This window comes from Paractinoplanes aksuensis (assembly GCF_024137025.1).
GTDB lineage: Bacteria > Actinomycetota > Actinomycetes > Mycobacteriales > Micromonosporaceae > Actinoplanes > Actinoplanes aksuensis.
In genome coordinates this window covers 169885-226601 of sequence record NZ_JAMYJR010000021.1, presented here as the reverse complement: position 1 = coordinate 226601, position 56717 = coordinate 169885, and the positions used below count along the sequence as shown (strand labels likewise).

Sequence of the window (56717 nt, the reverse complement as noted above, 5' to 3'; positions counted from 1 at the left end):
ACGTCGAGCGTGCCGCCCTGCGTGATGGAGATGCCGGCGCTGGCCCGTACGGAAAGGATCAGGTCGTCGACGGCGAGCGGCTTCTGCAGGTCGTGCAGGATGCGGTCGGCGACGGTGTCCGCGGTCTGCTCGTCGGCCAGCCGGGGGAGCAGCACGACGAACTCGTCGCCGCCGAGGCGGCTGACCGTGTCGTTGGCTCGTACGTTCGCGTTCAGGCGGTCGGCGGTGGCCTTGAGCAGCTCGTCGCCCGCGGCATGCCCGTACGTGTCGTTGATGCCCTTGAACCCGTCGAGGTCGAACAGGATGACGGCGGTCTTGGTGTCGTCCGCGTCGTCGAGGGCGTCCTTGGCGTGGTCCATGAACATGGCGCGGTTGCCGAGCCCGGTCAGCGGGTCGCGGAAGGCCTGGCGGGCCAGGATCGCGCGCTGGCGGGTGAGGTCGCGCATCAGTCCCTCGTTGGTGTGCGAGCCGAGGAACTGCCGGATCAGGATGACGGCCGTGACGATCAGGATCAGCCAGATCATGGTCGTCGTGGTGTCGCCGAACGCGTTGTACACCGCGGCCGCGATGACGGCCGCGGCCACCGGGGCGTACTGCACCAGGGGCCAGCGCCGGCTGATCCGGGTCAGGACGATGCCGCTGACCACGGCGACCGCGACGGCCAGTACGCCGTCCTCGCGACCGACCAGTGGCGTCCAGGCCAGCGCCAGGAGCGACGCGAAGATCATCGTGATGTCGACGCCGCGCCGTACGCGGTCCAGGACCTTGCCGAAACGCCCCATGAAGCACCTCCGACGCGCCTGATCGGTCGCGCTCGGGGGTACTTGAGCAGATTATGAGGACGGGGTGTGCGCCGGGCCGGACGTCGATCGTGATCTCATAGGACGCCAACAGCACAAAAGTCGGCAACGGAGGACAAAGCTGTGCCGGGTGGAAATCTCGAGGACCGGCTCGCGGCGCTCAGCGCGACCGCGACCGACGAGGACGGCGTGGTCACGGTGACCGTGGGCGGCTCCGGTGTGGTCACCGGGCTGCGGCTCGACGACCGCGTGCAGCAGCTTGCGGGGGCGACGCTGTCGGCCGAGATCCTGCGGACCATGCGCCGGGCCCAGGACGCACTGGCCGAGCAGGTCGCGGTGGCCGTCAGCGAGACGGTGGGCGGTGAAAATGAGTACGGTGATCTGGACGAGCCTCCGGCCCCGGTCATGCCGTCGGCGCCGCCGTTCCCCAGTTTTGAGAACACGCCGACGTTGCCGCAGCAGTCGCCCGGCAACGGCTACGAGAGCGGGCGGGACAGCCGTGCCCGCTGACAAACCTTCGCTGCCTCGTCGTGGTCCGGCGCCGGCCGTCGACCGCATGTCGAACGCCGAGTTGGCCCGCATGGTCGAGTCGGAACACCCGTACCGGGGAAAAGCCCTTTTCGAACTTTCCGACCGGATCCCCCTCGATGACGACGCGGCGACCAAGGTGGCGATGCTGAGCCGGCTGACCTCGTTGCGGCGCGCGCGCCTGTTCGACCGGGTCTCGCTGGCCTGGTCGGGGATCATCGCGCTGCTGGCGGGCGAGACCGAGCACTCGCGCGCGGCCGCCTACGAGGCGTTCGGGGCGCTCGACGCCGAGGAGCAGCGCGACATGCTGGACTATCTCGAGGTCACCACGATCGAGCAGGCCCACCCGCGCATCGCCTGAGTAGTGAGCGTGAGCGGGCCCGCGATCACGGGTCACGCCTCGACGCGGACGTCCTTCCAGAAGGCGACGCGGTCGCGTACGGCCTTGGCGTCCGGCTTCGGTTCGGGATAGAACCAGACGGCGTCGGGCGTCGTGTGCCCGTTCGCGGTCAGCGTGTAGTACGAAGCCCTGCCCTTCCACGGGCAGACGGTGTGGGTGTCGCTGGGGGCCAGCACGTCCTCGCGCAGCGACTCGCGCGGGAAGTACTGAATTCCCTCGACAACCACGGTGTCGTCGCTCTCGGCGATCACTTCGTCGTTCCAGATGGCCTTCGGCATAGTCCGAACGTAGCGCGCAGAAAGCGGGGCGTCTGATATGCGAGGTTTAATCGTCATGGGGAGTGAAAGTTGCGACTCGTCCATACATTGCCGCGCCGGTGTAAGAAGATCTAGAGTCGAATTCCCCCGCCAGACCCCCACGGAGAGCGGCCGGTGAACGGTCTGAGCACGATGCCCACCACGGCCGAGCAGGCACGCCACGCGCTGCTGCTGCTCGGCGCGCCCGCCTCGCCCCGCCTGCTGGTCGACGTGCACAGCGCGCTGTTCGACGGCGACCTTTCGGTGCCCGCCCTGGCCGGCCTGCGCCGAGACCCGGCCTCCGGGCTGTGCGTGGCGCTCAACCCTGATCTCACGCCGGCCCGCGGGCTGGTCGCGCTGGCCGAGTGGCCGCTCGAGCACCGGATCGTGACGCCGGCCCGGTCCCGGTCCGACGGGCTGACCGCGGTGATCCGGGTGGCCGAGTTCGTGGCGATGCGCCCCGGCGCCGGACGGGCCGCGCACCGGCTGCTGCGGGCGCTGGCTGAGGACGTACCCCATGGGCCGGAAGCTCTTGATCTGGTGGCGGCGACGCGGGTGGCGCTGGACGCGCCCGAGCTGACCGCCGCGGTCGAGGCCGAGGAGCCGGTGCGGGCGGCCGTGGTCGAGCGCGCCCGGACCCTGTCGCAGGATCAGCAGCTGTACGGGCTTCCGGCCGTGCCGCATCAGCGGGGCGGCGAGTGAGCCAGGTCGAACGGCTGCGCGGCACGGCCCCCGGCAAAAGGCACAACGCGCGTACGGTGGCCGCGCTCACCGGCAACCCCGGCTGCACCCGGCGGGCCGTTCTGGACGCGGCCGGCGTCGACAAGGTGCGTCTGGCCGAACGGATCGGCTTCCCGGGCGCGTTCGGGCAGTCCCGGTTCGCGCTGGCCCGCGGCAACGCGTTCGAGGCGATGCTCAAGGCCGACGACTGCGCCCTGCTGCGCTCGACGCTCGGGGCCTACGTCGGCGGCTACGAGGACCTGGGCGCCGACGAGGACGACACGCTGTCGGCGCGGCACACGCGCACCCGGGCCCTGCTGCGCAGCGGGGCCGAAGGGCTGCTCGATCACCCGCTGCTGACGCTCGACGTGGCGGGGCAGACGGTCTTCCTCGAGCCCGACCTGATCGCCTATCAGAACGGCTCCCAGCTGCAGGTCGTCGAGATCAAGTCGTTCGCGATCATCGACGGCCAGGCCGACGGCACCGCGGTGTCGTCGGCCGCGGTGCAGGCGGCCGTCTACGTGCTCGCGCTGCGGCGGCTGCTAGGTGACGACCGGGTCAGCCACGAGGTGGTGCTGGTCTGCCCCGAGAACTTCTCGATGCAGCCGGTGGCCGTCGTCCTCGACGTCCGCAAGCAGTTGTCGACCCTGAAGCGGCAGCTCTCCCGGCTGGCCTCGGTGTCGTCGCTGATCGAGTCGCTGCCGCCCACGCTGTCGTTCGATCTGGCCCAGCCGGTCGCCGACCTGGTGTCCTCGCTCGACACGCTGACCGCGCGGTATGCGCCGGAATGCCTGTCGGCCTGCGAGATGTCGGTGTTCTGCCGGGACGAGGCCGACGGGCGCACCGAGCTGCTGGGGCGTCCGGTGCGCGAGGCGCTGGGCGGTATCGAGACGGTCGGCGAGGTGCTCGCGCTGGCCGCCGGCACGCGCGAACCGGAGCCGGATCAGGTCGAGGCCGCGACCCTGCTGCGGGCGGCACAGCGGCTGCGGGACGAGGCTTTGTGAGTACGCTCGTCGCGCTCGCCCGGGCCCACGCGTTCGCGGCCGGCCGGGCCCAGCCCATCACGACCGTACGTCATCTGCACGTTCACGACCGGCCGCTGGTGCTGATCCCGCTGGCCATGGCCGGCGAGGCCAACGCGCCGCTGGCCGCGATGCTCGGCTCGTCGCCGGCCGACGCCCGCCTGCTCGTGGTGAGCCAGCCTCGCAACCGGGACGAGCGGTTCACGTTCTTCGCCGACCTGGCCGAGGCGGTCGTGCCCTACCTGGACTCGTTCGCCGGCGCCACCGAGGCCGTGCCGGTCGACCGGGGTCGCGACGTGCGCCACCGGTTCGTCGACGCGCCGCAGATCTGGGTGCCCAACCCGGGCGGCGCCGACTTCCTGCGGCTGCTCGGCCGGTCGACCCGGTTCCGGCGTACCGACGGCGATTTTCCCGTACCGGCATCGGTGCCCCGCCTGGGGCAGTGGCTCACCTTCCTCGCCTCCTCGGCCGAGGTGCCCGGGTCGTCCCTGCTGGTCAACGCCGTGCAGGCGCTCGGGCAGCACTGGGCCACCGGACAGAGCGCGGCCGAGGATGCCCACTTCGGATCGCTGTTCGCCTGGATCACCGAGGGCGTCGAGGCTGCCCGCGAGGCCGAGAACGGTCCGGTCGCCGGGCCCGCCACCGACCCCGCGTTCGACAACGAGATCCTGGCCCCGCTGATCACCGCGGCCGACCCCGCGCTCACCGGCGTGCTGCGCGAGCTGCTGACGCCGACGTGGGAGCGGATGTGGAAGTCGATCGAGCTGCTACGCGACCTGCCGGCCGGGGCCCGGGTCGGGTCGCGCTGGGACAGTGACCGGGATGCCTACTCGGCCTACGTCGAGCACCTGATCGAGGACGGCTCGCCGCAACCGCGCCGGGACGGGGCGGTGGCCGCGGCGGCCCGGTTGCAGCGACTCGAGAACGCGGCCACGCGCTACGCGGTGCAGCGGGCCTTCGACGACCCGCTGGTCATGGCCGAGCACCGGCTGACCGGGCAGGCCTTCGGCGCCGTGGTGACGCTGGCCAAGGCCGATCGCATCGACGACAGCGGCAAACGGCCCGTGCTGCGGCCCCGCATCATGGTGGCCACGTCCGAAGCCGTACGGGTCGAGCCCGGCGCCGCCCTCACCTCGCCTGCCCGGCCCGCCCAGAAGGCGAAGGTCATCTCGGTCACCCCGGGCGCGACCAGCACGGACGTGGTGCTGGAACTCTCCGGCGGCATGGGCCGCAAACTGGTGGCCGAGCCCGGCAGTGTTCCCGAGGTCGGCGAGCAGCTGCTGCTGACCACGCTCAGCGAGGCGTACCGGCCGGGCGCGGCCTTCCCCGACCCGGACGACACCCCGTGGACGCACGGCGGCCCGCCGGCCCGTCCATCAGTGGACGCCGACGACCAGTAGCGCGATGTCGTCGGCGCGGCGCGGGGCCGCGTTGATCAGGCGGGTGCACAGTTCTTCGGGCGGCAGGCCGGCGTTTCCCCGCAGCACGGCCAGGATGCGGTCGATGCCGTCGTCGAGCAGGCGGGCCGGGTGCTCGACCAGGCCGTCGGTGTAGAGCAGCAGCGTGCTGCCGGTCGGGACGCGGCGGTGGTGGGTGGTGCGCCGGGCCCGGGGGAGCAGGCCGAGCAGCGGCTCCGGGTCCTCCCACCAGATCTCGACCTCGCCGTCGGGGCGCAGCAGCACCGGCGGCGGATGGCCCGCGTTGGCGAACGAGACCAGGTAATCGTCCTGGTCGCGGTGGAGGCGGGCCAGCACGGCGGTGGCCGCGGCGGGCACCCGCAGGCCGTGCAGCGCGCGGTCGAGCTGGGCCAGCAGCGGGCCCGGCGCGTCGTCCCGGCCGTAGGCGTCGCCGCGGACCAGGTTGCGTACCTGGCCCATGGTGGCCGCGGCCTCGATGTCGTGCCCCGAGACATCGCCCACGGCCAGCATCAGACTGCCGTCGGGCTGGGCGAACGCGTCGTACCAGTCGCCGCCGACCGACGCCCCGTCCTGGGCCGGCAGATAGCGGCCGTGCAGGTCGACGCCCTCCACTTCGGGCAGTTCGGGCAGCATGCTGTGTTGCAGCACCTCGGCCACGTGGCGCTGCCGGCCGAAGACCCGGGTGTTGTCGGCGGCCAGCCCGGCCCGGCGGCCCACCTCGGCCGCGGTGCTCTGCTCGGCGTCGGTGAACGGCGCCCGGCCGGGCCCGTTGACCAGCAGCACCGCGCCCTGCACGCGATAGGTGACGGGCGACGAGATCGGCACCACCATGAACGAGCCGAAGCCGAGCCGGTCGGCCAGCTCGGTCAGATGAGCCGCGGCGAAGGCGCCGCCCTCGGTGCGCCGGACCGGGCGGCCCGTGCTCTGCACCGAACGGATCAGCGAGCGGACGTCCAGCCCTTCGGCGCGGGCCAGCTCGGCCAGACGCCGGGCTGTCTCGGCCTGGGCCGGGTCGTGGTGGGCGGCGGACACGTGCCGGATCGCCGCCGACTGGTCGGCCAGCGTGATGAGACACCAGTCGGCCAGACGTCCGGCGACCAGACCGCCCAGCCGGTGCAGCGCCTCGTCGATGTCCATCGTGGCCGCCAGCGCGTCGGTCAGCTCGCCCAGCAGCGAGAGCTGGCCGTGGGCGGACTGGGCGGCGCGGCGTTGCTCGTCGGCGACCTCGCGGGCGATGCGCAGCCGCAGCTCGGAGCTGCACACCTCGCCCAGTTCGGTCAGCAGCCCGATCTCGCTCCGGGTCCAGACCCGGGGTTCGCGGTCCATGACGGCCAGGGTGCCGAGCACGAGCCCGTCGGAGTCGGTCAGCGGCACGCCGGCGAAGGCGATCACCCCGAGGTCGCGGATGGCCAGGTTGTCGCGCATCCGGGGGTCGGCCCGCACGTCGGGCACCACGATCGCCTGGCCCGACTCGACGACGTGCCGGCTGAACGAGTGGCTCAGCGGCATCAGGCGCTCGGCGGCGATCGGTTCGGGCAGGCCGACCTGACCCGGCAGGTGCTGCCGGTCGCGCGAGAGCACGGTCACGGCGGCGACCGGCGCGTCCACGAGGCGTTCGACGATGCCCGCTATGCGGTCGAAGGCCGGGTCACCGCCCGGTCCCAGCCCCAGCCGGGCGACGGAGCGCAGGCGTGCGGCATCGGCGAGAACGCCCTCGGGCGCCTCCGAAGCGGCGCTGTCGGGCGCCTCCGAAGCCAAGTCACCCCGCAGCAAAGTACGCTCCCCGGCCGGTCAGAGGTTGCCAGGCTACCGGGCTTCAGCAGCAGCATCGACCCCCGAGCGCCTCGTCCCGCATCCCCCGCTCGGGTCAACTCGCCGGGGCCGGATCGACGGCCGTCGTCAGCTCGGCCCCCGCGGCCAGGGGCGCCCAGCGCTTGGCCCAGGCCTCGCGGGCCGATTCGAACGTGGCGTCGTCGGCGCCGAACAGCGAGACGGTCACCTCGAAGTGGGTCGCGGCCCGGTGGTCGAGCGGGACCCGGCCCGCCGCCACGACCAGGTGGCCCTCGGCGTCGACGGTCCACGCCACGCGTGGACCGAAACGCTCCCACTCGCCGGGCACCAGGGACAACGCCTGACGGCCGGTGGTCTCGCCGGTGAGGTAGAGGGTGCGCCGCCGGCCCCGCGGACGCTGATCGAGCAGGAAGCGCAGCTGGACCAGGAACGAGCGCCAGCCCTCCTCGATCGCGTCGTAGACCTCGGGGCCGCCGTGGCCCGTGCCCTCGCGGGCCACCCGCACCCGCGCCGTGTCGTCGCCGCCGACGACCTCCAGAAAGGACCCGTCGGCCCAGCCCATCTGCTCGGGCGCCCACAGGGTCGCCTCGTCGACGAAGATCTGCTTGATCTCGGCCGCCAGCCCGTCGTAGTCCCACCCGAACCACTGATGCAGGACGCCCGGCTGGGTCACGGATTCCCACACCTCGTCGCGCCCGGCCGCGACGGAGATCTCGAGGTCGTACGGCTTCAGTTGACGGGCCTGAGTCATGCCGGCCCTCCGGCCACGTGGGTGCGGCTGATGCTGTCGCAGTGGGTCATGACCCCATTTTTGGGGCAAGAGTGGTTTCACGCCACGTCGCGGTTCAGTTCCGGATCGAACGGGGCACGTCGGCCGGCGGTCAGACCCGAGCGCAGGGTGGCCCGGATCTCGGCCCGGCCCAGCCCGGCGAAGCGGGCGGCGTCCTCGAGTTCCCGCATCGTGTCGGCCTGATCGAGCAGCCCGGCGCCGACCAGACGGCCCAGCGAGAACGCGGCCCGGTTCAACGTGTCGTTGCGCGTGCCGGCCGGAGCCCGGGCCACCCGGTCGGCCTCGGCGATCAGGGCTGCCCGCGCATACCGCGACGGGTGCGCGATCGGGCGGTGGCTCGGCGGCGGGGGCGGGCCCGCGATCAGGGCGCGCAGGGCGGTCGGGCCCTCGGGCAGCGACCGCCCGGGGCGCAGCACCCAGCGGTAGTCGGCCCCGGAGGCGTGGCGTGACGGCGGAGCCACCACGTAGCCCCCGACGCCCCGCCAGTCGAGGCCGGGCAGCAGGCGCACGCGGTTGCCGTGGCCCAGGGGGCGGAACCAGAAATGCCACCCGCCGCCGCCCGTGCGGACCCGCGGCCCGGCCGGGAACTCGCCGCCGAGCAGGTGGCAGAGCCCGTGCCAGCCCTCGGCCGAGTCGACGTCGGCCACATCCATCGTCACACCCGTGCGCAGCCCGACGTTGGCCCCGGGCCAGCGGGACCACCACAGCTCGATCAGGCGCGGGTCGGTGCTCGCCTCGGTGAGGCCGTGGCGCAGGTGGGGATGCTTGCCGGGTCTCGGGCACGTGACTCCTCGGTCGCAGGAACAGCCGCCACGCGGGTCAGGCGCGTGCACCGGCAGGACCGGGATCCCGTGCCGGGCATAGGCCAACGCGGCTGTCAGCGACATTAGAACAAGCGTACGACAGTTTCAGTCGATCCCGGGCTCGTCCGGCCCGAGAGCGCGCAGCACGTGCGCGATGTGGTGCGACGTGCTCCACGACATCCAGCCGGTCGGGCTGCCGGCGCCCGGTGCCATCCGGGCCCGGCGGGCGATCTCGGCGTCGCCCCACGAGAAGCGGGCGCCCGCGGCCGGCCAGTGCGGCGAGGTGACCAGCGTGCGGCACAGGTCGTGGCAGCGGTCGTCGCTGCGGCCGCCGCGCCGCGACCAGCGGTAGATCCACCAGTTGTGCTCGGCCGTGTAGCGCAGGGTCGGCAGCTGCCGGTGCCGCTGGACGCCGCGGCGCCGCACCGGCGAGGTCACGCCGTAGTCGGCGTACCCGATGCCGGGCCGGTCGATCCTGGCCCAGACCCGGGCGTCGTGCCGGTCGATCGTGACCGGCCGGTCGGTCGGCAGCTCGTCGAGGTTGGGCGGCATCGCGCCCGAGGCCACGCTGGTCGACCGCCACGGGCGGCGGCCGGCCCAGCGCAGGATCCGGTGCAGCTGCTCCTCGAAGCGGTCGGCGTGGGCCCCGCAGGCCGTCTCGGCCAGGTCGATCAGCAGGTCGATCTCGTCCGCGGCGAGGCCGGTGCCGCGCAGCATCCGCTCGACGAGCAGGTCGGCCTGGGCCGGGTTGGCCGCGTCGACGTGCGGCTGGAGCCGCAGCACGGCGTGGCGGCCGTGCATGCGCGCGGCCAGGCCGTGGGCGGCCAGCCGGCGCCGGCTCTCGGTCGCGCGCAGCACGGGCAGCATGGTCAGACCCAGCCCGGCCAGCTGCTCGGCCAGGTCGAGCGAGGGCGCCGCGAGCAGGTCGGCGGGCTCGTCGATCGCTCCGAAGTCGACCGCCAGGCATCCCGTACGCGGGGGTTGCTCGCGGATCAGCGGCAACAGGTCGGTGCCCGGGTCGAGCTCGAGGATCGGCAGGACCCGGTTCGCTTCGCTCGGCACCAGGTGGGTGAGCGCCGCCAGTTCACCTCGACGAGGACGCAGGATCGGCCGATACATTAACTCAAAGTAGTGGCTTGTGTCGGTTGAGCGACACTCCCTTATGCAAATAGGACAGTATCGCCTGATTTGCCTCCCAGCCGTCGGGGAACTTCACCGGCACGTTCAGGTGCACCGGCTCGGTCGACGGATGCGCGTCGAGCAGTTCGGCGATGCCCTCGCGGGCCACCACCACACACGCGTGCCGGTGGCGGGAGGTCAGCACGCAGAGGCGGCCGGACTCGAGGTGGAAGGCGGTCGCGTCCTGCCGGCCCGACAGCGGGTGCAGGACGATCGTCAGGTCGTACTCGCGGCCCTGAAGACGGTTGGCGGTGTCGACGGTGACGCCTTTCGCCTCGGGCGGCAGGAACGAGCGGATGACGGCGGCCTGGTCGCGGTGGGCGGCGCCGATGGCGATCCGGTCGGCAGTCAGCGCGCCGCCTCCGGACTCCGACGAGCTCACGGCCTCGCGGGCCAGCGCGCGCACGGCGAACTGGGCGCACGCGGAGGCGGCCTCGGCATCGGTGCGGACGGTGAAGCGGCCGGGCAGTTCGTGCAGGCCCCAACCCGAGGCGGCGGCCGCGTCGAGCACCTCGTCCAGCGGGTCGACCGGTGGCCGGCCGAAGCTCAGCTCGCGGTCGCCGGGGCCGGTGCCCGAGCGGAAACCCGTGAACGGATAGAAGGCCTCGGCCACCACCGGCGCCGCCGTGTGCGGCAGCCGCCACGAGACCGGCAGGCGGTGGACGGGCAGGTCGGGGTTGTGCCGCAGCAGGACGGCGACGGCGCTCTGCATCGGGTCCCAGGACAGGCCGGTCCAGCGCTCGACCTCGACCGTCGAGAACGGGTCGAGCTGGCCCGGATCGCCGACGAACAGCGCGCGGAGGAACCGGGGGGCCACGCGCAGCAGCGCGTCGGACCGCATCTGATAGGCCTCGTCGACGATCGCCCACGGCCACGTGCCCTCGGTGACGGTCGCCCACTTCGCGGCGGTGCCGATGGTGACGGCGGGCGAGCCGAGATCGGCCACCTTGGGGCCGACGCGGCAGCGGGGATGGTCGCGCACCCGGTCGCTGGCCTCGTAGTCGACAGCGGACAGCCGGCCCACGGCGACCTCGGGTGACCGCGCCCCGAGCCGGGCGATGAGGTCGTCGACCTGCTCGTTGGTCTGGGCCACGATCATCAGGGCCTCACCGGCCGCCGCCAGTTCGCCGGCCGCGCGCACGACCAGCGTGGACTTGCCGGCGCCGGGCGGCGAGTCGACGACCACGCCGCGGTGGTCGCCGTCGCGCAGGTCACGCAGGACGGCATCGACCACGAGCCCGGCCTCGGCGGCCGGGGTGAGCAAGTGTTCCGGGTTCACCGGGGCACCGTAGCGCGGGGGCCCGGCCGGGCCCGGTTGTTCCGGTGAGTCGTACGCGGGGGAATGGGCCGGGATTATCGGCGGCCGCTTCCTTGATCGCATGGCGGAGGGCGATCCCCTGCTCCGCCGATGGGTGGAATGAATGCTCTCAGGCGGCGGGCGGGCCGGGGACGCCTGCGATTACTTGATTGCAGGCACAAGCGCTTTGCCGTGACATTGCATTCAGTGCCTGAATGATTACGTACTGCACGGTTGATATCGCATCCCTGGGAGCGTTCCCGTTGGCTCCGCTGCGTTATCTGAACTTGTGAAAGTCGAGAGTGGAGGGCCGGCGATGCGCGTCGAAGAAGGGCGAAAGGGGTCTATGGCGCGTATCCGTCGCGACCGGCCTGACACTGACGGAAATCCGACAGGGCTCCGGTCGTGGTCGAACTAGCGCTACCCGTGCTCGGGTGTCCCCGGACGCCTGCGGAAGGGGTCCGGTGACGGCGATCGGGGTCGTCGTGAGGCGGATCACGCGCACCCGGCCCGCCTGTCGTGGTTGCCTTGATGCAGGTGAGGGCACTGTGGATCGTCACTGTGAGTGGATGTTTGCGTCGTGGTCACCACCCCGAAATATCTGAGTGATTTACTGATCGCACGGGGTGAATAGCGAAGCCGGCATGCAACTTGCACGTGCGGTTCGCCGTGCAAGTTGCATGTTTCGCATGGTCCCGAGCGGCTGCTCCATCGTCGTAGCAACGATTTGATCGTCTCGCTGGATTTCATTCACGGGCGTTTTTGGGATCTAGGAAAGTGGACCCTTCCAGTCGATCACTGGAAGTGGAACTCTTCTAGCCAGCAGTAACGCCAGCGACACGGACGGTGGTGGTAAGGAATGCGCCCAGACGTTCTGGTCGGTCCGAGTGAGTGGGTGGTCGAGCAGTTCGGCGACAAGGTTGCCGGCGAGCTGTGGACCCGGGTGCCCGAGGCGCTGAGCACCGCGATCGAGCGCGAGATCCATGCGCACCCCGCGATGACACAGACCACGGAACGCGTGATCGCGAATCCGCGATGGCCGCTTCCCTACGAGGAACTCGTGCTCTTCCTGGGCACGCTCCCCGGTGCCGAGATCATCTCTGTTCCGAAGTCGGTCTACCAGCTGGTCGTGATCAACGGCCACGTCGTGGTGCCCTGGTGCTACGGGCAGTCGGCCCGCGACTCGATGCTCGACGCACCCGTCGGGCGCTCGTTCGGCCGGCTCGCCCGGGAACTGCTGCGCCGCTTCGGCCCGCCCTGGCGCCGGTCGCAGGCCGAGTCCCCGTTGCCGCTCGACTCGGTCGACGAACGCGAGGTCGCCAAGATCTGCGCCGCGATCGCCCAGATCGACCCGAAGCCCGAGGTGGTCATCGCCGGCTTCGCCGGAACCCCCAACCTCGGGCTGCTGCGGGCCTGCCTCGGTGAGATCAAGTCCACCGACAACGGCTCGCTCAACTGGAGCCACCTCGACGACCTGCCGCTGCCCCCACCGGTGATTCCGCGCCCGCGCCGCATGCAGTTCCCCTGACCTCACCGAAAATCAAGACCCGCGCCTCCCCTCGTACGGGGGGAGGCGCGCCACGTTTCATGCCGGTGCACCCGGGAAACTCGCGTCCCATGGACCGAGGAAGCAACAAGCATTCAGCCCGCGTCGACGACGAGATGGCCGAGATCCGGCACGCCCTCGGTCGATGAGCATCGTCGTCACCGGCGGCGGCCGTGGCGTCGGACGGGCGATCGTCGAGCGGCTGCTGTCCGGGGAGACCGACCGGGTCGTCGTGGTCGAGTTCGACGCGGCCACCCTCGAGTGGGCCGCTGATGACGTCCGGATCGTGCCGGTGGTCGGCGACGCCGCGGACGAGCAGGTCGCCGCGCGGGCCGTCGAGGCGGCCGGAGAGCTGCGGGGCTGGGTCAACAACGCCGCGGTGTTCCCGGCGGGTTCACTGCCCGAGCTGCCGGCCCGCGAGGCGAGCGCGCTCATCGCCCGCAACGTCGACCCCGTGATCACCGGATGTCGAGCCGCGATCCGCGCCTTCCTCGCGGCCGGCACCCGCGGTTCGATCGTCAACATCTCTTCCCATCAGGCCCAACGGCCCGTACGGGGTGCTTTCGCCTACGCGACGGCCAAAGCCGCGGTCGAGGGGCTGACCCGGGCGCTCGCGGTCGACCACGGACCCCAGGGCGTACGGGTGAATGCTCTCGCTCTCGGTTCGATCACCACCGACCGCTCGGACACCCACCTGGCCGCCCTCGACCCGGCCGGCCGTGAGGCGTTCGAGCACGAGATCCGTCTGCTGCAGCCGTTGGGCCGGATGGGCCGCCCCGACGAGGTGGCCGAGGCGGCGGCCTTTCTGCTGTCCGACCGCGCTTCCTTCATCAACGGCGCCGTGGTCCCGATCGACGGCGGCCGCTCTGCTGTGGGCCGCGACCCCGAAGAACTCTGATGTCAGTTGGTGCCGGGGTGGGGGATGAGGTAGGCCGTCGAGAAGGGCTCGCGGCGGGCGCGCATGTCGGCGTAGGCGGTCAGTAGCAGAGGGCTCATCACCACGCCGGTGGCGACCGAGAATGCGGTGGAGAGGACGGCCGTCGCCACGGTCACGCCGGGCCCCGCAGCGGTGGTGGGGTTCAGGACGGCGCTGAAGATGCCCTCGGCGATGACGAAGGCGATGTGCATGCCGACGATCACAGCCAGGCGGGCGGCGGCCGGGCCGAAGTCGGCGTGGACCAGCTGGAAGGCGCGGCTGATGCCCTGGCCCCGTTCGACCAGGACGATCACGGGCAGGATCAGGAAGACGATCAGCACGTAGACGCCGGGCAGGATGCACAGCAGCAGGCCGACGATGGTGACCAGGCCGGCCAGGATCTGCCAGCCGAGCATCGGGAAGAAGCGGCGCAGACCGGTGAGCAGGGCGCGGCCGACCGAGACGGGCTGGCCGGTGGCCCGCTGCACCAGCACGTCGAGGGTGGCCAGCTGGGCGACCAGGGTGAGCACCACGGCGATCAGCGCGAACGGGAGCACCACGAGCAGCGGGCCGAAGAGGTCGTCGAACTCGGGCGGGTTGGTCGAGGTGAAGTCGACTGTGCGGTCGGGGCCGTAAATGGCGGTCAGGATGCCCACGGCGACCAGGGGGATCGCCCATACCAGCTGGACCTGGACCATCGGGCGCCAGACGGCGCCCAGCAGGGCGAAGCTGCGCTGCCACCAGCCGCCGAAGTCGGCGCTGACCAGCGGGTCGGCCGGGCCGGCGTAGTAGCCGTAAGGAAGCTGATAGCCCGCCGGGTCATAGCCGGGAGGGCCGTAACCGGGGGCGGCGTAGCCAGGGCCGTAACCAGGGGTGCCGTAACCGGGCGCGCCGTAGGCCGTCGGGTCGTAGCCCGGCGGCGGTGGCTGCTGCTGCGGGTCGGCCGCCGCCTGCCAAGGATCCTGGCCGGGCGGCATCTGAGTGAAGCCGGGCGGCGGCGGGTCGTTCGGGACGGGGTGGGCGGGCGGCGGCGCGGTCGGGTCGGCCGGCGGCTGCGCGGCCGTCGGATCGGCCGGCGTGGGGTCGGAGGGTTCCGGGCGGTTCTCGTCCGGTGCCTTGTCGCTCACGTTGCTCCGCTCCCTGTTGAAGATCAGCCGCGTCACCATAGCTGTCCTGCTGCTTTCCATGTTCGGCGCGCGCGTCAAGACCGGGGCCGGGGACGAGACCGGGCGTTCTAGACTTCGGAGGATGGCCGAGCAGCTGGAGTCGCCCACGACGATCCGGGACAGGTCCGTCGCCGTCGCCGACTATCTGCTCGCCGTGCGGGCCCAGATGGAACGCCCCGCCCGGACCGTCCCGGCCGACGCCATCCCCCTCGACGCGCTGCCCGGCCACCCGGCCTGCAGCCTGGGCCTGACGACGACCGACGACCCGTCCTGGTTGCGCGTCGGCCTGCCCGATCTGCCGGGCCCGGTCGCCGTGCCGTCCGAGCTGCGCCGCCGCCTGCGCGGCGAGGTCTCGGCCGCCGCCGAGCCCGACGGGGACGAGGACGAGCAGTTCGCGGCCTGGCGGGACGAGGTGTGGCGGCCCTGGGCGTACGCCACCGCCGAGGCCGAGAAGACCCGCGCGCTGCACCGCAAGCTGTTCGACCTGATGCACCAGCTCGACATGACCGCCGCCACCACCGAGCTGGTCTGGGGTCACGGCCTGCTGCAGACCACGGTCAACGGCGAGCGTGTCCACTATCCGCTGGTCGCGACCCCGGTGCTGATCGAGTACGAGCCCGACCGCTCGCTGATCACCGTCTCGCCCGCCGGGCCGTCCCGCCTGCAGACCGATGCCCTGTCGGGGCTCGACGACCGTTATCTCACCCAGCTGGTCGCGCTGGCCGGTCCGGCCGGCACGCTCGAGGTCGACCTGTGGAGCGACCTGGAACGCCGTGAGCTGTTCGAGCGCGCGCTGGGCCGCCTCGGCCACGACCGGTTGATCACCGACGAAGAGACGACCCTTCCCCACGTACGCGATGCCGGTGTCCTTTTTGTCAGGCCGAAGCAGCGCCTGCTGCGGGGCTTCCTCGAGAACCTGCGCGACCGCCTGCTCACCGGTGACACCGCGGCCGTCGGCGCCCTGGCCGCGATCGTCGCCCACGAGCCCAGCAAGTTGCGGATGCCCGGCGACGACGAGGACCGCTGGCAGCGGGTCGGCGAGCGCCTGCTCATGCCCCTGCCCACCAACGAGGCGCAGGAGTCGATCGCCCGCCGCCTGGCCCTGCACCGCAACGTGGCCGTCCAGGGGCCGCCGGGCACGGGCAAGACCCACACGATCCGCAACCTGATCTGCCATCTGATGGCGAACGGCAAGCGGGTGCTGGTCGTCGCGCAGAAGGAGGACCCACTGCGGGTGCTCCGCGACGGCCTGCCCGAGGAGATCCGCTCGCTGTGCCTGGCCGTGCTCGGCCGCACCACCGACCAGCTGGTCCAGTTGCAGCTGGCCGCCCGGGAGCTGTCCGACCGGGCCGCCACCCTCGACAAAGCGGCCGAGGCCCGCCGCGTCGAGCGTCTCACCGGGCTGCTCGAGGAGGCCGAGCGTGAGCTGGCCGTGGCCCTGGGCGGCCTGCGGGCGATCGCCGAGAACGAGGCCGTCACCTACCAGCTCGACGGTGCGCCGATGACGCCGGTCGAGGTGGGCGCCTGGCTGCGCGAGCGGGCCGACCACGACTCGGGCATCCCCGACCCGGTCGACGGCCCGCCGCCGCTGGACGGGGCCGAGTTCGCGGCGCTGCTCGACCTGGCCGTCCGGATCTGGCCGCAGGACCGCGCGGCCGCGCTCCGCCCGCTGCCGGCCACCGGCGACCTGCCGGCGGCGGCCGAGGCCGCCCAGCGTCGCGCGGACCGCGACGCTATGGCGGCGCAGGTGGCCGACCTCGCCGCGCGTGGTCTGGCCGTCGAAAGAGTCCGGGACGAGAACGTGGCCGCCGTCCGCGACGACCTGCATGACGCGCTGGCCTGGCTGCGCCGCCGCGAGGGGACCTGGACCGACCGGCTGGGCCGGCTGCTCACCGACCCGCACTGGCGTGCGGTGTGGACTGACCACGTGGCCGCGACCGAGGCGCTGCTGGCCGAGCTGGCCACGTTGACCCGCACGCTCGCCGGGCATCAGGTGAGCGTCCCCGACTCGTACGCCGCCGAACCGAAACGGCTGCTCAGCCAGCTGGCCGAGATCCGGCAGCGGTTCGCGGGCGGCCGGGGTCTGAGCCGGCTGCTCCAGGCCGCCCTGTTCCGGCTGGCCGAGGACGTGCGGGTCGACGGTGAGCCGCTGCGCAGCGCCGAGGACGTCGACGTCGCGGCGGCCTGGGTCCGGCGCGGTCAGGCCCGGCAGCGGCTCGGCGGGCACTGGTCGGAGTGGCGGCAGCGGCTCGACATCGCGGCCCCCGCGAGCGGCTGGGGCGACCCCGAGATCTGGGCCGGGACGCTGCTGGCCGACGCCGGGCAGTCGCTCGACTGGGACGTACGGCACTGGCCGGCCCTGGCCGAGCGGCTCTCCCACCTCGTACCCCAGCACGAACTCGACCTTGAGCCGGCGCGGCTGGCGCAGGTGGCCGAGCTGCTCGACGCCGCATCCGTGGTCTACAAAATGGACAATCTGCGCGAACAAGAGAGGGCCGTCGCCAAAGCCTTGGAGCCCTGGCCGCACCTGGCCAAGGCGTGGGCGACCCTCGACGGCTGGGACGAGGAGATCGCCGAGGTCAATCGTCTGGAAGATCTTCGTCCGGGGGCCGAGCGATTCATCGAGCTGAGAGATCGGCTGACTCGAAAAGCCCCGGAGTGGGCCGCCCAGATCGAGGCGGGCCGCGTGCCCCCGGTCAGCGGTGCGGCCTGCCTGGCCGCGTGGCAGTGGCGGCGCGCGCAGACCTGGTTCGACGACGTGATCGGCCGCGTCGACCCCGCCGTGCTGGCCCACCGCGTCGAGTCGGCCCGCGAGAAGATCCGCCGGCTGACGGCCGAACTGGTGGTGGCCTCGGCCTGGCTCGAGGTGTCGCGCAGCCTGGACGACCGGCGGCGGGCCGCGCTGGCCGACTGGACCACCGCGCTCCGCAAGATCGGCAAAGGCACCGGGCGTACGGCGGCCGCCTGGCAGGCCCACGCGCAGCGCGCGATGGAATCGGCCGTCGAGGCCGTGCCGGTCTGGGTCATGTCGGTCGACCGGGCCATCGAGCAGTTCGCCGGCGGCGCCCGCTTCGACGTGGTGATCGTGGACGAGGCGTCCCAGGCCGACCTGTTCGCGCTGCCCGTGCTGTCGCTGGCCGAGCGGGCCGTGGTGGTCGGCGACGACCAGCAGATCGGTCCCCAGCTCGGCTTCGTCGGCGCGGTCACGGGCCTGATCCACAGTCACCTCGACGACGTGCCGTCGGCCGAGCACTTCGACCCCGAGTCTTCGCTCTACGACCACGCGGTGCGCCGGTCGCCCGAACGGATCCTGCTCACCGAGCACTTCCGCTGCGTGCCGCAGATCATCGAGTTCTCGTCGCGGCACTACTACGACGGCAAGATCATGCCGTTGCGCGCCGACCGCCCGGCCTTCGCCCCGATCCGTACGGTGTTCCTGCCCGACGGCGTGCGGCAGCCGCTCGCCGGCTTCGGGGACGTCAACGTGGCCGAGGCCGACGCGCTCGTCCGGCAGGTCGCCGACATCGTGCGCGACCCGCGCTACGACGGCCGCACGCTCGGCGTGATCTCGATGCTGAGCACCAGCGGTCAGGCCGGCTACCTGTTGCACCAGCTGCGCGAAGAGATCGGCGAGGACGAGATCCAGGCCCGCCGGTTGCGGGTCGGCGACGCGTACACGTTCCAGGGTGACGAACGCGACATCGTGCTGGTGTCCATGGTGGTCTCGGACAACGACCCGCGGGTGGCCGCGTTCACCAAACGCGAGTACCACCGACGGGTCAACGTCGCCGCCTCGCGGGCCCGGGACCAGCTGTGGATCTTCCACTCGGTGCGGCCCGGATCGATGCCGGCCGACGACGCGCGGGGGCTGCTGCTCACGTACGCGCTGAACCTGGCCCCGGCCGAGGAGGCGGCCGACCTGGCCGGCCGCTGCGAGAGCGACTTCGAGCGGGACGTGCTGAAACGCCTGCTGGCCCGCGGTTTCCGGCCGATCCCGCAGTTCCGGATCGGCGCCTACCGGATCGACTTCGTGCTCAACGCCCCGGACGGCCGCCGGCTCGCCATCGAGTGCGACGGCGACAGCTATCACGGCCCGGAGCAGTGGGAGAGCGACATGCGCCGCCAGGCGGTGCTGGAACGGGTCGGCAACTGCGTCTTCGTCCGCATCCGGGGCAGCATCTACGCCCGCGAGCCGGAGGCGGCGATGAGCCCGGTCTGGCAGCGCATCGCCGAGCTCGGCATCACCCCGCCCCCGCGCCGCACGGTGCTCGAGGTGGGTCAGTGGCAGGGCTCGGGCTCGCCCGAGGCGCGTCGCCTGGTCGACGGGGCGGCCGTGCTGGCCTCGCTGATCCCGGCCGACCACCGCGTACGGGTCCCGGTGACCGACTCGCTGGCCGAGAACCTGGCCGCCGTGCGCGCGGCCGTGACCGACCCGCCGATGGTGACCGTCGGCGGCGACTGCGGCGTCGAGCTGGCCCCGATCGAGGCCGCGCTCGAACGGCACGGCGACGGGCTGGTCGTGGTCTGGTTCGACGCCCACGGCGACCTCAACACGCCCGAGTCGTCGCCGTCCGGCGCGTTCCACGGCATGGTGCTGCGCACGCTGCTCGGCGAGGGCCCGCCCGAACTGACGCCCCGGCGCACGCTGCGCCCGGCCCAGGTGGTGCTGGCCGGCGTCCGGGCGCTGGACACGGCCGAGAAAGAGTTCATCTCGGACCACGACATCGAGATCGCCGACCTCGCGTCGCTGCCCTCGGTGGTGGCCGCGGCCGGAGCCCGCGCCGTCTACATCCACATCGACCTGGACGTGCTCGATCCGGCCTGGTTCAGCTCGCTGGGTTTCCCCGAGCCCGACGGCGTACGCCCGGAGCGGCTGGCCGAGGCCGTCCGCGCCCTCACCGACCGTTTCCCGCTGGCCGGCCTCGGCATCACCGAGTACCAGCCGGGCGACCCGGCCGACCGCGACGTGCTGGCCGGGCTGGTCCGCGCGATCTTCTAAGCGCGTTCGATGCGGGCCTTCACCCGGCAGTAGTTCGAGAGCAGGGTTACCAGGGCCGGCCCGTCGATCAGCTCGAGCGGGCGCCCGGCCACCGCGTCGTAGGCCTCGGAGTCGATGCCGCCCAGCGAGACCAGGATGCCCTTGGTCGCCCCGGCCGCCGTGACCGCGCCGGCCAGCGCGTGCACCGCGGCCGAGCCCGAGGCCGGACCGCGCACCGCGAAGATCACCACCTGGCCGCCGAAGACCGGACGCGGGTCGGCGGCCTGCCAGCGGGCGCCGAGGTCGGTGCGGGTGGCGCTGCCCATCTCGAGCCCCATCACCCCGAACAGGTCGGCCAGTTGCTGCTCCCAGGCCGGCTCGGTCAGCGTCACCAGGTTGGGCCGCTCGTCGATCTCGGCCAGCACGTTGAACTCCTCGGTGAAGTCCCGGTCGGCGTCCCGGTCGAAGTCGATCTTCGCCGGGACCGCGGCCAGCTCGTCGGGGGCCGGCGACAGCGCGCCCTCGAGGTGCTTCACGCAGGCCACCGGGTCGACCCGGCGCAGCTTGATGGCGGCGAACGTCTCGCGGTCGGTCTGCACCGAGACCAGCGTGGGTCGCACGAACCGGCCGGTGCGCCGGTCGATCGTGTCGACGATCCCGTTGAACGACACCTGCCGGACCAGGCCGCCCCGGTCGGCCTCGATCACCTCGTGGACGGTGCGCAGGGTCAGCCGGGCGATCACCTCGACGTAGCGCCGCCGCACCTCGGACTCGTCGCGCGGGACGGCGGTCACGTCGTCGCGGAAGCGGTCGTAGCGGTACTCCTTGATCTGGGGCACCACCTCGATCGGGGGCAGGTGGTACTCGATCAGCAGGTGGCGCTGTTTCGGCAGGTAGGCCAGGCGGAAGTGCTGCGGGAAGTCGTCGGGGTAGACCGAGTTGCCGAGCACCATCGCGAAGTACTCGACCACCGACGACGGATCGGCGCCGGCCACGGCGGCGGCGAAGCGGTCGACCTCGGCGTTGTAGGCCGTGATCCTGGCCTCGTACTTGCGCAGGCTTTCGTCGTACGCCCGTTGCCGCACCACCAACTGCCGGCGGCGCCGCTGCTCGGCCTCGGTCCACCGGGCCCGCGCGTCGTCGAAGGCGCGCTGAGCGCTCGCCTCTTGCTGCTGGCGCAGCCGGTCGCCACCCAGGATCTTGCCGACACCACGCGGCTGCGGCGGCACATAGCTGTCCCACCGGGGTTCGGGCAGCGGCCGGCCCAGCGGACCCGGATCGAACGGCGGCACCTCGACCGGCTTCTTGAACAACTGCAGGTCGATGTGGTCGTCGACGTCGAGCGTGGACAGCAGCAGTCCGTCGAGATCGCTGAGCCGGGCCCGGATCTCGGCGTTGGCGGCGGCGGTGTCGGCCGTCTTGGCCTCGACGTAGAGCCGCTGGTGCTCGCGTTCACGGTCGGCGTCGCCCGCGGCCATCTGCGCGGCGGCGATCGCATGATCGGCGTTGCGCCGGATCAGGTCGCGTTGCTGCGCGGCCGCCGTGTTGGCCCGCTGGTCGGCGAACGCCTGAGTGGCGTGCACCCGCTGCATGTCCCGAATGATGCCCATGCCTCGTCCTCGCTCGGCGTATGTCCAATTGCCACCATATCCAGCCCCGATCGGATCAAGTCACGCGACGCATCCTCGCGAGTGCGTTGCGTGCATGACCGGGGGGCTGGGCGGGTAGCAATCGCACAAGGTTCCGCGTCCGGCACTAGCAGTGACTGTCCGTCATGGAAAAGGGGACATTCCGTGGGCGAAACTACGCAGCGCAGTGGTCAACCGATCAGGTGATTCCCTACTCTGATCGGGCGAGAAGGTGCTGCTCCCGGTTTTGTTGAGATGCTTGGCAAAACATTGGAGCGGTCATCCACTGTTATCTCGGCCCCGTGACCGGTCGTAATAGTTCAGGGGCGTGGGGACACTCTGGGGGGAGGTGGCGGCCGCATGGCGGCACCTGAGGAATGGCAACGCGTGCCGTCGCCGCGTCAGCCGGCCGAGGATCGAGCGGCCTGGTTCTCCTGGACGGCCACCGGCGACCGCATGGTCTGGTCGGCCGCGCTGCGCGCCATGCTGGGCGATCCGCCGGCCCGGCACGAGGTCAGCCGCAAGATTCTCGTACGTCATGTGCACCGCGACGACCACGCCGAGGCCCTCTCGGCGATCACCAAGGCGTGGACCACCCGGGCCCAGGTGCGCACGACGATCCGGCTGCTGCGGACCGACGGCGGCTGGTTCGACGTGGACTGCCGGCTCGACCCGATCAAGAGCCCCGACGGCACGGTCCGCGGGATCCGCGGCACAGTGACCGATGTCTCGGTGCGCGAACGGGCCCGCCGCGAGAGCGACCGGCTGGTCCGCCGGGGCGAGACCGTGCGGGCGTCGCTGGTCGAGCCCGACCCGGCGACCGGCCTGCGGACCCGGGCCCGCTTCGCCGACGAGATCGACCGCGCACTGCGCCGGGGTGGCGGCGCCGTGCTGGTCATCCGCGTCCAGCCCACGCCGTCCGGCCCGGACGGTGACCAGGCCCGCCCCGAACGCAACGCCGACCTGTTGCACCGGGCCGCCCGCGTGGTCGAGGGCGTGATGCAGCGGGGCGCGCTGCTGGGCCGGGTCGGGCCCAACGAGATCGGCGTGCTGCTGCCCGGCACCAGCTGGCCGATGGCCCGGCGCGAGGCCGAACTGCTGGTCGAGGCGTTGCGGGCGCAGACCTTCGTGCTGCCCGACACCTGGCTGCGGGCCCAGGCCTGGGGCGGGCTGGTGCGGTTCACCCCCGACGGCGACGCCGGCAGCCACGAGCTGCTGATCGACGCCGAGCACGCCTGGCGCCAGTCGCGTGAGGGCGGGGCGCCGCTGACCCTGGTCCCGCACCCGGTGCCGGCCCGCGACCGCCAGGGCTCGTACCGCAGCCGGGTCGCCGACGCCCTCGACACCGACCGCTTCACCCTCTATGCCCAGCCCATCCTCGAGCTGCAGAGCAACGAGGTGACCCGGCACGAGCTGCTGCTGCGGGTGCTCGACGAGGCCGACGGCCCGCAGTCGCCGATCCAGGTGCTCGACATCGCCGAGCGCCTCGACGCGGTCTTCGACATCGACCTGTGGGTGGTCGAGCGGGCCATGCAGCTCGCCGCCGACCAGCCCGGCACCTGCCTGCAGATCAACCTCTCGGGCCGCTCGGTCGGCGACCCGCGGCTGACCGACGAGGTCACCCGGCTCATCGAGCGCTACGAGGTGAAGCCCGAGCAGCTCACCTTCGAGATCACCGAGACCGCCCTGATCGGCAACCTGAGCGAGGCCCGCCGGTTCGCCGACCGGGTCCGTGAGCTCGGCTGCGAGCTGGCCCTGGACGACTTCGGGTCCGGGTACGCGTCCTTCCGCTACCTGCGGATCTTCCCGATCGACCTGGTCAAGATCGATGGCGAGTACGTGGTCGACCTGGTCGCCAACCCGCAGGACCAGGTGCTGGTGCGGGCGCTGGTGCAGGTGTGCCAGGCGTACGGGATCCACACCGTGGCCGAGTTCGTGCAGGACGAGCCGACCCTGCGGCTGCTGCGTGAGCTGGGCGTCGACTACGTCCAGGGCTATCTGATCGGGCGCCCGGCCCCGGTCGTCGAAGGCCGGTTGCGTACGCCCTGAGCGGGGTATACGACGGGCATGGAGCACTACACGATCGCCACCGTCGCCGAGCAGAGCCCGGATTTCCGCCGCGTGCTCTGGACCGGGAAGCACACCCAGCTCGTGATCATGACGATTCCGCCGGACGGCGAGATCGGTGAGGAGGTCCACGAGGTGGACCAGATCCTCACCTTTGTCAGCGGGACGGCCAAGGCCATCGTGTCGGGACAGGAGCGCAACGTCGCTCAGGGCGATCTGGTCGTCGTCCCGGCCGGCCGCAAGCACAACTTCATCAACACCGGCCCCAACCCGCTGGTCCTCTACACCGTCTACGGCCCGGCCGAGCACGCCGACGGCGCGGTGCACAAGACGAAGGAAGAGGCCGACCGGCTCGAGGAAGAGGGCAAGGACGAGCCGCCCAACTGAGGCTCGCGACGAGTTAGCACGACGCCGGCGCCGGCCGTGGCCCCCCAGCCGAACCGGCGCCGGCGTCGTGCCGTTCTGGTGTGCCCCGGTGGAAGTTCCAGCGCAGCGTACTAGGGACAACGTCGGCCGTCGATCGGTTCGGCACCCGTCCGGGGCAACCTTGACCCGGATCGTGACCTGGGCCGGTCGCGCCACTAACCTTCCTCCATGGAACAGCAGCCCCGCTGGTTGACCGACGAGCAGCAGCAGACCTGGCGACGCTTCGTCGAGGTGCTGATCAGGGTCCCGGCGGCGCTCGAGGCCCAGCTCCAGCGGGACGCCGGTCTGACCCACATGGGCTACGTGGTGCTCGTGCGCCTCAGCGAGCAGCCCGACCGTCGACTGGCCATGAGCAAGCTGGCCAAGATGGTGAGCGCGTCGTTGTCCCGCCTCTCGCATGTCATCGCCCGCCTCGAGGGCCAGGGCTGGGTCCATCGCGAGCGCGACCCGCAGGACGGCCGGGTCCAGATCGCCGTGCTGACCGAGGACGGCTTCACCAAAATCAAGGAATCGGCCCCCGGTCACGTCGAGGCGGTGCAGCAACTGGTCTTCGACCGGCTCTCCCCGGCCCAGGTCGAACAGCTCGACAAGCTCGCCGAAACATTGCTCGATCAGCATCTAGGCTGAGCTGATGAGTCAGCGAGTTCAGGGCGTCATCGCCCGCAGCAAGGGTGCCCCCGTCGAGCTCACGACCATCGTGGTGCCCGACCCGGGGCCCGGTGAGGCCGTGGTCGCGATCCAGGCGTGCGGGGTCTGCCACACCGACCTGCACTACCGCGAGGGCGGCATCAACGACGACTTCCCGTTCCTGCTCGGCCACGAGGCGGCCGGCATCGTCGAGTCGGTCGGGGCCGGGGTCACCGACGTCGCGCCCGGCGACTTCGTGGTGCTGAACTGGCGGGCCGTCTGCGGCGTCTGCCGGGCCTGCAAGAAGGGCAAGCCCTGGTACTGCTTCGCCACCCACAACGCGACCCAGAAGATGACGCTGGAGGACGGCACCGAGCTGTCCCCGGCCCTCGGCATCGGCGCCTTCGTCGAAAAGACGCTGGTCCACGCCGGACAGTGCACAAAGGTCGACCCCCGGGCGCGCGCGGCCGCCGTCGGCCTGCTCGGCTGTGGCGTGATGGCGGGCATCGGCGCGTCGATCAACACCGGCGGCGTGACCCGGGGCGACTCGGTCGCGGTGATCGGCTGCGGCGGTGTCGGCGACGGCGCGGTGGTGGGCGCGGCCCTGGCCGGGGCGACCACGATCATCGCGATCGACACCGACGACCAGAAGCTCGAGTGGGCCCGCAAGTTCGGCGCCACCCACACGGTGAACGCCCGCGGTGTCGACGTGGTCGAGAAGGTCAAGGAGCTCACCGGCGGCTTCGGCGCCGACGTGGTGGTCGAGGCGGTGGGCCGGCCCGAGACGTACGAGCAGGCCTTCTATGCCCGCGACCTGGCCGGCACGGTCGTGCTGGTCGGCGTGCCGACGCCCGACATGAAGATCGAGCTGCCCCTGCTCGAGATCTTCGGCCGCGGCGGCGCGCTCAAGTCGAGCTGGTACGGCGACTGCCTGCCGACCCGTGACTTCCCGATGCTGACCGAGCTCTACCTGCAGGGCCGCCTCGACCTGGACGCGTTCGTGACGGAAGAGATTCCGCTGGGCGGGGTCGAGGAGGCCTTCAAGAAGATGCACACCGGTGGGGTGCTGCGCTCGGTGGTGACGAGCTTTAGCCAGCTCAGTTAGGCCGCTCGGGCGTAGGCCGGCACCGACCGGTCGGCCAGCAGGTCGAGGGCCAGGGCGGCGGTCCAGCTGAAGGTGGGCGCGCCCAGGCCCTCACCCGTACGCGGGTGGAAGTACTCGAAGTGGCCGTGCTGGTGCACGAGTCGCACCATCGCCGCGCGCAACTCCTCGGCCTCGTCGCGCCGGCCGTGCACGAGCAGGCCCCGGCGCAGCAGCCAGTTCACGTTGATCCAGGTCGGGCCCCGCCAGTACCGCAGGGTGTCGAAGTCGCCGGCCGTGCGGTCGTAGCTCGGCGCCGGGAACCCGAAGCGCGGCGACTTCGCCTCGGCCACGACGCCCTCGACCTGCTCGGCCGGTAGGTCGGGCAGCAGCAGCGGCATCAGCCCGCTCACGCAGTGGGCCGGGCTGAGCGTGCCGGTGCGCACGTCGCGGGCGTGGAAGGTACGCGTCCGCGGATTCCACAGACGGGCCACGATCGCGTCGCTGATCCGCCGGCCCCGCTCGCGGTGGACGGCGGCTTCGGCCGTACGCCCGATGACCCCGGCGATCTGGGCCAGGGCCAGCTCGGCCGCGCCCAGGATGGCGTTGAACGAGGGGCACTCGACCGCGAAGTCGTGGCGGGACAGCAGATCGGTGTCCGAGTAGCTCTCGGCGCGATAGCTCAGGACCAGGCCGACGTACCGGGCGTAGTCGCGGTCGGTCGGGCGGTGCGCCGCGTCAGCCACGTCGAGGTCGCGCCGGCGGTACGTGGTGAGCAGCTCGAGGTCGGCCGGCACGTTGGCCAGCGCCGCGTCCCAGGCCGGACTGTTGTCGAGACCGGACTCCCACGGGTGCACGATGGCGGCCAGCCCGGCCCCGCCCAGGTCGCGGCGGGTGGTCAGGTAGTTCTGCTGGGCGACCAGGCGCGGGTACAGCCACTCGAGCTCGGCCCGGGCCTCCTGCACACACGCCGCGCCGTGGGCGGCCGCGCGGCGGTACACCTTCCAGGCGGCGACGGCGTGCAGTGGTGGCTGGACGATGCCGGTGCTGCCGTGGGCGGGCCGGACCCCGTACGCCGGAACGCCCCAGAAAGCCGGCCCCGGGAAGTAGTCGGCCTCGGCCAGGGCCGGGTCGAAGACGATGTGCGGCACCCGCCCGTCGGGCCACTGGGCCTCGAACAGGCTGCGCAGGTCACGCCAGGCCCGGCCCGGGTTGACGTAGGCCAGCCCGACCGCGATGAAGGCGGTGTCCCAGCTCCATTGGTGGGGGTAGAGACGACGGGAAGGGACCATGTGGTCGCCCGACCAGTTGGTCTCGAGGACGCTGGCGGCGGAGTTCCAGAGTTCGGCAGACATCTCGGTCACAGGTGCGAAGGGCTGGGGGTACGCCTTAGTGGGTTCCGTGGGGTGCATCTAATCAGAGAACCTTTCCGCTGCGGGCGCCGGTAAACCCTGGTTTCAGGCACTGGACCTGCATGCTTGCGGTTCCGCCGGATTTCGGACGGACCGCGGGTCCGCCGCTCACCTCATAACGATTGGGTAACCGGCGTACGGGGGTCAAGTCTTCGACCTAGGCTGCGCGGGTCCTCATGTTCGGGTCGTTCGGAGGAGCCCCGGTGCGTCCACCCGTCGTACGCCGTCTGTTCGTCGCTCTGACGGCTCTGTCTCTGCTTTTCGTCGCCGCGCCGGTCCAAGCCGCGCCCGCTCCTCTTGCCAAGGCCAAGGTCGACTTCTACGTCAAGAACTACACGCTCGCCCCGGGCAGTGGAGCGCTGCTGCGTACGCTGCTCTTCGCCGACCGGCGGCTGCCGGTGCGCAGCGGTGACGTCAGCATCGTGTACCGATTCGTCGACCAGGGTCCCGGCTTCCACTTCCAAGAGGCCGGGCACGTGGACAACTGCAGTGTGCGGCAGCCCGACCTGCTCGAGCTGACCTGCGGGCCCTACGTCGACGCGCTCACCCCGTCCGGGGCCGAGGGCAACCTCAACGGCTGGGTCGTCGCCGGGGACGACGCCGTCGTGGGCCGGGTCGGCACGATCACGGCCACGATGACGGTCAAGGGGCATGCGCCGGTCACCCGCACCGCCAAGCTCCGGATCGGCGAGCGGATCGGGCTCACCGCGGTCGACACCGCCCAGGACACGTCGGTGGCGCCGGGCGGTTCGCTGGACGTGCCGCTGACGATCAGCAACACGGGCTCGGTGCCCATCCGAGGGACGGCGATCGGCGCGTACTCGCAGTACTCGTACGAGAGCCGCACCCAGTTCAGCAACTGCTTCTATCTGGACGGCCAGATGCGGGGCTGCAAGTTCGACCAGACGCTCGCGCCGGGCGCCACCTACCGGGTCACTCTGCCGCTGCGAATGCGCAAGGACACGTACGCCCCGAGTTTGCAGTACGGCGACTGGATCTGGATGACCAAGGACGAGTTCGCCGACCAGCAGGACTACGTGCGCAAGGGCGGTTTCGAACCGCTCGGCACGCCCGGCCGCGGCGGTGTGCTGCGCCTCACCCCGGTCGTCACGGCCCAGGCCGACCCGCCGCAGGCGCTCGAGGAATACGTGTCCGACGGTCTGGTCGCGACCGTCACCGGCCGGCAGTCCACCGACCTGGCCGCAGTCGGCACCCGGGCCGCCGGGAGGAAGGGCGCGGTCGTCCCGGTCAAGGTCGGCATCCGTAACGCCGGACCGGCCACCATCGACCGCAGCCGGGTCAACGCGCCGTGGCCGAACGCCCGTGTCTTCATCCCCAAGGGCACGACCGCGGTGACCGTGCCCGACATCTGCTTCCCGATGACCGACCGCGGGGTGGTCGACTACGGACACGGTGGCAAGCCCGGCGAGCTGCGGTACAGCTGCTACCTGGACTACTTCTTCAAGGTCGGGTTCGTCGACCCGCTCACCTTCCGCCTGCGGATCGACCAGGTCATCACCGGCGCCGTCGGCTCGGTCAAGGTGGACGCGCCGGCCGAGGAGCTGAACAAGGCCAACAACTCGGCCTACATCGTGATCAATGGCGCTGTTCCGCCCGCGCCGCCCGCCGCCCCGGGCGACGGCGGCGGTGATGGCGGTCAGGGTGGAGGCGGCGGTCTTCCGATCACCGGGCCGACCGGTGGCCTGCTGGGCCTCGGCCTGGTGCTGGCCGGTGCGGTCGCGGTGCTGATCGGCCGGCGCGTCAGGAGCTGACGGCCAGCCACAGCCGGCTGCGGCGGCCGGGCAGGTAGGGGGAGTCGAGCCGTTTGGCGACGACCCCGCCCAGGCCCTGCGCGGTGGCCGCCTCCAGCGCGAACTGGCTCCCGCCCGGGAAGTAGGGCGGGGTCTGCCAGTGGTCCCCGTTGATCGACAGGCCTTCCAGCAGCTCGCGGCGCTCGGCGTAGCGCAGCGCCTCGACCGTGCTGTGTCCTTCGAGCCAGAGCAGGTCGTAGGCCAGGTAGTACACCGGCGTCCGCTCGGCCGCCCGCTTGGCCGCGGCCGCGTCCTTCGGGGCTTTACGGCGTTCCAGCTGGGCCGGGTCAGGCAGGGTGACGATCTCGCCGTCGAGCACCGCCTCGGTCGGGGCGAGGGCCGGGCCCAACGGTCGTACCTCGGGATACCAGCTGGTCACGTCCTCGCCGTCGGCGTCCAGCAGGCGTACGCGGCCACCCGAGACATAGGCGACGACGCGCCGGCCGCCCCAGGCCAATTCGTAGCCCCACTCGGCGTCCTCGTGCTCGGCGGGCAGGCTCCTGGCCGCGACCGGCAGCATGGGCGCCACCGTCTCGGGCATCGACTCCCAGCCCGGCTCGGGCGGGTCCATCCGGCGGACCATCCAGTCGTTGCCGCCGGTCTGGAAGAACACGTAGCGCCCGTTCGTGCGGTCACCGTGGAACGTCACGCCGATCTCGTCGTCGCGCCACTTGCCGGTCTCGTAGGTGCCGCGGTCGAAGATGGTCATGCGACCGCCGCCGTACTCGCCGGCCGGGATCTCGCCCGAGAAGTCGAGGTATTCCAGCGGGTGGTCCTCGGTGTGTTTGGCCAGGTTGTTGCGGCCCTGGTCGCGGGGCAGTCCACGCGGGACGGCGAACGAGACGAGGACGCCACTGCGCTCGAGGCGGACGTCCCAGTGCAGGCTGCGGGCGTGGTGCTGCTGGATGACGAACCTGTCCTCGGTGGCCGCGGCCGGTTCCGCGCTGTCCGGGATGGGCTCCGGCGTGCGCGCGGCATCCCGCTTGCGCCGGTACTCCGCGAGACGGTCCGTCATGCCCACATTGTCTTCCCGCGCGGAGCGAGAAATACACGGGCGTAATTCGTCATACGTGTGTGCGAGAGTGGGGGCATGGTAGCCAAGGGAACAATTCGGAACTCTCGATGATCGCGGGTTTCCCCCGACCGTGGCTCGGGGTAGTGTCTTGGCTCCGGCGCGTGTCCGACGGGTGGGAGGCAAGGCTGCGATGACGTTGCGCATCCTGGTGGTGGGCGCCGGAATCGCGGGGCTGGCCGCCGCGCGTGCCCTGCGGCTCGCCGGATTCCGGCCCGACGTGGTCGAGGAACTGCCGGCCACCATGCTCCCGGCCGCCGGCATCTACCTGCCCGGCAACGCTCTGCGGGCCCTGCGCCAGCTCGGGCTCGACGCCCCGCTGCGTCCGCTGGGCGACCTCATCTTCCGCCAGGTCTTCCTCGATGACCGCGGCCGCGAGCTGTTCGAGATGGATGTGGCCGGGCTCTGGGCCGGCGTCGGCGAGTCCCGCGCGCTGTCCCGGGCCGACCTGCAGCAGGTGCTGCTCACCGGCGTCGGCGGCGAGGTGCGCTACGACACCGCGGTCCGCGGGCTCGAGATCTTCGACAAGACGGCCAAGGTCGAGTTCGGCGACGGCAGTGTCGCGGAATACGACCTGGTCGTCGGGGCCGACGGGCGCCGCTCCACGGTCCGGGCCCAGGCCGGCCTGGGTGGGGCGGCCGTGCCCACCGGCCAGATCGTCTACCGCTCGGTCATCACCGGCGGGCCGCCGCTCAGCGACTGGACGGCCCTGCTCGGCCGGCGCTCGTCGTTCGTGGCCATGCCGATGGGCGGCCGCAAGCTCTACTTCCACGCCGACGAGACGGCCCCCGACGCGCCCAACCCCGACGACCCGGTGGCCCGCGTGCGCGAGCTGTTCGGCGGGTTCGGCGGCCCGGTGCCGGCGATCCTCAGCGCGCTCGAAAAGGTGCAGGTCGCGCGCACCGACGAGGTCGTGCTCGACCGCTGGTCGAACGGTCCCGTGGTGCTGCTGGGTGATGCCGCCCACGCCACCGCGCCCACGCTGGCCCAGGGCGCCGCCATGTCGTTCGAGGATGCCGTCGTGCTGGGCGACGAGCTGCGGAAACTCCCGGCCGACATCCCGGCCGTGCTCCGGGCGTACGAAGAGAGACGTCGGCCACGCTGCGCCGAGGTCCGCGACCGCACCCGCGAACGCGACCGCACCCGCGACGTCCCGCCCGCGCTGCGCGACCCCATGCTGCGCAGGCGTGGCCTGCGGATCTTCTCCGACCAGTACGGCGCGCTGGTGCATCCCGCCTGAGCGGTGGCACAAACCCCTGCTGACCTCTTTGGTCACCCCGCGCCCGCGGTAGGTCGGTGGGGGACTATTCTGCCTGCGAGGTACGCCTGCGATCTCTGGCGTACTGAGAGGGACGAACGAGACAACGGAGGCTATTCGTGACGACCGTTGCGCCTAAGCCGATCGTGACCCGGCCATACCCGGTCCGGCGGCAGGTCAAGGGTTCGGCACTTGCCCGGATCCTGCGCACGACGGACGCGAAGCAGATCGGGATCATGTACATGATCACGGCCTTCGTGTTCTACATGCTCGGCGGCCTCATGGCGCTGCTGATGCGCACCGAGCTGGCGCGGCCGGGCATGCAGTTGCTCTCGCCCGAGCAGTACAACCAGCTGTTCACCATGCACGGCACGATCATGCTGCTGTTCTTCGCGACGCCGATCGTGTTCGCGTTCGCGAACTTCGTGGTGCCGATCCAGATCGGCGCGCCCGACGTCGCGTTCCCGCGGCTGAACGCGTTCGCCTACTGGCTCTACCTGTTCGGCGGCACGATCACCATCAGCGGGTTCTTCACCCCGGGCGGCGCGGCTGACTTCGGCTGGTTCGCCTACACCCCGCTGAGCGACGGGCTGCACTCGCCCGGCGTCGGCGGCAACATGTGGGTCGTCGGTCTGGCCCTCTCGGGTCTGGGCACGATCCTCGGTGGCGTCAACCTGATCACCACGGTGCTCACCCTGCGCGCGCCCGGCATGACCATGTTCCGCATGCCGATCATGACGTGGAACATCCTCGTCACCAGCCTTCTGGTGATCATGGTCTTCCCGTTCCTGGCCGCCGCGCTGTTCGCCCTGGCCGCCGACCGCGTGCTCGGCGCCCACGTCTTCGACGTGGACACGGGCGGCCCGATGCTGTGGCAGCACCTCTTCTGGTTCTTCGGCCACCCCGAGGTGTACATCGTGGCGCTGCCGTTCTTCGGCATCATCACCGAGGTCATCCCGGTCTTCAGCCGCAAGCCGGTCTTCGGCTACAAGGGCCTGGTCGCCGCGACGCTGCTGATCGCCGCCCTGTCGATGTCGGTGTGGGCCCACCACATGTTCGTCACCGGCCAGGTGCTGCTGCCGTTCTTCAGCTTCCTGTCGTTCCTGATCGCGGTGCCGACGGGCATGAAGTTCTTCGTGTGGATCGGCACGATGTGGCGCGGCCAGATCAGCTTCGAGACACCGATGCTGTTCGCGATTGGCTTCCTCGTGACGTTCCTCTTCGGTGGTCTGTCCGGCGTGCTGCTGGCCTCCCCGCCGATCGACTTCCACGTGTCCGACTCGTACTTCGTGATCGCCCACTTCCACTACGTGCTGTTCGGCACGATCGTGTTCGCGGTGTTCGCCGGCATCTACTTCTGGTTCCCGAAGATGTTCGGCCGCATGCTCGACGAACGCCTGGGCAAGATTCACTTCTGGCTGACGTTCCTCGGCTTCCACGCCACGTTCCTGGTGCAGCACTGGCTGGGCACGAAGGGCATGCCGCGGCGCTACGTCGACTACCTCGAGTCCGACGGCTTCACTTTCCTCAACACGTTCTCGACGATCGGCAGTTTCGTGCTCGGCCTGTCGACGCTGCCGTTCATCTACAACGTGTGGAAGTCGTACAAGGTCGGCCAGCTCGTCACCGTCGACGACCCGTGGGGCCACGGCAACTCGCTCGAGTGGGCCACGTCCTCCCCGCCGCCGCTGCGCAACTTCGACCGGATGCCCCGCATCCGCTCCGAGCGCCCCGCGTTCGACGCGAAGTTCCCCGAACTGGCCGCCGGCGAACAGTCGATCGCCGGCCCACCCGAGGGCGGCGCCCGCCCCCTGACCAAGGAGTCAGACGGCGGCGCCACATATCCCGAGGACACCGCCACCAACCGCGACTGACGACACCAGCAACGGCCCGCTCTCCCAAGAGCGGGCCGTTGCTGTTTCCTCGCTCGCCACCAGCCCAGAACTGACCACGCTGCCGTAATTCGGCGCAGCACGCCTTCGCCCCGTCCCACCTGGCCGGTCGGCGTGGCTGCGTGTCGGTCCGGCCCCTCGTCCTCGGGCCGCGAGCCCATCGCGATGAGCAGGACCTCACCGCGCCCGCCTGGCCGGCGACGTGGCTGCGGGCTGCACGTGGTTCAGAGTCTTTCGCGTCCGACCGGCCCGGGTCGCCGGCCCGGCCCAAGCTGTCCGCTACCTGGATATCGCCGAGTCGCTCGTGACGAGGCTCGTCCTTGTCGGGGTCGCTCGTATCCGAGCCGCGGTTTCATCCTTCTGCGTCGTCGGGTCGCGCGTGCTTGAGCTACGGCGCTGTGAGGCGGCGGATTGTGCTGGTCAGGGTCTGCGGGTCGACCTCTTGGCCGGTGATCAGGGCCCGCAGGGTCACGCCGTCGAAGAAGGTGACCACGTCGTGGGCGGCGGCGGTGCCGACGTGGGGTTCGAGCAGGTCGCGCATGCCGGTCAGCCAGGCCATCGCCAGCGGCCGCAGGGCGGGGTCACGGCCGGCAGTTACGTAGAGCTCACACTCCATCTGAGCGCGCTGACGGTCGGTTAGGTACTCGACGATCAGCTCGGCCACGGCAGCGGGGATGTCAGCGGCCTCGCGGAGGCGTTCGGCCCACACCTCGAAGTCAGACTGAAGATCGGCCGCCGACAGCCGCAGCCCCGCCGCGATCAGGTCGTCGAGCGTGGGGAAGTAGTAGGTCGTCGCACCAAGCGGCAGGCCGGCGCGCGCCGCCACGGCCCGGTGGGTGGTGCGGCTGATCCCTACTTCCGAGATGACCTCGAGGGCCGCCGCAGCCAGGGCCCGACGCCGCGCCTCGGGATCACGGGCTCGCTGAGGTCGGCGCCGCTCCACCGCGGGAGCCCCGGCCGTTTGCCGCTGCCCCGCGGGAGCTGTGGCACGCCGCCGCTCCACCGCGGGAGTCCTGGCCGGCTGCCGCCCCGCGGCGGGAGCCGTAGCGGGTTGCTGTTCAACTGGGGGAACCGTAGCGGGCTGCTGTTCCACCGGGGGAACCGTAGCGGGCTGCTGTCCCACCGGGGGAGCCTCGGCGGACTGACGCAGCACGGCGGGAACCTTGGTCTGCCGCTGTTCCGCCGTGGGGGCCTCGGCGGGCTGGGCCGAAGTCTCAAAGCCTGGTGTGCCAGGGCCACCGGTCGACCCACGGTCACTACGCCTGCGGCCACTCTTGGTGACTGTGGCCGGGTCCGGCGTTGAGGGGTTGCTCAATGGGCACCGCCCAGGTTCACGGTCACTACTCCGGCGATGATGAGGCTGACGCCGACGACCTTAGCGGTGTTGAGCGGCTCGCCGAGAAAGACCGCGCCGATGGCGACGATCGCGGCGGTGCCGAGCGCGGACCAGAGCGCATAGACCACACCCACCGGCAGGTCTTTCACGCAGACAGCGAGCGCCGCGAACGAGATCACGTAGCCGGTCAGGCAGGCGACCGTCGGCCAGAGCCGCGAGAAGCCCTCGGTCGACTTGAGCAGACTGGTCGCCGCAACCTCCGCCGTGATGGCGATCAGCAGAAACACGTAGGGCACGACGACCTTCTCTCGTTCTTGTACGGCTGTACAAGTACGAACGTACAAGTCGCCGCCCCGCCTGCCAACGGTGATCTGGCCCACCCCGTCTCAGAACCACCCCAGGCCTGCCACCCAGCAGAAACGGCTGCTCTCGCCTTCCAGTCGTAGCGGCCGGGCCGCCATGCCGGAGCGGTCGAGTTGCCCCTGCGGCAGCGGGTCGTGGCTCAAACGGCAGCGGCCAGCCCGTTCCTCCGGCAGAGAATGACCTAGCGCTCCCAGCGCTCCCAGCGCTGCCCGCGCTGCCCGCGCTGCCCGCGCTGCCCGCGCTGCCCGCGCTGCCCGCGCTGCCCGGCGCACCCGGCACGACCGGCGCACCCGGCACGACCGGCACGACCGGCGCGGCCGGGGGAGTGGCCCGCAGACTGCAGTGGCGGTCCGGACCAAGCTAGGGGCCCCTGGCCAGAACCGACGGTCCGCCTCTCAGCGTCAGTGACCGGGTAGCTCTGGCGGAACGGCCCGTCTGGCCCCCCAAGCGGTACCGGCTGGCCTACGCGGGAGTGGCTGGTCAAGCGGGAACGGCCGTGCTCCGGCGCATCGATTCGTCCGGCCTGAGCGCGGCGCTCCGGCGCAACGGTTCGTCCGGTCGGCGGCGGTCAGGGGCGGCGGCTGGTGCGTAGGGGGTCGTCGTGCGGGGTCGGATCGGTGGGGGAGGAATGCGCGTCGGCTGCTGAGCGGTCGGCGGCGACGGCCTCGGCGTGGGTCAGGTCGGCGGTGGCGTAGGCCGCAATGGCTGCGCCGGGGAGAGCCGGCTCGCCGACGGTCGGTTCCTCGGCGATGGGTTCGCCGTTGATGACGCTGCTCGGCCGCTCGAGGGCTGGTTCGCCGTTGCGCTGGCGGACGATGCCGCTCGGCCGGTCGAGGGCCGGTTCGCCGTCGCGGGTGGTGCCCCCCGGAGCGTCGAGGAGCGGTTTGTCGCTGTGGGGCGGGGTGGCCGCTGAGCGGCGGCGGCGCAGCTCGGTCGGGAGGACGATCAGCGCGATCAGGACGCCCGCGCCGCCCACGGCGACGAATCCCCAGGGCGGGGAGTAGTGGTCGGCGGCGAAGCCGGCGATCGGGCCGCCCAGGGCGACGCCGACCGTCAGCGACGAGTTGTGCAGGCCCATGGCCTCGCCGCGGGCGCCGGCCGGGATCATGCGGCTGATCGCGTCGGCTGTGGCCGTGATGAGCGGGGCGCACAGGGCGCCGGCCGGGATCAGCAGCAGGGCGATCAGCCACCAGTGGGCGTGGCCCAGGCCGACCAGCATCGTGGCCACAGCCAGCGGGACGAGCAGGACCACCGGCGGCAGCGGGCGGCGGATCGTGCCGTACGCGAAGCCGCCCAGCAGCGAGTAGAACGCCCACATGGTCATCACCGGGCCGGCCCAGCCCAGCTCGTCGTTGCCGCGCAGGACGGCCACCAGGGCGACGTCGGTGCCGGACAGGACCAGGGTGGCGGCCATCGTGACGGCCAGCAGGGCGACGAATCGCGGGGTGAGCCAATCGCGCCGCGGCACCCGCTCGCCGGCCGAGATGGGGGCCTCGTGCGCGGCCCGCACCGGCGGGTTGAGCAGCCACAGACCGAGTCCGGAGAGCAGGATGCCGGCCGCCAGCATCAGCATCGCCCAGCGCCCGCCGGCCGTGGTGGCGACCAGCACGCCCAGGGCGGGGCCGGCCATGAACGACAGCTCGGTCGAGATCGAGTCGAGTGCGAACGCGGGCAGGCGCTGGGCCTCGGGCGTGATCGCACTGATCGACTGACGGGCCACCGAGAACGCGGGCAGGGCCAGGAACCCGCCGAGCAGGGCCATGACCAGCAGCGCCCAGTACGGCACGGCCTGCGCGGCCGACCAGAAGATCACCTCGGCCACGGTGGTGAGGACCAGGACCGGCCGGAGGCCCCGCCGGTCGATCAGGCGGCCCATCACGGGCGCGCCGACCGAGCCGCCGATGGTGAACGCCGCGCCGATCAGACCGGCCGCGCCGTAGCCCCGGCCGAGGTCGGTGACCACGTGCAGGGTGAGCACGACGGCGCCGGCCGCGATCGGAATGCGCGCCAGCGTCGCCACGGCCAGCAGCGATCTGATGCCGGGCAGGGCGAGGGTGTCGCGGTAAGGCTTGAGAAGCATGTGGTTCCTGACCTCCGGGGCTCATCCTGCCCCGGCGGTACGACAAAAAACCAACTACTTGATCACGCAGAAACTAGGGCGTATCTGGCGGATCACGTGGGAGCGAGGCGTCAGGCGCGGGCTGGGCCACGCCGCAGCCCCGCGTGATCCGCCAGATACGCCCTAGGACGAGACGACCGGCTCGCCCGTGGTCTCGACCGACGCGGCCTGCAGCTGCTCCAGCGCGGCGGCCGTCGTGCCGGCCGCGACACCGGCCGTGAGCTCCAGCAACACGGTCGTGGCGAAGCCCTCGGCCTTCGCGTCGAGCGCGGTGGCCCGTACGCAATGGTCGGTGGCGATGCCCACCACTTCGACTTCCGTCACATCGCGCTCGCGCAGCCACGCGGCCAGGCTCTCGCCGGCCTCGGTCTTGCCCTCGAAACCGGAGTAGGCGGCCTGGTACTCACCCTTGCGGAAGATCGCCTCGACGCGGTCGGTGTCGAGTTCGGGGTGGAAGGCGGCACCGTCCGAGCCGACCACGCAGTGCGGGGGCCAGCTGTCGAGGTAGTCCGGGTGGTCGCTGAAGTGGGCGCCCGGGTCGATGTGCCAGTCCTTGGTGGCGACCACGTGGTCCCACCGGTCGCCGGCCTTGCTCAGCACCAGTGAGATGCCCGCGGCGACGGCGGCGCCCCCGGTGACGGCCAGCGAGCCGCCCTCACAGAAGTCGTTCTGGACGTCGACGATGATCAGCGCTCGTGTCACGGGACAACCCCTAGCTGGTCGGGACGATGGTCACGGGGATGGCCGGGTCGCCGGCCGAGAGCTTGAGACCCTCCCACGGTATCGAGATCAGGCCCTGGCGCAGGTGCTCGCGCGACTCTTGCAGGGTGGGCATCGCCACGACCTCGCCGGCGGCCACGAACGAGCGCTGGAGCAGCCGGTCGTTGGCGGCGTGGTCGGGCACGCCCTGGGACACGATGATCTCTTCGGTGGCCGTGCCGGTGGGCTTGTGACGGCGTACGGCCGTCTTGCGCCCGCCGACGGTGGCCTTGTTCTCGGAGCGCTTGACGACGGGGCGTCCCTCGACCTCGACCAGCTTGTAGACGAGACCGGCGGTGGGCGCGCCCGAGCCGGTGACGACCGCGGTGCCGGCGCCGTACATGTCGACCGGCTCGGCCGCGAGCGACGAGATCGCGTACTCGTCCATGTCACCCGAAACGACGATCTTGGTCTCGGTCGCGCCGAGCGAGTCGAGCAGTTCGCGCGAGTGCTGGGCCAGCACCGACAGGTCGCCCGAGTCGATCCGGACGGCCCGCAGGTCGGGGCCGGCGACCGCGATCGCGTTGCGGATGCCCTGGCCGATGTCGTACGTGTCGACCAGCAGGGTGGTGTTCTTGCCGAGCGCGGCCACCTGCGACGCGAACGCGGCCGGCTCGTCGTCGTGCAGCAGCGTGAACGCGTGGGCCGAGGTGCCGGTGGTCGGTATGCCGTAGCGCGCGCCCGCGGCCAGGTTGGAGGTCGAGGCGAACCCGGCCAGATAGGCGGCCCGGGCGGCGGCGATGGCCGAATCCTCGTGCGTACGCCGGGAGCCCATCTCGATGATCGGCCGTCCGCGCGCCGCGGTGACCATGCGGGCCGCGGCCGAGGCGATCGCCGAGTCGTGGTTGAGCACCGAGAGGATCAGCGTCTCGAGCAGCACACACTCGGCGAAGGTGCCGCTCACGGTCAGGATCGGCGAGCCCGGGAAGAAGAGCTCGCCCTCGGCGTACCCGTCGATGTCGCCGGTGAAGCGGTAGCCGGCCAGCCAGCGGGCGGTGGTCTCGTCGACGATGCCGGCCCCGCGCAGGAAGTCGATCTCGGCCGCGCCGAACCGGAACTCGCGGATCAGCTCGACCAGCCGGCCCGGCCCGGCCACCACGCCGTAGCGCCGGCCGCCGGGCAGGCGCCGGGCGAAGACCTCGAACACGCACTGCCGGTCGGCCGTGCCGTCCTGCAGGGCGGCGCTGATCATCGTCAGCTCGTACTGATCGGTCATCAGCGCGGGGGCGTAGGTGTTCACGGAACCCACCCTATTGCGCCCGGCGGCCCCTTACGAACCGCGTCCTGACCTGCGGTTCGGTGTTCCGGTTCACCGGTGCGGCAAAACCGGTGGCAACATGGTGGGCATGGCGCTGCCACAGGTCGCTCCCCTCGAGAGCCCCGAAATCGAAGAGGCACCCGCGGACGATCGGCCGTGGGTGACGATCGTCTGGGACGATCCGGTCAACCTGATGTCGTACGTGACCTGGGTGTTTCAGAAGATCTTCGGCTTCTCCAAGGAGAAGGCGGAGGCGCTGATGCTCGACGTGCACAACAAAGGCAGGGCGGTGGTCAGCTCCGGCGCGCGCGAGCGCATGGAGATGGACGCCAACCAACTGCACGGATACGGTCTCTGGGCGACGGTGGACCGGGACTGAACACCGCGGGAGAGGGCAGATGTTCCGACGCAACGGCAGCACGTGCGTGGCCACGTTCGCGGTCGACGAGGTGCGCGTGCTGCGCAAGGTCGCCGGTGAGGTGGTCGGCCTGCTGACCGACGGCATGGATCACACCGATCCGGTCGTCAGCCGGCTCTTCCCCGACATCTATCCGGACCGTCCGGACGACTCCGAGGAGTTCCGCCTCTACACCGAGGGCGAGCTCAAGACGGGCAAGATCGACCAGGCCGGGGCGATCCTGGCCGCGCTGCCCGACGAGGGCGAGGGTGAGGTGCGCCTCGACGGTGAGGCGGCCGAGGCCTGGCTGCGGGCGATCAACGACGCCCGGCTGGCGATGGGCACCCGGCTCGACATCGGGGCCGACACCGACCTGGGGGCCGAGCTCGACGACGCCGTGCTGCACGACCCCGGTTCCAGCCGGGTCTTCCAGCTCAGCGTGTACGCGTACCTGGGCTATCTGCAGGAGTCGCTGCTCAACGCCCTGCCGGAGATCGAGTGAGCGTCGCCACGCCGGGCTCGCCCAATTCTCACGGTAATGTGAACGACGTGCTGACCATCGACAGCGCGATCGTCGACGCGATCGTCGCCCACGCCCGCCGGGATCACCCCGACGAGGCCTGTGGCGTGGTCGCCGGTCCGATCGGCAGCGACCTGCCGACCCGGCTCATCCCGATGGACAACGCCGCCCGGTCGATGACGTTCTACGAGTTCGACTCCATGGAACAGCTGCGCGTCTGGCGCGAGATGGACGACAACGACGAAGAGCCCGTGGTCATCTACCACTCGCACACGGCCACCGAGGCCTACCCCTCGCGCACCGACATCTCGTTCGCCGGCGAGCCCGGCGCTCACTACGTGCTGGTTTCCACCCGCGAGAGCGACTCGGAAGAGATTCGATCGTTCCGCATAGTGGACGGCGTGGTGACCGAGGAAGAGATCAACATCGTGGATGCGACGGTAGACGCGTGATGGCTAGCGCTGTGCAGTCGTACATGTTCGGGCAGAGCCCGGTGTCGGTCGTTTACGAGTGTCGCTGAAGGCGACTCCGCAGACGTCCCCTGCCCTCAGTTCGACCTTCCTTTTGGAGCATTCACAGCCATGGCTATCGAAGTTCGCGTTCCGACCATCCTGCGCAGCTACACCGGCGGCGCCAAGATCGTCGAGGGCGCCGGCGACACGCTGACCGCGCTGATCGACGATCTGGACGCCAAGCACAACGGCCTCAAGGGCCGGCTGATCACGCCCGAGGGCGGCCTGCACCGCTTCGTCAACATCTACGTCAATGACGAGGACGTCCGCTTCCTGGGCGCGCTCGACGCCAAGCTCAGCGACGGTGACTCGATCACCATCCTGCCGGCCGTGGCCGGTGGCGCCCTGGGCTTCGCGGCGGCCGCCGCGCTCCTCGGCTCCCGCTACCCGTCCAACCACCCCGCCGCCGCCCCTAACTAGACTGAAGGCTGTACTTATGGCTCGCTACGAGAGCCTGCTTGACGCCTTGGGGGGCACGCCGCTCGTCGGTCTGCCCCGCCTCTCGCCGTCGGTGCCCGAAGGGGCGCCGGCGGTGCGGCTCTGGGCCAAGCTGGAGGATCGCAACCCCACCGGCAGCATCAAGGACAGGGCCGCGCTCTACATGGTGCGCGAGGCCGAGGAATCGGGCCACCTGCGCCCGGGCGACACCATCCTCGAGCCGACCAGCGGCAACACCGGTATCGCGCTGGCCATGGTGGCCAAGCTCCGCGGCTACCGCCTCGTCTGCGTGATGCCCGAGAACGTGTCGGCCGAACGGATCCAGCTGCTTCGTATGTACGGGGCCGAGATCCTGTTCTCGCCGGCGGCCGGCGGCTCCAACCAGGCCGTCGCCACCGCCAAGCAGGTCGCCGCCGAGCATCCGGACTGGAAGATGCTGTACCAGTACGGCAACCCGGCCAACGCCCGCGCGCACTTCGAGACCACCGGCCCCGAGCTGCTGCAGGACCTGCCGACGATCACCCACTTCGTGGCCGGGCTGGGCACGACCGGCACGCTGATGGGCACCGGCCGCTTCCTCAAGGACAAGGTCGACGGCATCCAGATCATCGCGGCCGAGCCGCGGTACGGCGAGCTCGTGTACGGCCTGCGCAACATCGACGAGGGCTACGTGCCCGAGCTGTACGACGCCAGCGTGCTCGACCGCCGCTTCTCGGTCGGCACCCGCGACGCCGTGCTCCGCACCCGTCAGCTGGTCGAGGTCGAGGGCATCTTCGCCGGTTTCTCGAGCGGGGCCATCCTGCACGCCGCGCTGGCCGTGGCCCACGAGGCGGTCAAGGCGGGCCGCCGGGCCGACGTCGCCTTCGTGATCGCCGACGGCGGCTGGAAATACCTCTCGACCGGTGCTTACGGCGGCACGCTCAACGACGCCGAAGAGGCGTTGGAAGGTCAGCTCTGGGCATAAGCGGCTCAGTAAAGGACCGCAATCAGAATGTCGACCGTCAGTGGCCCGGCTGCGCAAGCGAGCAGCAGCCATGGCAGGAACGCGCGGTGGATCGACAGGAACGCGCCGACCGTGAGAGCAATGCTCAGCAATCCGAATAGGGCGAGCGTCGGCACGTACCAGAACGGCGCTCCGCCCAGTAGCGTGACAAATGCGAGCGCTCCCACGCCGACCAGGCCGAAGCCCAGAAGCGCGGCCGCCACGGCCAGCGTGAGCAGGCGGGTCGGGCCGGGTGCGGGGTCATCGGGGGCAGGAAAACGGAAAAGCGTCTCTTCGTCGTCCAGGCCCGCGCGCGCCGGTGTACTCTCCCACCCACCGAACGGCATGATCTCCGCCGCTTCGGTATGCGTGGTGCGGTCTTTCTGGACCGTGGTCACGCTGCCTCCGTCTGTTGCGTCCTGTCGAAGTCTCACTTTGTGCAACGCAAACGACTCACCGGACGTAACGGGAATTGCGTTAATGGTCGAGGCCACGGGCGGTGTGATGTACGTTGTCGATTTAGCGACAAATCGATCAGACGTTTACATGGCGCGCAGGTCCCGGCGTACGCTTCGCTCCGTGATTGACTGGTCTGAAGAGTTCAGTACGGACCGGTCGGGCGGGGCCTGTTCGACCCAGCGTGAGCCAGAGGGACCCGCATGCGACTGACCGTTCTCGGCTGTGCCGGCAGTTTTCCCGGCCCCGAGTCGGCTTGTTCCGCCTACCTCGTCGAGGCCGAGGGATTCCGGCTGCTCGTCGACTTCGGCTCGGGTTCGCTGTCCGCGTTGCAGCGCTACTCCGACATGAATGCGATCGACGCGATCATCCTGACCCACCTGCATTGCGATCACATGCTGGACGCCTGCACCTACATCGTGGTCCGGCGCTACGATCCGTCCGGCCCGCTGCCGCCGGTGCCGGTCTACGCCCCGCTCGGCGCGGCCGAGCGCATCTCCTCGGCGTACAGCCAGGAGAACGAGTCGGTCGACGATGTCTACACGTTCTACGGTCTGCAGCCGGGGACGTTCCCGATCGGTCCCTTCACGATCACCGTCGACCGGGTCAACCATCCGATCGAGACGTACGGGGTCCGGATCGAACACGGTGGGCGAGTGCTCGCGTACTCCTCGGACACGGCGCCGTGCGAGCCGTTGCTGCGACTCGCCGCGGGCGCGGATTTGTTTTTGTGTGAGGCGAGTTACCTCGACGGCGCCGACAACCCGCCTGGCCTGCACCTCACCGGCGGTGAGGCGGGGGAGGCGGCCACCAAGGCGGCCGTCGGCAAGCTGCTGCTGACCCATCTCGTGCCCGCGTGGGTCTCGGAGGCATCTATTGTGGATGCCGCCGTGGCCGCATTTGCCGGACCGGTTGAGGTCGTGCGCCCAGGTGCCCGTTACGATCTCTGAGCCCTGGGCCGGGCGGGGGTGCGGTCCGAGCACGGGAGCACCCTGCGAAACATGATCTTGGAGTTGTTGCATGCGCATCGTTCGCCTGGCCAACTTCGTGACAACTCATTCGGGTGGCCTGCGGACGGCGCTTCGTAACCTGGGCGAGGGCTATCAGCGCGCCGGGCACGAAGCGGTGCTGATCGTTCCCGGGCGCGAGCGCTCCGACAAAATGACCTCCCAGGGCCGCGTGATCACGCTGCCCAGCGCCCCGCTGCCGCGCACCGGGGGCTACCGCGTGATGACCGGTCGGCGCGAGCTCGTCCAGCTGCTCGACGAGCTCGAGCCCGACCGCCTCGAGGTCTCCGACCGCACCAGCCTGCGCTGGACGGGCGGCTGGGCCCGGCAGCGCGGCGTCGGCTCGATGATGGTCTCGCACGAGAGCCTGGCCGGGCTGCTGGGCGTCTGGGGCGTGCCCAAGCGCGACGCCCTGGCCGACAAGTTCAACCTGCGTACGGCCGAGTTCTTCGACCAGATCATCTGCACCACCTCGTTCGCGGCGGCCGAGTTCCGCCGCCTGGGCGTGCCCAACCTGACCGAGGTGCCGCTCGGCGTCGACCTCGACGGGTTCCACCCGGCCCGGCGCGACGAGAGCATCCGCGAGCGCTACGCCCGCCCCGGCGAGCTGCTGATCGCCTTCGCCAGCCGGCTCTCCGGCCAGAAACGCCCTGAGCTCGCCGTGGACACGATCGCCGCGCTGCGCAACGACAAGGTGCCCGCCGTGCTCGCCGTGGCCGGAGACGGCGTTCGGCGGGCCGCGCTGGCCTACCGTGCGGCGCGTCTGCCCGTCCGCTTCACCGGCCACATGGCCGACCGCACGGCGGTGGCCGGCCTGCTCGCCAGCGCCGACGTGGTGCTGGCGCCGGGCCCGGTCGAGACGTTCGGCATGACCGCCCTCGAGGCGCTGGCCTGCGGCACCCCGGTCGTGGTCAACGAGACCAGCGCCCTGCCCGAGGTCGTGGGCGACGCCGGCGTCGCGGTGCCCGGCACGGCCGAGGCCTTCGCCGAGGGCGTCCGCGGCCTGATGGAACGGCCCGAGCTCGAGCGCCGGGCCGCGGCCCGGGCCCGGGCCGAGCAGTTCGGCTGGCCGCAGGCGGTCGACGGCTTCCTGCGGGCGCACGGCGCGCTGCCCCAGGTGGCTCTGGCCGGCCGGCCGCGACCCCCGGCGGTGCTGCGCCCGGCCGTCCCGAGACCGTAGTTGTCCACAGGCGGCGGGGCGGGCGCAGCGGCCCGGCCCGCGTCCTAATAAGGTTTGGGCATGGCACGCCCCGACGGCCGCGAGGCCGACCAACTGCGCCCGGTGACCCTCACGCGGAACTGGAGCATCCACCCCGAGGGGTCGGTGCTCGTCGAGTTCGGCCACACGCGGGTGCTGTGCACCGCGAGCGTCACCGAGGGCGTGCCGCGCTGGCGCAAGGGCTCCGGGCTGGGCTGGGTCACGGCTGAGTATTCGATGCTGCCCCGCGCCACCAACACCCGCGGCGACCGCGAGAGCATCAAGGGCAAGGTCGGCGGCCGTACGCATGAGATCTCCCGCCTGATCGGCCGCAGCCTGCGCGCGTGCATCGACCTCAAGGCGCTGGGCGAGAACTCGATCGTTCTCGACTGTGACGTGCTGCAGGCCGACGGCGGCACCCGCACGGCCGCGATCACCGGCGCCTACGTGGCCCTGCACGACGCGGTGGGCTGGCTGGCCGAGCGCAAGTCCCTGGCCGGCAAGGTCGACAAGGTCATGCACCGCTCGATCCAGGCCGTCAGCGTCGGCATCATCGAGGGCGAGCCCCGCCTCGACCTGATGTACCTCGAGGACGTCGCGGCCGAGGTCGACATGAACGTGGTCTGCACCGGCGACGGTGACTTCGTCGAGGTCCAGGGCACGGGGGAGGACGGCGTCTTCCGCCGCGACCAGCTCGACGCCCTGCTCGACCTGGCCGTCGGCGGCTGTGCCGACCTGGCCGCGGCCCAGCAGAAGGCGCTGGCGGCATGAGCGCCCGGCTGCTGCTGGCCACGGCCAACCAGAAGAAGCTGGTCGAGCTCCAGCGCATCCTCGACTCGTCGCTCGGGGCCAACCGCATCACGCTGGTCGGCCTGGGTGACTTCGAGGGCTACCCCGACGTGCCCGAGACGGGCCTCACCTTCGGCGAGAACGCGCTGATCAAGGCACGCGAGGGGGCCAAGCGCACCGGCCTGGCCACGGTGGCCGACGACTCGGGTCTCGCCGTCGACGCGCTCAGCGGCATGCCCGGCGTGTTCAGCGCCCGCTGGTCCGGCCGCCACGGCGACGACCAGGCCAACCTCGACCTGGTGCTGGCCCAGATCTCCGACGTGACCGACGAGCAGCGCGGCGGCGCCTTCGTCTGCGCGGCGGCGCTGGTGCTGCCCAACGGCCGCGAGCACCTGGTCGAGGGCCGCCAGACCGGGCGCATCCTGCGGGCCGGGCGCGGCGAGGGTGGCTTCGGCTACGACCCGATCTTCCTGGGCGACGGCCAGACCCGCACCAACGCCGAGCTGTCACCGGCCGAGAAAGACGTGATCAGCCACCGGGGCAAGGCCTTCCGCGAGCTTTCCAAGGTCATCGCGCGCGAGGTGACGAACTAGGCCGGGCCCGCGTTCTCAGGAAGCTGTCAACAACCTGGGACATGCTGGGGAGCGCCTGCCGAAATCGACTGGGGGAAATGTCCATGCAGCTCCGGTTCGCCGCTCTCGTCGCGGCTTCAGCGCTCGTCGGCCTCTCCGTGCTCTTCGCGAGCGAGCCCGTGAGCTCGACCAGCCAGGTCGCGGCGGCCAAGACCTTCGTCGTGATCGAGCCCGAGGTCGACGACTGCCCGTGGAAGACCACCGACCCCGCCGCCTGATCACGCCCCGTCCCACCCAGGGTGGGCGCCCGGGGTGTGCCCGAAGGTCCGGCGGAAGGCGTCGATGAAGGCGCTCGCCGACGACCAGCCGCACCGGTGGGCCACGGTGGTGACCGGGGTCCGGTCGGCCAGCAGGATCAGCGCGTGGTGCAGCCGCAGCTGGGTCGGCTCGGCGGCGGCGCCGGTGTAGGCGACGATCAGTTCCCGCAGCAGCGGGGCCACCGACAACACGGTCGGGGTGTCCAGCCCGAGCGGGTTGCTGGCGGCGGGCAGGCCGAACAGATGAAGTTCGAGTTCGCCGTACGCGCGGTGGGCGTGCACCGTTCCGGCCGGCACCCAGATGGCCCGGTTGCCCGGCGCGACCCAGGAGCCCGCGCTCGTGGTCACCGACAGCACCCCGCGAGCCGCGTAGACGATCTGGTGGTCGTCGTGGCGGTGCGCGTCGATCTCGCCCCCGGCCGCACCGCGCTGGCCCCGCTGATCCTCATGCCCGCCCTGAGCGCCCTGATGTTCCGTACCTTGCGCGATCCCTAACGGAGCGGGCCGATCGCGTCCTCGATCTCGGCCCGCAGGGCCCGGCCCGCGACGACTGAGCGCGCCTCTTCCAGCGCGGGCGCCAGGAACAGGTCGGGCCCGGGGCGGCCGGCCGACGGCTCCAGAGCGGCGATGGCGGCCCGGCCCGCCGCGGACGGCACCAGGGGCTCGCGCAGTTGCAGACCCCGTACGGCCGAGATCAGCTCGACCGCCAGCAGGCTGGTCAGGTTGTCCAGGACGGTGCGCAGCTTTTTGGTCGCGGCCCAGCCCATCGAGACGTGGTCCTCCTGCATGCCGCTCGTCGGCAGCGAGTCGACCGAGGCCGGCGAGGCCAGGCGGCGGTTCTCGGCGACGATGCCGGCCGCCGTGTACTGGGCGATCATCAGGCCCGAGTTGACGCCCGCGTCCGGCGACAGGAACGGCGGCAGCTGGCGGTTGCGGGTCACGTCGAGCAGGCGGTCGACGCGGCGCTCGGCGATCGCGCCCACCTCGGCGGCGGCGATGGCCAGGAAGTCGGCGGCGAAGCCGAGCGGGGCGCCGTGGAAGTTGCCGGTCGACTCGACCCGGCCGTCGGGCAGCACCACCGGGTTGTCGACGACCGACACCAGCTCGCGGGCGGCCACCGTGCGCACGAAGTCGAGCGTGTCGCGGGCGGCCCCGGCCACCTGCGGGGCGCAGCGCATCGAGTACGCGTCCTGCACCGCGTGGGCCAGGTCGTCGCGGTGCGAGTCCATGATGGTCGAACCCTGCAGCAGCTTGAGGATGTTGGCGGCCGACGCCGACTGACCCGGGTGCGGCCGGATCTCGTGCAGCTCGGGGAGGAACGGCCGCTCCGAGCCGAGCATGGCCTCGATGGCCAGGGCCGCGGTGACGTCGGCCATCGCGAACAGGTGCTCGGCGTCGTCGATGGCCAGCAGCAGCATGCCGAGCATGCCGTCGGTGCCGTTGATCAGGGCCAGACCCTCCTTGGCGGCCAGCTCGAGCGGCTCGAGGCCGGCGCGGTGCAGGGCCTCGGCGGCAGCGATCCGGGCGCCGTCCTTGCCGATCACCCAGCCCTCACCGAGCAGCACGATCGCGCAGTGGGCGAGCGGGGCCAGGTCGCCCGAGGCGCCGAGCGAGCCGTGCTCGGGCACCCACGGCGTGATGTCGTGATTGAGCAGGTCGGCCAGGCCCTGCGCGAGCCGCGGGCGCACGCCGGAGCGGCCCAGCGCGAGCGAGCGCAGGCGCAGCAGCATCATCGCGCGGACGACCTCGCGGGGCATGGGCGCGCCGATGCCCGCGGCGTGCGAGCGGATCAGCGCGTGCTGCAGCTCGGCGCGGCGTTCGGGGGCGATGGACGTGTTGGCCAGGGCGCCGAAGCCGGTCGACACCCCGTAAACGGGACGGCCGGAGGCCTCGATCCGGTCGACGATCTCACGGCTCGTGGCCATGGCCGTGACGGTCTCGGTGGCGATCTCGACGCGGGCGTCACCGCGGGCTACTGCGAGCACATCGGCCGGGGTGACGCCGGTGGGCTGAACGATTATCTGAGTCATGAGAGCACTCCGTTGTGCAGAACTTTGCTGACCAGGGGTACGCCGGGCCGGTAGGCCAGGTGCAGGTAGGACGGCGCGTCGAGCACCGTCAGGTCGGCGCGGGCGCCGACGCGCAGATGTCCGATGTCGTCGCGGCGCAACGCGCGGGCGCCGCCGACCGTCGCCGCGTGCACGGCCTCGGCCGGGGTCATCCGCATGTCACGGACGGCGAGCGCGATACAGAACGGCATCGACGATGTGTACGAGGAGCCGGGGTTGCAGTCGGTAGCCAGCGCGACCGTGACACCGGCCTCGATCAGCCGCCGCGCATCCGGGTAGGGCGACCGGGTCGAGAACTCGGCCCCCGGCAGCAGCGTCGCGACCGTCTCGGAATCGGCCAGCGCGTCGACGTCGGCGCTGCTCAGGTGCGTGCAGTGGTCGGCGCTGGCCGCGCCCAGCTCGACCGCCAGCCGCACGCCGGGCCCCTCGACCAACTGGTTGGCGTGCACCCGCAGACCCAGGCCCAGCTGCTTACCGGCGGTGAGGATCGCGCGCGTCTGCTCCTCGTCGAACGCTCCGCGATCGCAGAAGACATCAACCCATTTCGCGTACGGGGCACAGGCCGCCAGCATCTCGCCGCGCACCAGATCCACGTACTCACCGGGGTCGGTCCCGGCCGGCACCACGTGCGCGCCCAGGAACGTCGTCTCGCCGCTGAGCTCCCGGGCCAGGCGCAACGACCGCGCCTCGTCGGCCACGGTCAGCCCGTACCCGCTCTTGATCTCGATCGTGGTCGTGCCCTGGCGCCGCGCCTCGGCCACCAGCCGACCGGCGTTGCGCAGCAACTCGTCGTCGCCGGCGGCCCGGGTCGCGGCGACCGTGGTGCGGATGCCGCCGCCGGTGTACGGCTTGCCGGCCATCCGCGCCCCGAACTCGGCGGCCCGGTCACCCGCGAACACCAGGTGGGCATGACTGTCCACAAAGCCCGGCAGCACGGCCTGCCCCCGAGCGTCGATCCGCTGGTCAGCCGCCGGGGCCTGCGCCTTCGGCCCGACCCAGGCGATCCGGTCGCCCTCGATGGCCACGGCCATGTCCGTCCGCACACCGAGCAGGCCGTCGCCCTCGTCGTTGGTGACGAGTTCGCCGACGTTGTCGACCAGGATGCTCACGGCCGCCGTCCTTCCGTGGTGAGCGGTCCGATCGCCTCGGCCAGCGCGCGGGGCACGTCGATAGTGGTGTGCCGGCCGTCGGCCACGATCGTGCGGCCGTCGGCGATCACGTGGGTGACGTCGGCCGCGGTGGCGGCCAGGACGATCTGGGCGGGGTCGGAGCCGGCGGTACGAACACTGCCGAGGCTCACGCAGACGAAATCAGCTCGGTGGCCCACGGCGATCTCGCCGGCGTCGGGCCAGCCGATCGCGTCGTGGTTGGCCGCGGCGGCGATCAGCTCGGCGGGGGTGAACCGGCCGCGCTGTTCGGTGGCGAGCCGGTCGTTCATCTCCAGCCCGCGCAACTCCTCGAACTGGTCGATCACGGCGTGGCTGTCACTGCCGAGGCTCAACCGGACTCCCGCGTCAGCGAGCCGGCGGGCTGGGCCGATGCCGTCCGCCAGGTCGCGTTCGGTGGTGGGGCAGAAGCACACGTGGTGACCGCCCAGAATGTCGATGTCGCGGTCGGTGAGATGCGTCGCGTGTACGGCCACGGTGTCGTCGCGCCAGACACCGTGACGCTCGAGTAATTCGGCCGGGGTGCATCCGTACGTGGCCAGGGTTTGCTCGTTCTCCGCGCGTTGCTCGGACAAGTGGACGTGAACCGGCAGTCCCGCCGTCCGGTCCGCGAAAGTCGCCATCGCCGAGGCCGGCACGGCCCGCACCGAATGCAGCGCGGCGCCGATCTTGGCGTGCGGTTCGGAGCGCAGGCCGGAGAACCGGTCGGACCAGCCGTCGATATCGCCGTCGCCGAAGCGGCGCTGAACACCTTCGAGCGGCTTACCGTCCACTGTGGCCGTCAGGTAGAGCGTGTCCAGCAGGGTGATCCGGATGCCGGCGTCGGCCGCTGCTTCCAGCAGTGCGTTGCCCATCGCGTTCGGGTCGTTGTAGGGCACGCCGTCCGGCCCGTGGTGCAGATAGTGGAACTCGCCGACCGCGGTGATCCCCGACAGCGCCATCTCGGCGAAAACGGCTCGGGCCAATGCGCGATAGCTGTCCGGATCGAGCCGCCCGGCCACGTCGTACATGAGGTCGCGCCATGTCCAGAAACTGCCGCCGCCCGCATGGGTACGCCCGCGAAGCGCGCGGTGGAAAGCGTGCGAGTGCGCGTTGGCGAAGCCGGGCAGCACCAGGCCGGGCAGGGTGGTGCCCGACCGCTCGGCGCCCGGCGTCACCGACGTGATCACCCCGTCCGTCACCTCGATGCGGACGTCGGCCTCGACCGCCGCGCCCGTCCAGGCGTACGCGGCGAAATAGGTCGTCATGTGAGGTCGCCCAGCACCCGCGCGAGCGCGCCGATGCCGGCCACGCAGTCCTCCTCCTCGGCATGCTCGGCCGGCGAGTGCGAGACGCCCGTCGGGTTGCGCACGAACAGCATGGCCGTCGGCACGTGGGCCGACAGCACCCCCGCGTCGTGCCCGGCCCCCGTGGGCAGGATCGGGACGTCGCCCAGCAGCGACGAGAGCCGTGCGGCGAGCGACTTCTCGAACGTCACCTCGGCGCTGAACGACTCCGACGTCACCGTGACCTCGGTGCCGTCCCGCCCGGCGCGGTCGTGGGCCCGCTTGACCACGGCGTCGACCACCCCGTCGAGCGTGCCCGTCTCGGCCGCCCGCGCGTCCAGCCAGGCCCGCACCAGCGACGGGATCGCGTTGGTGGCGTTCGGTTCCACCTCGACCCGGGCCATCGTGGCGTGCGCCCCGGCCAGCCGGGCCTCCTTGTTGGCCGCCAGCACCGTGTACGCGAAGGTCAGCATCGGGTCGCGCCGGTCCGTCATGCTCGTCGTGCCCGCGTGGTCGCCGATGCCGGTGAAGTCGAACCGCCAGCGCCCGTGGGGCCAGATCGCGCTGGCCACCCCGACCGGGACGTCGAGCGCGCGCCCCTGCTCGATGTGCAGCTCGACCAGCGCGTTGATCCGGCCGGTGAGCCCGGGCAGGCGCCCGGCCGGCGTACCCCCGAGGGCCTCGCCGAACGTGATGCCCTCGCGGTCGGTCAGCGCCGCCGCCTGTTCGGGCTCGATCGCCCCGCTCAGCAGCCGCGACCCCAGGCAGGGCACGCCGAACCGGCCACCCTCCTCCTCGACGAAGGCGACCACGGCGATCGGCCGGCGCGGCACCCGGCCCTGGCGGCGCATCTCGTCGATGGCCAGGAACGCGCTGACGATGCCGAGCGGGCCGTCGAAGCCGCCGCCGTGCGGCACCGAGTCGAAGTGCGAGCCGGTGAGCACCGCGTCGTGGCCCCACTGGTCGCCCCACCAGGCGAACAGGTTGCCGTTGCCGTCGTCGGTGACCGGCATGTCGCGGCGGGCGGCCTGGTTACGGAACCAGTCGCGCAGCACGAGTTCGGGTTCCTCCAGCGCATACCGCAGGTAGCCGCCGTTACGGGCCCGGCCGATCGGCGCGATCCCGTTCCAGAGCTCGGCGAAAGTCGCTGTCACTGGGCATCCCGCCGCATCGGCAGGTGCACGCCCGCCGCGGCCTCGGACTCGTAGCCGGCGTCGACGTGCCGCATGACGCCCGTACCCGGGTCGTTGGTCAGCACCCGCTCGATCTTCTGCCCGGCCAGCGGCGTGCCGTCGGCCACGCAGACCTGCCCGGCGTGGATGGACCGGCCGATGCCGACCCCGCCGCCGTGGTGGATCGAGACCCAGCTGGCCCCGCTGGCTGTGTTGAGCAGCGCGTTGAGCAGCGGCCAGTCGGCGATGGCGTCGGAGCCGTCGAGCATCGACTCGGTCTCGCGGTAGGGCGAGGCGACCGAGCCCGAGTCGAGGTGGTCGCGGCCGATCACGATCGGGGCCTTGAGCTCGCCCGACGCGACCATGTCGTTGAACCGTACGCCGGCCTTGTCGCGCTCGCCGTAGCCGAGCCAGCAGATGCGGGCGGGCAGACCCTGGAACGCGACCCGCTCCTCGGCCATCTTCATCCAGCGGGCCAGCGACTCGTTCTCGGGGAATAGATCGAGCACGGCCTTGTCGGTGGCGGCGATGTCGGCCGGGTCGCCGCTGAGCGCGGCCCAGCGGAACGGACCCTTGCCTTCGGCGAAGAGCGGCCGGATGTACGCCGGGACGAAGCCGGGGAACTCGAAGGCGCGCTCGAACCCGGCCAGCTTGGCCTCGCCGCGGATCGAGTTGCCGTAGTCGAACACCTCGGCCCCGGCGTCCATGAACCCGACCATCGCGGCGACCTGCTTGGCCATGCTGCCGCGGGCGCGGTCGGTGAACTCGTCGGGCTTGGCGCGGGCGTACTCCGCCGCGTCCTCGAGATCGATACCGACCGGCAGGTACGACAGCGGGTCGTGGGCGCTGGTCTGGTCGGTCACGATGTCGACCTCGACCCCGCGGGTCAGGATCTCGCCGAACACCAGCGCCGCGTTGCCGACGACGCCGATGGAGACGGCTCTCTTCTCGGCCTTCGCGGCGAGAGCGCGCGCGAGGGCGTCGTCCAGATCGTCGGCGATCTCGTCCAGGTAGCGGGTGTCGACCCGGCGCTGCAGGCGGGTGCGGTCGACGTCGACGATCAGGCAGACGCCACCGTTCATGGTCACGGCCAGCGGCTGCGCGCCGCCCATGCCGCCGCAGCCGCCGGTCAGGGTCAGCGTGCCGGCCAGCGTGCCGTTGAACCGCTTGGCGGCGACGGCGGCGAACGTCTCGTACGTGCCCTGCAGGATGCCCTGGGTGCCGATGTAGATCCACGACCCGGCGGTCATCTGCCCGTACATGGTCAGGCCCTGGTGCTCGAGCCGGCGGAACTCGGGCCAGGTGGCCCAGTCCCCGACCAGGTTCGAGTTGGCGATCAGCACCCGAGGGGCCCATTCGTGCGTACGGAACACGCCCACCGGACGACCCGACTGCACCAGCAGCGTCTCGTCACCGGCCAGCTCGTCCAGCTCGCGGACGATCGCGTGGTACGACGGCCAGTCGCGCGCCGCCCGCCCCGTGCCGCCGTAGACCACCAGGTCTTCCGGGCGCTCGGCCACGTCCGGGTCGAGGTTGTTCATCAGCATCCGCTTGGCGGCCTCCTGCGGCCAGCCCTTAGCGGTGTACGCCGCGCCGCGTGGCGCCCGGATCTCCGACATCGTCGCCCTTCCTCACGCTTGAAAGATCTGCCGGCGGGTGGCCGTCGCCTCGAACTGCTCCAGCCGCTGCTGCACCGGTTCGGGGTCGGCGTCGCACATCGCCTGAAGCACCACCATCGCCATCGCCATCGGCCCCGTGTGCAGGTCGAACACCAGCCGCGTGCCGACCGCGGCGGGCAGCACGACATCGGCGTGCTCGGCCACCGGGGACACGGCCGAGTCGGTGATCGCCACCACCGCGTACCCCATGCTCTTGGCCTCGCGCACCGCCTCCAGCGACTCCCGCGGATAGCGCGGCAGCACCAGCGCCAGCATCGCACCGGCGCCGGCCGCGCGGGCCTGATCGAGCCGGTCGAGCAGCGACGTGCCCCCCGAATCGAGCACCCGCACGTCCGGATGCACCTTGCTGGCGAAATACCCGAAATACCCCACGAGCGGCGCCGCCGACCGCAACCCCAGCACCGGCAGCGGCCGGCTCGCCACCAGGAGTTCAGCCCCCCGGCGTACGTCGTCGAGCCGTTCCAGCTGCTGGCAGAGCTTGGCCAGGTGGTCCGCCTCGGCGGCGATCGCCCCCTGCATGGCGTTGTGCTCCCGGCCCGGGTCACCGTCGGACCCGTCGGTCAGTTCCCGCAGCACGCGCCGCAGCGCCGGATACCCCTCGTAACCGAGCGCGATGGCGAACCGCGTGACCGACGGCTGACTGACCCCGGCCAGGTCGGCCACCTCGGCCGCGGAGAGGTAGGCCACCTTGGTCGCATGCTCCACGAGACAGTGCGCGATCCGCCGCTGCGTGGGCGTCAACCGAGCCCCGGCAAACAGGTCGAGCACCCGCTCACCCGCCCTGACCCCTCCGTCATTCACACCCGCAGCTTATGCATAAAATCTTTCACAGCGCTAGAGGTTCGCGCGCGTTCGGCGAGAACCAGGCGCAAGGTGTCGTAGCCGGAGAGTTTCTTGAAGTAGTCGACGGTGTCCCGACGTAGCTCGGTGATGCGCTGCCCACCTGTGCTGCTCAGAGGATCAGCTCATCGGGGCCCAGCTTGTCGAGAATGAAGGCGCTGTGGGTGATTACCAGGACCTGCGTGCCGGCGCATTTCTCGTCGATCTTGTGAATCGCCAGGGTGCCCAAGGTCAACACACCGATGGATCCATGTTGATACCTTCGTGCTGTCTCACCAACCTTGGAGGACTCCCGATGTCGGTTACCCCTGCGACGGAGATGCGCCGCTGGGTCGGCAAGTTCGTGCTCTTCCTGGCTTTCGTCTGGGTTGTTGTGCTGATCGCGGGAATCGCTGGTGCATTCCAGGGAGCAGAGTTCCCGCTCCTTAATGTCCTGGTCGCGCTCATCCCTGGGTGTGCGTTCGTGCCGGCCTCCTATTTCTCGCTCCAGCTGCATCGCACGGACGACAAGGCAGTCCTCGACCGGATCTGGCCGAAGGCCCTGGTCTACGGCATCGCGGGAATGGTGCTACTGATCGGCGGCGCCTACGGCCTCTACGAGATGGGAAGAGCGTGAGCTTTCACGTCGAGCCGGCCGACCTGCGCGCATACGCGGCCAAGTTGGGCAACACTCATGGCGATGTCGCTGACGCGAAGGCGTATGTGCAGGCGAATGGGAACTTCAGCTTTCACGAGGCTGGGGTCATCGGCCTGTTGTTCGGTGGGCACAGGGACTTCATGGCTGAGCTGCAGGGCATGCTCGACCACCTGATGCAGATCACCGAGACATCTCAACGAGCCCTGGTCAAGATCGCCGACGAGTACGAGGACACCGACGGGGCTTCTGCAGCCCGCGTCGACGCGTCCTATCCAGCCGTCCCGCGTCCTCAGATCACCCGGGACTGATCGGCATGAGCGACGCGACCCGCTTCCTGGTAGCGCCGAGTGAGCCCGATGAAACCGTCACAAACGGGTTCGTCAACCCGGTCGACATTTTCAACTACCTGAGCCCTTCGGCGTGGATCAACGACATCATCGAGAAGACGACCGGTGTCGACATCTTTGGCCTGGCCACTGACACATTCACTGGTGAGTGGGGTGCGCTTTACCGGTTCGGCGATGCCATGGGCAACCTCGCCCAGGCTCTCCAGCAGGTCGGGATCGACATCCAAACCGGCGCCATCGATGCTGACCGTACGTGGGACGGTAACGCCAGCGACGCCGCGTACAGGTACTTCAGTGAGCTCGCCGCCGCGACAAGCGGCCAACAGGCCGCCCTGTACGACGCGGCCAAGGGGTATCACGAGGCTGCCAAAGGCGCGTGGCAGCTGTCGAACCAGCTCGGCAACCTGCTGCAGGCCATCGTTGACAAGGCCATCATCATCGGCATCTCCGCCGCAGCCGGCACCGTCACGGCGGAGACCGGGATCGGTGCCGTCGCGGGATATGGCGTCGCTGCCTGGCAGGCGGTCGAGCTCGTGAAGCTGGTCAATCAGGCGTCCACCATCATCAACACTGCCGGAACCGTGATCATGGCAGCATTCGGCGGCGGCATGACCGTTGCCGGCCGCGGCGGCGACCTGTCCGCCGTGCCCCTGCCTCAAGCCGGCTACGCGCTTCCGGGAGCCTGAGTGAGCGACGAGCATCTCGACCGTCAACTTGCGGAGATGACGGACGACCCGCGGCTGGCAAAGGCCATCGAGGACAGCCTTCGGAAGCTGAAAGACGGTGCCGGCGGGCCTGCCTTGGCCGAGATGGCCGACGAGATCCTCAGCGGGCGCAGCAACCTTCGTGGTCTGGCCCAGACCTCGGTGTACGCCACCGAACTGACGGGTGCCGTCGAGCGGTTCCGAGACTGGGAAGCCGAAACACCCCTACAGGAGCGCGAGCACGTCGCCGGTGAAACGCTCGCAGCTCTCGGAACCGAAAGCGACCGTCCGAACGACGATGGGGAAACGCACTAGCGGAACAGCTCAGGCTCAGGGCCGACACCAGCGAAGCCGCCAGACTCCTCGGTTGCGCGAGATTCTTTCAGCGCGGCGAGTCAAGCGCGCGAACTCATCGAACGAATGGTCGCGCGGTCGGTTTCATGCGAGGCAGCCGGGGCGGTATCCGGCCGTTCCCCCATATGTTTGTCGAGCATAAGCCGAAGCCGAAGCCGAAGCCGAAGCCGAAGCCGGTGGTGAGCGGCCTCCGCGGATCAGCGGGGGCGCCGGGCACGGATCACCCGGAGGTGGGTGTCGATCTCGTCCGGGCTCAGGCGGCGGTAGTCCTTGTCGCTCTTGCCGATGCGGATCTCGGTGAGAAGGAACGACTGGGTCCAGCCGCCGTCGGGGGCGACGTGTTCCTCGGTGGCTTGGCCCTCCGGCGTGCCGGTCAGGCGGACCACCTGGTGGAGCTTGTCGTCGGCGAGGATGGCGAAGTAGTGGTGGAGCGGGGGCTCGCCGACGGCCAGAAGGCGGCGGACCAGAGCAATGTCGGCCGCCGCGAGCGCCCGGATCGTGGGCCACGGCAGCCGTAGTTCGTTGCGGGGTGCGGTC

At 71.1% G+C, this 56717-nt stretch carries 52 protein-coding genes and 2 pseudogenes (2 of these 54 only partly in view); 29 read left to right on the top strand and 25 right to left on the bottom strand.

The features are described from left to right. Positions 1 to 782, bottom strand: partial view of a putative bifunctional diguanylate cyclase/phosphodiesterase gene (locus M1L60_RS20175; protein ID WP_253238999.1) — the 5' portion only. Its footprint begins 889 nt before the window's first position; 782 of the gene's 1671 nt are visible here — the first part of the coding sequence; it begins with the start codon at positions 780 to 782; the stop codon falls past the left edge of the window. 141 nt (positions 783 to 923) lie between these two features. Here M1L60_RS20175 and M1L60_RS20170 point away from each other — a divergent pair, with 141 nt between their 5' ends. Continuing rightward, entirely contained in the window at positions 924 to 1310 is a 387-nt protein-coding gene (locus tag M1L60_RS20170) for a YbaB/EbfC family nucleoid-associated protein (protein ID WP_253238998.1), read from the top strand. Between the two features lie 46 nt (positions 1311 to 1356). Beyond that, positions 1357 to 1689 (top strand): hypothetical protein, encoded by a 333-nt coding sequence (locus M1L60_RS20165; RefSeq protein ID WP_253238997.1) that lies wholly within the window; start codon positions 1357 to 1359, stop codon positions 1687 to 1689. Between the two features lie 32 nt (positions 1690 to 1721). Here M1L60_RS20165 and M1L60_RS20160 read toward each other — a convergent pair whose 3' ends face one another. Then, positions 1722 to 2006, bottom strand: a complete 285-nt coding sequence (locus M1L60_RS20160; RefSeq protein WP_253238996.1) for a DUF427 domain-containing protein — start codon at positions 2004 to 2006, stop codon at positions 1722 to 1724. A gap of 153 nt (positions 2007 to 2159) precedes the next feature. On the opposite strand from M1L60_RS20160, the gene M1L60_RS20155 reads away from it, so the two are divergent. Genes M1L60_RS20155 through M1L60_RS20145 form a run of 3 tightly spaced genes read left to right on the top strand, consistent with a single transcriptional unit; the run spans position 2160 to position 5166 of the window. Beyond that, complete coding sequence (locus tag M1L60_RS20155) at positions 2160 to 2726, top strand: hypothetical protein (protein ID WP_253238995.1); 567 nt, start codon at positions 2160 to 2162, stop codon at positions 2724 to 2726. Beyond that, entirely contained in the window at positions 2723 to 3748 is a 1026-nt protein-coding gene (locus M1L60_RS20150) for a hypothetical protein (protein ID WP_253238994.1), read from the top strand. Before M1L60_RS20155 ends, M1L60_RS20150 begins: the two co-directional genes overlap by 4 nt. After that, positions 3745 to 5166, top strand: a complete 1422-nt coding sequence (locus M1L60_RS20145) for a hypothetical protein (RefSeq protein ID WP_253238993.1) — start codon at positions 3745 to 3747, stop codon at positions 5164 to 5166. The genes M1L60_RS20150 and M1L60_RS20145 overlap by 4 nt, the downstream gene beginning before the upstream one ends. Here the strand turns inward: M1L60_RS20145 and M1L60_RS20140 are convergent. The 5 genes from M1L60_RS20140 to M1L60_RS20120 all read right to left on the bottom strand — a co-directional run bounded on the left by M1L60_RS20140 (position 5143) and on the right by M1L60_RS20120 (position 11026). Continuing rightward, the gene (locus M1L60_RS20140; RefSeq protein WP_253238992.1) at positions 5143 to 6957 is read right to left on the bottom strand and encodes a GAF domain-containing SpoIIE family protein phosphatase; all 1815 of its coding nucleotides are present in this window, start codon (positions 6955 to 6957) and stop codon (positions 5143 to 5145) included. The genes M1L60_RS20145 and M1L60_RS20140 overlap by 24 nt on opposite strands. A 94-nt stretch (positions 6958 to 7051) precedes the next feature. Beyond that, entirely contained in the window at positions 7052 to 7726 is a 675-nt protein-coding gene (locus M1L60_RS20135; RefSeq protein ID WP_253238991.1) for an activator of HSP90 ATPase, read from the bottom strand. 77 nt (positions 7727 to 7803) lie between these two features. Then, positions 7804 to 8652, bottom strand: coding sequence for a bifunctional DNA primase/polymerase (locus M1L60_RS20130; protein WP_253238990.1), 849 nt, complete (start codon positions 8650 to 8652; stop codon positions 7804 to 7806). A gap of 21 nt (positions 8653 to 8673) precedes the next feature. Further along, positions 8674 to 9687: a beta family protein gene (locus M1L60_RS20125; protein ID WP_253238989.1), complete on the bottom strand. Its 1014-nt coding sequence runs from the start codon at positions 9685 to 9687 to the stop codon at positions 8674 to 8676. Positions 9688 to 9691: 4 nt separating this feature from the next. Continuing rightward, positions 9692 to 11026, bottom strand: coding sequence for an AAA family ATPase (locus M1L60_RS20120; protein ID WP_253238988.1), 1335 nt, complete (start codon positions 11024 to 11026; stop codon positions 9692 to 9694). An 877-nt stretch (positions 11027 to 11903) separates the two neighbouring features. Between M1L60_RS20120 and M1L60_RS20115 the strand changes: the two genes are divergently transcribed. Both M1L60_RS20115 and M1L60_RS20110 read left to right on the top strand, forming a co-directional pair. Further along, entirely contained in the window at positions 11904 to 12572 is a 669-nt protein-coding gene (locus tag M1L60_RS20115; RefSeq protein WP_253238987.1) for a hypothetical protein, read from the top strand. Positions 12573 to 12735: 163 nt separating this feature from the next. Further along, positions 12736 to 13488 carry an SDR family NAD(P)-dependent oxidoreductase gene (locus tag M1L60_RS20110; protein WP_253238986.1) on the top strand — a complete coding sequence of 251 codons (753 nt, stop codon included), beginning with the start codon at positions 12736 to 12738 and terminating at the stop codon, positions 13486 to 13488. A 2-nt stretch (positions 13489 to 13490) separates the two neighbouring features. On the opposite strand, the gene M1L60_RS20105 is transcribed toward M1L60_RS20110, so the two are convergent. Continuing rightward, entirely contained in the window at positions 13491 to 14633 is a 1143-nt protein-coding gene (locus tag M1L60_RS20105) for a hypothetical protein (RefSeq protein WP_253239089.1), read from the bottom strand. A gap of 121 nt (positions 14634 to 14754) precedes the next feature. Here M1L60_RS20105 and M1L60_RS20100 point away from each other — a divergent pair, with 121 nt between their 5' ends. Next, positions 14755 to 19671 carry an arginase family protein gene (locus M1L60_RS20100; RefSeq protein WP_253238985.1) on the top strand — a complete coding sequence of 1639 codons (4917 nt, stop codon included), beginning with the start codon at positions 14755 to 14757 and terminating at the stop codon, positions 19669 to 19671. On the opposite strand, the gene M1L60_RS20095 is transcribed toward M1L60_RS20100, so the two are convergent. Then, entirely contained in the window at positions 19668 to 21260 is a 1593-nt protein-coding gene (locus tag M1L60_RS20095) for a restriction endonuclease (RefSeq protein WP_253238984.1), read from the bottom strand. The two genes, M1L60_RS20100 and M1L60_RS20095, sit on opposite strands and share 4 nt — an antisense overlap. A 378-nt stretch (positions 21261 to 21638) precedes the next feature. On the opposite strand from M1L60_RS20095, the gene M1L60_RS20090 reads away from it, so the two are divergent. The 4 genes from M1L60_RS20090 to M1L60_RS20075 all read left to right on the top strand — a co-directional run bounded on the left by M1L60_RS20090 (position 21639) and on the right by M1L60_RS20075 (position 25503). Next, a complete protein-coding gene (locus M1L60_RS20090) occupies positions 21639 to 23327 on the top strand; it encodes an EAL domain-containing protein (RefSeq protein ID WP_253238983.1) in 1689 nt (562 codons plus the stop codon). Positions 23328 to 23345: 18 nt separating this feature from the next. After that, complete coding sequence (locus tag M1L60_RS20085) at positions 23346 to 23732, top strand: cupin domain-containing protein (protein ID WP_253238982.1); 387 nt, start codon at positions 23346 to 23348, stop codon at positions 23730 to 23732. Positions 23733 to 23939: 207 nt separating this feature from the next. Continuing rightward, positions 23940 to 24398: a MarR family winged helix-turn-helix transcriptional regulator gene (locus M1L60_RS20080; protein ID WP_253238981.1), complete on the top strand. Its 459-nt coding sequence runs from the start codon at positions 23940 to 23942 to the stop codon at positions 24396 to 24398. A 4-nt stretch (positions 24399 to 24402) separates the two neighbouring features. After that, positions 24403 to 25503, top strand: a complete 1101-nt coding sequence (locus tag M1L60_RS20075; RefSeq protein WP_253238980.1) for an S-(hydroxymethyl)mycothiol dehydrogenase — start codon at positions 24403 to 24405, stop codon at positions 25501 to 25503. Here the strand turns inward: M1L60_RS20075 and M1L60_RS20070 are convergent. After that, entirely contained in the window at positions 25500 to 26834 is a 1335-nt protein-coding gene (locus tag M1L60_RS20070; RefSeq protein ID WP_253238979.1) for an MGH1-like glycoside hydrolase domain-containing protein, read from the bottom strand. The two genes, M1L60_RS20075 and M1L60_RS20070, sit on opposite strands and share 4 nt — an antisense overlap. Positions 26835 to 27094: 260 nt before the next feature. Here M1L60_RS20070 and M1L60_RS20065 point away from each other — a divergent pair, with 260 nt between their 5' ends. Then, positions 27095 to 28663 carry a COG1361 family protein gene (locus M1L60_RS20065; protein ID WP_253238978.1) on the top strand — a complete coding sequence of 523 codons (1569 nt, stop codon included), beginning with the start codon at positions 27095 to 27097 and terminating at the stop codon, positions 28661 to 28663. Here the strand turns inward: M1L60_RS20065 and M1L60_RS20060 are convergent. Next, positions 28653 to 29717 (bottom strand): DNA polymerase ligase N-terminal domain-containing protein, encoded by a 1065-nt coding sequence (locus M1L60_RS20060; protein WP_253238977.1) that lies wholly within the window; start codon positions 29715 to 29717, stop codon positions 28653 to 28655. The genes M1L60_RS20065 and M1L60_RS20060 overlap by 11 nt on opposite strands. A gap of 190 nt (positions 29718 to 29907) precedes the next feature. Here M1L60_RS20060 and M1L60_RS20055 point away from each other — a divergent pair, with 190 nt between their 5' ends. Both M1L60_RS20055 and ctaD read left to right on the top strand, forming a co-directional pair. Further along, the gene (locus tag M1L60_RS20055; RefSeq protein ID WP_253238976.1) at positions 29908 to 31014 is read left to right on the top strand and encodes an FAD-dependent monooxygenase; all 1107 of its coding nucleotides are present in this window, start codon (positions 29908 to 29910) and stop codon (positions 31012 to 31014) included. Between the two features lie 137 nt (positions 31015 to 31151). Continuing rightward, positions 31152 to 32906 carry an aa3-type cytochrome oxidase subunit I gene (gene ctaD / locus M1L60_RS20050; RefSeq protein ID WP_253238975.1) on the top strand — a complete coding sequence of 585 codons (1755 nt, stop codon included), beginning with the start codon at positions 31152 to 31154 and terminating at the stop codon, positions 32904 to 32906. Between the two features lie 406 nt (positions 32907 to 33312). Here ctaD and M1L60_RS20045 read toward each other — a convergent pair whose 3' ends face one another. The 5 genes and pseudogenes from M1L60_RS20045 to M1L60_RS20025 form a co-directional block, all read right to left on the bottom strand. Next, the gene (locus tag M1L60_RS20045) at positions 33313 to 33867 is read right to left on the bottom strand and encodes a TetR/AcrR family transcriptional regulator (protein ID WP_253238974.1); all 555 of its coding nucleotides are present in this window, start codon (positions 33865 to 33867) and stop codon (positions 33313 to 33315) included. 368 nt (positions 33868 to 34235) lie between these two features. Continuing rightward, positions 34236 to 34547: a DMT family transporter gene (locus M1L60_RS20040; RefSeq protein WP_308208510.1), complete on the bottom strand. Its 312-nt coding sequence runs from the start codon at positions 34545 to 34547 to the stop codon at positions 34236 to 34238. 944 nt (positions 34548 to 35491) lie between these two features. After that, positions 35492 to 36703: pseudogene (locus M1L60_RS20035) on the bottom strand (MFS transporter); the annotation flags it as partial. Positions 36704 to 36865: 162 nt separating this feature from the next. Beyond that, complete coding sequence (locus tag M1L60_RS20030) at positions 36866 to 37444, bottom strand: isochorismatase family protein (RefSeq protein WP_253238973.1); 579 nt, start codon at positions 37442 to 37444, stop codon at positions 36866 to 36868. Between the two features lie 10 nt (positions 37445 to 37454). Then, entirely contained in the window at positions 37455 to 38741 is a 1287-nt protein-coding gene (locus M1L60_RS20025) for a nicotinate phosphoribosyltransferase (protein ID WP_253238972.1), read from the bottom strand. Positions 38742 to 38847: 106 nt separating this feature from the next. On the opposite strand from M1L60_RS20025, the gene clpS reads away from it, so the two are divergent. From clpS to M1L60_RS20000, 5 genes and pseudogenes are all read left to right on the top strand, one after another. Next, a complete protein-coding gene (clpS, locus tag M1L60_RS20020) occupies positions 38848 to 39138 on the top strand; it encodes an ATP-dependent Clp protease adapter ClpS (protein WP_202997368.1) in 291 nt (96 codons plus the stop codon). Between the two features lie 19 nt (positions 39139 to 39157). Beyond that, positions 39158 to 39658 (top strand): DUF2017 domain-containing protein, encoded by a 501-nt coding sequence (locus tag M1L60_RS20015; RefSeq protein ID WP_253238971.1) that lies wholly within the window; start codon positions 39158 to 39160, stop codon positions 39656 to 39658. Between the two features lie 47 nt (positions 39659 to 39705). Further along, positions 39706 to 40196 (top strand): annotated as a pseudogene (locus M1L60_RS20010) (M67 family metallopeptidase). Positions 40197 to 40257: 61 nt separating this feature from the next. After that, positions 40258 to 40608 carry a MoaD/ThiS family protein gene (locus tag M1L60_RS20005; protein ID WP_253238970.1) on the top strand — a complete coding sequence of 117 codons (351 nt, stop codon included), beginning with the start codon at positions 40258 to 40260 and terminating at the stop codon, positions 40606 to 40608. Positions 40609 to 40624: 16 nt separating this feature from the next. Then, positions 40625 to 41590, top strand: a complete 966-nt coding sequence (locus tag M1L60_RS20000; RefSeq protein WP_253238969.1) for a PLP-dependent cysteine synthase family protein — start codon at positions 40625 to 40627, stop codon at positions 41588 to 41590. 5 nt (positions 41591 to 41595) lie between these two features. Here M1L60_RS20000 and M1L60_RS19995 read toward each other — a convergent pair whose 3' ends face one another. Beyond that, the gene (locus M1L60_RS19995; RefSeq protein WP_253238968.1) at positions 41596 to 42006 is read right to left on the bottom strand and encodes a hypothetical protein; all 411 of its coding nucleotides are present in this window, start codon (positions 42004 to 42006) and stop codon (positions 41596 to 41598) included. 261 nt (positions 42007 to 42267) lie between these two features. Between M1L60_RS19995 and M1L60_RS19990 the strand changes: the two genes are divergently transcribed. From M1L60_RS19990 to M1L60_RS19970, 5 genes are all read left to right on the top strand, one after another. Further along, the gene (locus M1L60_RS19990) at positions 42268 to 43014 is read left to right on the top strand and encodes an MBL fold metallo-hydrolase (protein ID WP_253238967.1); all 747 of its coding nucleotides are present in this window, start codon (positions 42268 to 42270) and stop codon (positions 43012 to 43014) included. Positions 43015 to 43084: 70 nt separating this feature from the next. After that, positions 43085 to 44251 carry a glycosyltransferase gene (locus M1L60_RS19985; protein WP_253238966.1) on the top strand — a complete coding sequence of 389 codons (1167 nt, stop codon included), beginning with the start codon at positions 43085 to 43087 and terminating at the stop codon, positions 44249 to 44251. 60 nt (positions 44252 to 44311) lie between these two features. Beyond that, positions 44312 to 45040, top strand: coding sequence for a ribonuclease PH (gene rph, locus M1L60_RS19980; protein WP_253238965.1), 729 nt, complete (start codon positions 44312 to 44314; stop codon positions 45038 to 45040). Continuing rightward, the gene (gene rdgB, locus M1L60_RS19975) at positions 45037 to 45651 is read left to right on the top strand and encodes an RdgB/HAM1 family non-canonical purine NTP pyrophosphatase (protein ID WP_253238964.1); all 615 of its coding nucleotides are present in this window, start codon (positions 45037 to 45039) and stop codon (positions 45649 to 45651) included. Before rph ends, rdgB begins: the two co-directional genes overlap by 4 nt. Before the next feature lie 77 nt (positions 45652 to 45728). Beyond that, the gene (locus M1L60_RS19970; protein WP_253238963.1) at positions 45729 to 45908 is read left to right on the top strand and encodes a hypothetical protein; all 180 of its coding nucleotides are present in this window, start codon (positions 45729 to 45731) and stop codon (positions 45906 to 45908) included. Here M1L60_RS19970 and M1L60_RS19965 read toward each other — a convergent pair whose 3' ends face one another. The 7 genes from M1L60_RS19965 to M1L60_RS19935 form a co-directional block, all read right to left on the bottom strand. Then, positions 45909 to 46295, bottom strand: a complete 387-nt coding sequence (locus M1L60_RS19965) for a helix-turn-helix domain-containing protein (RefSeq protein WP_369077241.1) — start codon at positions 46293 to 46295, stop codon at positions 45909 to 45911. A 143-nt stretch (positions 46296 to 46438) separates the two neighbouring features. Beyond that, positions 46439 to 47977, bottom strand: coding sequence for a histidine ammonia-lyase (gene hutH, locus M1L60_RS19960; protein WP_253238961.1), 1539 nt, complete (start codon positions 47975 to 47977; stop codon positions 46439 to 46441). Beyond that, positions 47974 to 49125 (bottom strand): imidazolonepropionase, encoded by a 1152-nt coding sequence (gene hutI / locus M1L60_RS19955; protein ID WP_253238960.1) that lies wholly within the window; start codon positions 49123 to 49125, stop codon positions 47974 to 47976. The genes hutH and hutI overlap by 4 nt, the downstream gene beginning before the upstream one ends. Next, the gene (locus M1L60_RS19950; protein WP_253238959.1) at positions 49122 to 50429 is read right to left on the bottom strand and encodes a formimidoylglutamate deiminase; all 1308 of its coding nucleotides are present in this window, start codon (positions 50427 to 50429) and stop codon (positions 49122 to 49124) included. Before M1L60_RS19950 ends, hutI begins: the two co-directional genes overlap by 4 nt. Next, the gene (locus M1L60_RS19945) at positions 50426 to 51601 is read right to left on the bottom strand and encodes an allantoate amidohydrolase (RefSeq protein WP_253238958.1); all 1176 of its coding nucleotides are present in this window, start codon (positions 51599 to 51601) and stop codon (positions 50426 to 50428) included. The genes M1L60_RS19950 and M1L60_RS19945 overlap by 4 nt, the downstream gene beginning before the upstream one ends. Continuing rightward, positions 51598 to 53238 carry a urocanate hydratase gene (gene hutU / locus M1L60_RS19940; protein WP_253238957.1) on the bottom strand — a complete coding sequence of 547 codons (1641 nt, stop codon included), beginning with the start codon at positions 53236 to 53238 and terminating at the stop codon, positions 51598 to 51600. Before hutU ends, M1L60_RS19945 begins: the two co-directional genes overlap by 4 nt. Positions 53239 to 53250: 12 nt before the next feature. Beyond that, on the bottom strand, positions 53251 to 54099 hold the full coding sequence (locus tag M1L60_RS19935) for a MurR/RpiR family transcriptional regulator (RefSeq protein WP_253238956.1): 849 nt from the start codon (positions 54097 to 54099) through the stop codon (positions 53251 to 53253). A gap of 334 nt (positions 54100 to 54433) precedes the next feature. Here M1L60_RS19935 and M1L60_RS19930 point away from each other — a divergent pair, with 334 nt between their 5' ends. The 4 genes from M1L60_RS19930 to M1L60_RS19915 are packed head-to-tail and all read left to right on the top strand — an operon-like array spanning position 54434 to position 56141. Beyond that, entirely contained in the window at positions 54434 to 54754 is a 321-nt protein-coding gene (locus tag M1L60_RS19930) for a hypothetical protein (protein ID WP_253238955.1), read from the top strand. After that, positions 54751 to 55083, top strand: a complete 333-nt coding sequence (locus M1L60_RS19925) for a type VII secretion target (RefSeq protein ID WP_253238954.1) — start codon at positions 54751 to 54753, stop codon at positions 55081 to 55083. Before M1L60_RS19930 ends, M1L60_RS19925 begins: the two co-directional genes overlap by 4 nt. A 5-nt stretch (positions 55084 to 55088) precedes the next feature. Next, positions 55089 to 55808, top strand: coding sequence for a hypothetical protein (locus tag M1L60_RS19920; protein ID WP_253238953.1), 720 nt, complete (start codon positions 55089 to 55091; stop codon positions 55806 to 55808). Beyond that, on the top strand, positions 55809 to 56141 hold the full coding sequence (locus M1L60_RS19915; RefSeq protein WP_253238952.1) for a hypothetical protein: 333 nt from the start codon (positions 55809 to 55811) through the stop codon (positions 56139 to 56141). Positions 56142 to 56377: 236 nt separating this feature from the next. On the opposite strand, the gene M1L60_RS19910 is transcribed toward M1L60_RS19915, so the two are convergent. Continuing rightward, positions 56378 to 56717: the 3' portion of a hypothetical protein gene (locus tag M1L60_RS19910; protein WP_253238951.1), read on the bottom strand. It continues 203 nt past the right edge of the window; 340 of the gene's 543 nt are visible here — the last part of the coding sequence; its start codon lies beyond the right edge, outside the window — the gene reads right to left on this strand; its stop codon occupies positions 56378 to 56380.

Excerpts from the sequence above, each read along its gene's own strand:
- M1L60_RS20165 (WP_253238997.1), top strand. The coding sequence starts at position 1,357 with ATGTCGAACGCCGAGTTGGCCCGCATGGTCGAGTCGGAACACCCGTAC.
- M1L60_RS20160 (WP_253238996.1), bottom strand. The coding sequence starts at position 2,006 with ATGCCGAAGGCCATCTGGAACGACGAAGTGATCGCCGAGAGCGACGAC.
- M1L60_RS20135 (WP_253238991.1), bottom strand. The coding sequence starts at position 7,726 with ATGACTCAGGCCCGTCAACTGAAGCCGTACGACCTCGAGATCTCCGTC.
- M1L60_RS20130 (WP_253238990.1), bottom strand. The coding sequence starts at position 8,652 with ATGTCGCTGACAGCCGCGTTGGCCTATGCCCGGCACGGGATCCCGGTC.
- M1L60_RS20125 (WP_253238989.1), bottom strand. The coding sequence starts at position 9,687 with ATGTATCGGCCGATCCTGCGTCCTCGTCGAGGTGAACTGGCGGCGCTC.
- M1L60_RS20115 (WP_253238987.1), top strand. The coding sequence starts at position 11,904 with ATGCGCCCAGACGTTCTGGTCGGTCCGAGTGAGTGGGTGGTCGAGCAG.
- M1L60_RS20110 (WP_253238986.1), top strand. The coding sequence starts at position 12,736 with ATGAGCATCGTCGTCACCGGCGGCGGCCGTGGCGTCGGACGGGCGATC.
- M1L60_RS20100 (WP_253238985.1), top strand. The coding sequence starts at position 14,755 with ATGGCCGAGCAGCTGGAGTCGCCCACGACGATCCGGGACAGGTCCGTC.
- M1L60_RS20095 (WP_253238984.1), bottom strand. The coding sequence starts at position 21,260 with ATGGGCATCATTCGGGACATGCAGCGGGTGCACGCCACTCAGGCGTTC.
- M1L60_RS20090 (WP_253238983.1), top strand. The coding sequence starts at position 21,639 with ATGGCGGCACCTGAGGAATGGCAACGCGTGCCGTCGCCGCGTCAGCCG.
- M1L60_RS20085 (WP_253238982.1), top strand. The coding sequence starts at position 23,346 with ATGGAGCACTACACGATCGCCACCGTCGCCGAGCAGAGCCCGGATTTC.
- M1L60_RS20080 (WP_253238981.1), top strand. The coding sequence starts at position 23,940 with ATGGAACAGCAGCCCCGCTGGTTGACCGACGAGCAGCAGCAGACCTGG.
- M1L60_RS20075 (WP_253238980.1), top strand. The coding sequence starts at position 24,403 with ATGAGTCAGCGAGTTCAGGGCGTCATCGCCCGCAGCAAGGGTGCCCCC.
- M1L60_RS20070 (WP_253238979.1), bottom strand. The coding sequence starts at position 26,834 with ATGTCTGCCGAACTCTGGAACTCCGCCGCCAGCGTCCTCGAGACCAAC.
- M1L60_RS20060 (WP_253238977.1), bottom strand. The coding sequence starts at position 29,717 with ATGACGGACCGTCTCGCGGAGTACCGGCGCAAGCGGGATGCCGCGCGC.
- M1L60_RS20055 (WP_253238976.1), top strand. The coding sequence starts at position 29,908 with ATGACGTTGCGCATCCTGGTGGTGGGCGCCGGAATCGCGGGGCTGGCC.
- clpS (WP_202997368.1), top strand. The coding sequence starts at position 38,848 with ATGGCGCTGCCACAGGTCGCTCCCCTCGAGAGCCCCGAAATCGAAGAG.
- M1L60_RS20015 (WP_253238971.1), top strand. The coding sequence starts at position 39,158 with ATGTTCCGACGCAACGGCAGCACGTGCGTGGCCACGTTCGCGGTCGAC.
- M1L60_RS20005 (WP_253238970.1), top strand. The coding sequence starts at position 40,258 with ATGGCTATCGAAGTTCGCGTTCCGACCATCCTGCGCAGCTACACCGGC.
- M1L60_RS20000 (WP_253238969.1), top strand. The coding sequence starts at position 40,625 with ATGGCTCGCTACGAGAGCCTGCTTGACGCCTTGGGGGGCACGCCGCTC.
- M1L60_RS19990 (WP_253238967.1), top strand. The coding sequence starts at position 42,268 with ATGCGACTGACCGTTCTCGGCTGTGCCGGCAGTTTTCCCGGCCCCGAG.
- M1L60_RS19985 (WP_253238966.1), top strand. The coding sequence starts at position 43,085 with ATGCGCATCGTTCGCCTGGCCAACTTCGTGACAACTCATTCGGGTGGC.
- rph (WP_253238965.1), top strand. The coding sequence starts at position 44,312 with ATGGCACGCCCCGACGGCCGCGAGGCCGACCAACTGCGCCCGGTGACC.
- rdgB (WP_253238964.1), top strand. The coding sequence starts at position 45,037 with ATGAGCGCCCGGCTGCTGCTGGCCACGGCCAACCAGAAGAAGCTGGTC.
- M1L60_RS19970 (WP_253238963.1), top strand. The coding sequence starts at position 45,729 with ATGTCCATGCAGCTCCGGTTCGCCGCTCTCGTCGCGGCTTCAGCGCTC.
- hutH (WP_253238961.1), bottom strand. The coding sequence starts at position 47,977 with ATGACTCAGATAATCGTTCAGCCCACCGGCGTCACCCCGGCCGATGTG.
- M1L60_RS19950 (WP_253238959.1), bottom strand. The coding sequence starts at position 50,429 with ATGACGACCTATTTCGCCGCGTACGCCTGGACGGGCGCGGCGGTCGAG.
- hutU (WP_253238957.1), bottom strand. The coding sequence starts at position 53,238 with ATGTCGGAGATCCGGGCGCCACGCGGCGCGGCGTACACCGCTAAGGGC.
- M1L60_RS19930 (WP_253238955.1), top strand. The coding sequence starts at position 54,434 with ATGTCGGTTACCCCTGCGACGGAGATGCGCCGCTGGGTCGGCAAGTTC.
- M1L60_RS19920 (WP_253238953.1), top strand. The coding sequence starts at position 55,089 with ATGAGCGACGCGACCCGCTTCCTGGTAGCGCCGAGTGAGCCCGATGAA.